General features: G+C 72.6%; 53 protein-coding genes, 1 pseudogene, 1 CRISPR repeat array and 1 riboswitch (1 of these 56 cut by a window edge). Of the genes and pseudogenes, 27 read left to right on the top strand and 27 right to left on the bottom strand.

All coding sequences use genetic code 11. From position 1 onward, the window contains the following. A protein-coding gene (locus ACYVKX_RS17920; RefSeq protein WP_460835034.1) for a GMC family oxidoreductase crosses the window boundary here: on the top strand, positions 1-899 show its 3' portion. Its footprint begins 739 nt before the window's first position; only the last 899 of its 1,638 coding nucleotides appear in the window; the start codon falls outside the window, past its left edge; it ends in the stop codon at positions 897-899. Next, complete coding sequence (locus tag ACYVKX_RS17915; protein WP_460835054.1) at positions 797-1,261, top strand: aldehyde dehydrogenase family protein; 465 nt, start codon at positions 797-799, stop codon at positions 1,259-1,261. Before ACYVKX_RS17920 ends, ACYVKX_RS17915 begins: the two co-directional genes overlap by 103 nt. A 67-nt stretch (positions 1,262-1,328) precedes the next feature. Here the strand turns inward: ACYVKX_RS17915 and ACYVKX_RS17910 are convergent, their stop codons facing one another. From ACYVKX_RS17910 to ACYVKX_RS17880, 7 genes are all read right to left on the bottom strand, one after another. Next, entirely contained in the window at positions 1,329-2,099 is a 771-nt protein-coding gene (locus tag ACYVKX_RS17910) for a dioxygenase family protein (protein WP_460835033.1), read from the bottom strand. Between the two features lie 28 nt (positions 2,100-2,127). Then, the gene (locus tag ACYVKX_RS17905; protein ID WP_460835032.1) at positions 2,128-2,820 is read right to left on the bottom strand and encodes a uracil-DNA glycosylase; all 693 of its coding nucleotides are present in this window, start codon (positions 2,818-2,820) and stop codon (positions 2,128-2,130) included. A gap of 75 nt (positions 2,821-2,895) precedes the next feature. After that, positions 2,896-4,350: a pyridoxal phosphate-dependent decarboxylase family protein gene (locus tag ACYVKX_RS17900; protein ID WP_460835031.1), complete on the bottom strand. Its 1,455-nt coding sequence runs from the start codon at positions 4,348-4,350 to the stop codon at positions 2,896-2,898. After that, on the bottom strand, positions 4,347-5,690 hold the full coding sequence (locus ACYVKX_RS17895; protein ID WP_460835030.1) for an MFS transporter: 1,344 nt from the start codon (positions 5,688-5,690) through the stop codon (positions 4,347-4,349). The genes ACYVKX_RS17900 and ACYVKX_RS17895 overlap by 4 nt, the downstream gene beginning before the upstream one ends. Before the next feature lie 97 nt (positions 5,691-5,787). Next, the gene (locus ACYVKX_RS17890; protein ID WP_460835029.1) at positions 5,788-7,089 is read right to left on the bottom strand and encodes an alpha/beta fold hydrolase; all 1,302 of its coding nucleotides are present in this window, start codon (positions 7,087-7,089) and stop codon (positions 5,788-5,790) included. Positions 7,090-7,098: 9 nt separating this feature from the next. Then, positions 7,099-8,523: an alpha,alpha-trehalose-phosphate synthase (UDP-forming) gene (locus tag ACYVKX_RS17885; RefSeq protein WP_460835028.1), complete on the bottom strand. Its 1,425-nt coding sequence runs from the start codon at positions 8,521-8,523 to the stop codon at positions 7,099-7,101. A 13-nt stretch (positions 8,524-8,536) separates the two neighbouring features. Beyond that, on the bottom strand, positions 8,537-9,538 hold the full coding sequence (locus tag ACYVKX_RS17880) for a Gfo/Idh/MocA family protein (protein ID WP_460835027.1): 1,002 nt from the start codon (positions 9,536-9,538) through the stop codon (positions 8,537-8,539). A gap of 70 nt (positions 9,539-9,608) precedes the next feature. Between ACYVKX_RS17880 and ACYVKX_RS17875 the strand changes: the two genes are divergently transcribed. The 5 genes from ACYVKX_RS17875 to ACYVKX_RS17855 all read left to right on the top strand — a co-directional run bounded on the left by ACYVKX_RS17875 (position 9,609) and on the right by ACYVKX_RS17855 (position 13,067). Further along, positions 9,609-9,905, top strand: coding sequence for a DUF3263 domain-containing protein (locus tag ACYVKX_RS17875; protein WP_460835026.1), 297 nt, complete (start codon positions 9,609-9,611; stop codon positions 9,903-9,905). An 11-nt stretch (positions 9,906-9,916) separates the two neighbouring features. Further along, a complete protein-coding gene (locus ACYVKX_RS17870; RefSeq protein WP_460835025.1) occupies positions 9,917-10,408 on the top strand; it encodes a LytR C-terminal domain-containing protein in 492 nt (163 codons plus the stop codon). A 42-nt stretch (positions 10,409-10,450) separates the two neighbouring features. Then, positions 10,451-11,302, top strand: coding sequence for a trehalose-phosphatase (otsB, locus tag ACYVKX_RS17865; RefSeq protein ID WP_460835024.1), 852 nt, complete (start codon positions 10,451-10,453; stop codon positions 11,300-11,302). A 67-nt stretch (positions 11,303-11,369) separates the two neighbouring features. Continuing rightward, positions 11,370-11,489, top strand: a riboswitch (SAM riboswitch). 7 nt (positions 11,490-11,496) lie between these two features. Next, positions 11,497-12,774 (top strand): threonine synthase, encoded by a 1,278-nt coding sequence (thrC, locus tag ACYVKX_RS17860; protein ID WP_460835023.1) that lies wholly within the window; start codon positions 11,497-11,499, stop codon positions 12,772-12,774. Between the two features lie 17 nt (positions 12,775-12,791). Then, on the top strand, positions 12,792-13,067 hold the full coding sequence (locus ACYVKX_RS17855) for a MoaD/ThiS family protein (protein ID WP_460835022.1): 276 nt from the start codon (positions 12,792-12,794) through the stop codon (positions 13,065-13,067). Here the strand turns inward: ACYVKX_RS17855 and ACYVKX_RS17850 are convergent. From ACYVKX_RS17850 to ACYVKX_RS17840, 3 genes are all read right to left on the bottom strand, one after another. Further along, positions 13,042-14,061, bottom strand: a complete 1,020-nt coding sequence (locus tag ACYVKX_RS17850) for an RNA polymerase sigma factor (RefSeq protein ID WP_460835021.1) — start codon at positions 14,059-14,061, stop codon at positions 13,042-13,044. The two genes, ACYVKX_RS17855 and ACYVKX_RS17850, sit on opposite strands and share 26 nt — an antisense overlap. Before the next feature lie 185 nt (positions 14,062-14,246). Continuing rightward, positions 14,247-14,612 carry a YciI family protein gene (locus ACYVKX_RS17845; protein WP_460835020.1) on the bottom strand — a complete coding sequence of 122 codons (366 nt, stop codon included), beginning with the start codon at positions 14,610-14,612 and terminating at the stop codon, positions 14,247-14,249. Continuing rightward, on the bottom strand, positions 14,609-14,977 hold the full coding sequence (locus tag ACYVKX_RS17840) for a YciI family protein (RefSeq protein ID WP_460835019.1): 369 nt from the start codon (positions 14,975-14,977) through the stop codon (positions 14,609-14,611). Before ACYVKX_RS17840 ends, ACYVKX_RS17845 begins: the two co-directional genes overlap by 4 nt. Before the next feature lie 312 nt (positions 14,978-15,289). Between ACYVKX_RS17840 and ACYVKX_RS17835 the strand changes: the two genes are divergently transcribed. From ACYVKX_RS17835 to groL, 3 genes are all read left to right on the top strand, one after another. Beyond that, positions 15,290-16,309 carry a LacI family DNA-binding transcriptional regulator gene (locus tag ACYVKX_RS17835; protein WP_460835018.1) on the top strand — a complete coding sequence of 340 codons (1,020 nt, stop codon included), beginning with the start codon at positions 15,290-15,292 and terminating at the stop codon, positions 16,307-16,309. A gap of 21 nt (positions 16,310-16,330) precedes the next feature. After that, on the top strand, positions 16,331-17,206 hold the full coding sequence (locus ACYVKX_RS17830) for an ATP-grasp domain-containing protein (RefSeq protein ID WP_460835017.1): 876 nt from the start codon (positions 16,331-16,333) through the stop codon (positions 17,204-17,206). Between the two features lie 241 nt (positions 17,207-17,447). Continuing rightward, positions 17,448-19,076, top strand: a complete 1,629-nt coding sequence (groL, locus tag ACYVKX_RS17825; protein WP_460835016.1) for a chaperonin GroEL — start codon at positions 17,448-17,450, stop codon at positions 19,074-19,076. Positions 19,077-19,242: 166 nt separating this feature from the next. Here the strand turns inward: groL and ACYVKX_RS17820 are convergent, their stop codons facing one another. After that, on the bottom strand, positions 19,243-20,589 hold the full coding sequence (locus tag ACYVKX_RS17820) for a DUF2786 domain-containing protein (protein WP_460835015.1): 1,347 nt from the start codon (positions 20,587-20,589) through the stop codon (positions 19,243-19,245). Positions 20,590-20,710: 121 nt separating this feature from the next. Here ACYVKX_RS17820 and ACYVKX_RS17815 point away from each other — a divergent pair, with 121 nt between their 5' ends. From ACYVKX_RS17815 to ACYVKX_RS17755, 13 genes are all read left to right on the top strand, one after another. Next, positions 20,711-21,277, top strand: coding sequence for a Uma2 family endonuclease (locus ACYVKX_RS17815; protein ID WP_460835014.1), 567 nt, complete (start codon positions 20,711-20,713; stop codon positions 21,275-21,277). A gap of 49 nt (positions 21,278-21,326) precedes the next feature. Further along, positions 21,327-21,842: an RNA polymerase sigma factor gene (locus ACYVKX_RS17810; RefSeq protein WP_460835013.1), complete on the top strand. Its 516-nt coding sequence runs from the start codon at positions 21,327-21,329 to the stop codon at positions 21,840-21,842. Then, entirely contained in the window at positions 21,839-22,456 is a 618-nt protein-coding gene (locus ACYVKX_RS17805; protein ID WP_460835012.1) for a hypothetical protein, read from the top strand. The genes ACYVKX_RS17810 and ACYVKX_RS17805 overlap by 4 nt, the downstream gene beginning before the upstream one ends. After that, a complete protein-coding gene (locus ACYVKX_RS17800; RefSeq protein WP_460835011.1) occupies positions 22,453-23,031 on the top strand; it encodes a nucleotidyltransferase family protein in 579 nt (192 codons plus the stop codon). The genes ACYVKX_RS17805 and ACYVKX_RS17800 overlap by 4 nt, the downstream gene beginning before the upstream one ends. Before the next feature lie 10 nt (positions 23,032-23,041). Further along, positions 23,042-23,938: an AAA family ATPase gene (locus ACYVKX_RS17795; protein WP_460835010.1), complete on the top strand. Its 897-nt coding sequence runs from the start codon at positions 23,042-23,044 to the stop codon at positions 23,936-23,938. Positions 23,939-23,958: 20 nt separating this feature from the next. Then, a complete protein-coding gene (locus ACYVKX_RS17790) occupies positions 23,959-25,074 on the top strand; it encodes a vWA domain-containing protein (RefSeq protein WP_460835009.1) in 1,116 nt (371 codons plus the stop codon). Further along, the gene (locus tag ACYVKX_RS17785) at positions 25,067-26,194 is read left to right on the top strand and encodes an XdhC family protein (RefSeq protein ID WP_460835008.1); all 1,128 of its coding nucleotides are present in this window, start codon (positions 25,067-25,069) and stop codon (positions 26,192-26,194) included. Before ACYVKX_RS17790 ends, ACYVKX_RS17785 begins: the two co-directional genes overlap by 8 nt. Further along, a complete protein-coding gene (locus ACYVKX_RS17780; RefSeq protein ID WP_460835007.1) occupies positions 26,191-26,526 on the top strand; it encodes a cupin domain-containing protein in 336 nt (111 codons plus the stop codon). Before ACYVKX_RS17785 ends, ACYVKX_RS17780 begins: the two co-directional genes overlap by 4 nt. Positions 26,527-26,578: 52 nt before the next feature. Continuing rightward, complete coding sequence (locus ACYVKX_RS17775) at positions 26,579-27,811, top strand: transcriptional regulator (protein ID WP_460835006.1); 1,233 nt, start codon at positions 26,579-26,581, stop codon at positions 27,809-27,811. A 191-nt stretch (positions 27,812-28,002) separates the two neighbouring features. Continuing rightward, the gene (locus ACYVKX_RS17770; RefSeq protein ID WP_460835005.1) at positions 28,003-28,476 is read left to right on the top strand and encodes a (2Fe-2S)-binding protein; all 474 of its coding nucleotides are present in this window, start codon (positions 28,003-28,005) and stop codon (positions 28,474-28,476) included. After that, on the top strand, positions 28,473-30,917 hold the full coding sequence (locus ACYVKX_RS17765) for a xanthine dehydrogenase family protein molybdopterin-binding subunit (protein WP_460835004.1): 2,445 nt from the start codon (positions 28,473-28,475) through the stop codon (positions 30,915-30,917). Before ACYVKX_RS17770 ends, ACYVKX_RS17765 begins: the two co-directional genes overlap by 4 nt. Next, positions 30,914-31,762 (top strand): FAD binding domain-containing protein, encoded by an 849-nt coding sequence (locus tag ACYVKX_RS17760; RefSeq protein ID WP_460835003.1) that lies wholly within the window; start codon positions 30,914-30,916, stop codon positions 31,760-31,762. The genes ACYVKX_RS17765 and ACYVKX_RS17760 overlap by 4 nt, the downstream gene beginning before the upstream one ends. A gap of 2 nt (positions 31,763-31,764) precedes the next feature. Next, a complete protein-coding gene (locus tag ACYVKX_RS17755; RefSeq protein ID WP_460835002.1) occupies positions 31,765-32,460 on the top strand; it encodes an SRPBCC family protein in 696 nt (231 codons plus the stop codon). Here ACYVKX_RS17755 and ACYVKX_RS17750 read toward each other — a convergent pair. The 11 genes and pseudogenes from ACYVKX_RS17750 to ACYVKX_RS17700 all read right to left on the bottom strand — a co-directional run bounded on the left by ACYVKX_RS17750 (position 32,441) and on the right by ACYVKX_RS17700 (position 45,395). Next, the gene (locus ACYVKX_RS17750; RefSeq protein ID WP_460835001.1) at positions 32,441-33,778 is read right to left on the bottom strand and encodes an MFS transporter; all 1,338 of its coding nucleotides are present in this window, start codon (positions 33,776-33,778) and stop codon (positions 32,441-32,443) included. The two genes, ACYVKX_RS17755 and ACYVKX_RS17750, sit on opposite strands and share 20 nt — an antisense overlap. 211 nt (positions 33,779-33,989) lie before the next feature. Then, entirely contained in the window at positions 33,990-34,121 is a 132-nt protein-coding gene (locus ACYVKX_RS17745) for a hypothetical protein (protein ID WP_460835056.1), read from the bottom strand. 159 nt (positions 34,122-34,280) lie between these two features. Continuing rightward, positions 34,281-35,047, bottom strand: a pseudogene (locus tag ACYVKX_RS17740) (gamma-glutamyl-gamma-aminobutyrate hydrolase family protein). Then, complete coding sequence (locus ACYVKX_RS17735) at positions 35,044-36,009, bottom strand: FkbM family methyltransferase (protein WP_460835000.1); 966 nt, start codon at positions 36,007-36,009, stop codon at positions 35,044-35,046. The pseudogene ACYVKX_RS17740 and the gene ACYVKX_RS17735 overlap by 4 nt, the downstream one beginning before the upstream one ends. Then, positions 36,006-36,800, bottom strand: a complete 795-nt coding sequence (locus ACYVKX_RS17730; protein ID WP_460834999.1) for a methyltransferase domain-containing protein — start codon at positions 36,798-36,800, stop codon at positions 36,006-36,008. The genes ACYVKX_RS17735 and ACYVKX_RS17730 overlap by 4 nt, the downstream gene beginning before the upstream one ends. Beyond that, the gene (locus ACYVKX_RS17725; protein WP_460834998.1) at positions 36,797-37,933 is read right to left on the bottom strand and encodes an MFS transporter; all 1,137 of its coding nucleotides are present in this window, start codon (positions 37,931-37,933) and stop codon (positions 36,797-36,799) included. Before ACYVKX_RS17725 ends, ACYVKX_RS17730 begins: the two co-directional genes overlap by 4 nt. A gap of 38 nt (positions 37,934-37,971) precedes the next feature. Continuing rightward, complete coding sequence (locus ACYVKX_RS17720) at positions 37,972-39,192, bottom strand: ATP-grasp domain-containing protein (RefSeq protein WP_460834997.1); 1,221 nt, start codon at positions 39,190-39,192, stop codon at positions 37,972-37,974. Continuing rightward, the gene (locus tag ACYVKX_RS17715; RefSeq protein WP_460834996.1) at positions 39,189-40,430 is read right to left on the bottom strand and encodes an ATP-grasp domain-containing protein; all 1,242 of its coding nucleotides are present in this window, start codon (positions 40,428-40,430) and stop codon (positions 39,189-39,191) included. Before ACYVKX_RS17715 ends, ACYVKX_RS17720 begins: the two co-directional genes overlap by 4 nt. Beyond that, positions 40,427-41,854 carry a diiron oxygenase gene (locus tag ACYVKX_RS17710; protein ID WP_460834995.1) on the bottom strand — a complete coding sequence of 476 codons (1,428 nt, stop codon included), beginning with the start codon at positions 41,852-41,854 and terminating at the stop codon, positions 40,427-40,429. The genes ACYVKX_RS17715 and ACYVKX_RS17710 overlap by 4 nt, the downstream gene beginning before the upstream one ends. 214 nt (positions 41,855-42,068) lie before the next feature. Beyond that, entirely contained in the window at positions 42,069-44,609 is a 2,541-nt protein-coding gene (locus ACYVKX_RS17705; RefSeq protein ID WP_460834994.1) for an ABC transporter permease, read from the bottom strand. A gap of 9 nt (positions 44,610-44,618) precedes the next feature. Continuing rightward, positions 44,619-45,395, bottom strand: coding sequence for an ABC transporter ATP-binding protein (locus ACYVKX_RS17700; RefSeq protein WP_460834993.1), 777 nt, complete (start codon positions 45,393-45,395; stop codon positions 44,619-44,621). A 118-nt stretch (positions 45,396-45,513) separates the two neighbouring features. On the opposite strand from ACYVKX_RS17700, the gene ACYVKX_RS17695 reads away from it, so the two are divergent. Further along, a complete protein-coding gene (locus ACYVKX_RS17695; protein ID WP_460834992.1) occupies positions 45,514-46,233 on the top strand; it encodes a GntR family transcriptional regulator in 720 nt (239 codons plus the stop codon). On the opposite strand, the gene ACYVKX_RS17690 is transcribed toward ACYVKX_RS17695, so the two are convergent. Beyond that, positions 46,230-46,574, bottom strand: coding sequence for a hypothetical protein (locus ACYVKX_RS17690; RefSeq protein ID WP_460834991.1), 345 nt, complete (start codon positions 46,572-46,574; stop codon positions 46,230-46,232). The genes ACYVKX_RS17695 and ACYVKX_RS17690 overlap by 4 nt on opposite strands. 71 nt (positions 46,575-46,645) lie before the next feature. Between ACYVKX_RS17690 and ACYVKX_RS17685 the strand changes: the two genes are divergently transcribed. Both ACYVKX_RS17685 and ACYVKX_RS17680 read left to right on the top strand, forming a co-directional pair. After that, complete coding sequence (locus ACYVKX_RS17685; RefSeq protein WP_460834990.1) at positions 46,646-47,353, top strand: copper homeostasis protein CutC; 708 nt, start codon at positions 46,646-46,648, stop codon at positions 47,351-47,353. Continuing rightward, positions 47,350-47,625, top strand: coding sequence for a DUF4031 domain-containing protein (locus ACYVKX_RS17680; protein WP_460834989.1), 276 nt, complete (start codon positions 47,350-47,352; stop codon positions 47,623-47,625). The genes ACYVKX_RS17685 and ACYVKX_RS17680 overlap by 4 nt, the downstream gene beginning before the upstream one ends. 46 nt (positions 47,626-47,671) lie before the next feature. Here the strand turns inward: ACYVKX_RS17680 and ACYVKX_RS17675 are convergent, their stop codons facing one another. The 4 genes from ACYVKX_RS17675 to serA are packed head-to-tail and all read right to left on the bottom strand — an operon-like array spanning position 47,672 to position 51,724. Further along, complete coding sequence (locus ACYVKX_RS17675; RefSeq protein ID WP_460834988.1) at positions 47,672-48,280, bottom strand: HD domain-containing protein; 609 nt, start codon at positions 48,278-48,280, stop codon at positions 47,672-47,674. Positions 48,281-48,319: 39 nt separating this feature from the next. After that, on the bottom strand, positions 48,320-49,612 hold the full coding sequence (locus tag ACYVKX_RS17670) for an MSCRAMM family protein (protein WP_460834987.1): 1,293 nt from the start codon (positions 49,610-49,612) through the stop codon (positions 48,320-48,322). A gap of 35 nt (positions 49,613-49,647) precedes the next feature. Beyond that, complete coding sequence (locus ACYVKX_RS17665) at positions 49,648-50,505, bottom strand: oxygenase MpaB family protein (protein WP_460834986.1); 858 nt, start codon at positions 50,503-50,505, stop codon at positions 49,648-49,650. A gap of 19 nt (positions 50,506-50,524) precedes the next feature. Then, positions 50,525-51,724: a phosphoglycerate dehydrogenase gene (serA, locus tag ACYVKX_RS17660; protein WP_460834985.1), complete on the bottom strand. Its 1,200-nt coding sequence runs from the start codon at positions 51,722-51,724 to the stop codon at positions 50,525-50,527. A gap of 169 nt (positions 51,725-51,893) precedes the next feature. Between serA and ACYVKX_RS17655 the strand changes: the two genes are divergently transcribed. After that, the gene (locus tag ACYVKX_RS17655; RefSeq protein WP_460834984.1) at positions 51,894-54,638 is read left to right on the top strand and encodes an alpha/beta hydrolase; all 2,745 of its coding nucleotides are present in this window, start codon (positions 51,894-51,896) and stop codon (positions 54,636-54,638) included. Between the two features lie 107 nt (positions 54,639-54,745). After that, a CRISPR array of direct repeats spans positions 54,746-56,544; the repeat unit is 29 nt; unit sequence GGGCTCATCCCCGCCTACGCGGGGAGCAC. Positions 56,545-56,641 lie beyond the last annotated feature (97 nt).

The following is a 56,641-nucleotide window of genomic DNA, read 5'->3' as shown; positions in this document are numbered from 1 at the left end:
TCGGCCGGGGAGGCGGCACCCGCACCGTCCGGGCCGGCAGGGAGGTCATCCTCTCGGCCGGGTTCGTCGGCTCGGCCCAGCTGCTGATGCTCTCGGGCGTCGGCCCGGCGCAGCACTTGCGCGATCACGGCATCGACGTGCTCGCGGACCTGCCGGTCGGCGACAACCTGCACGACCACCTCTTCCACGCGCTGACCTTCCACGTCACCTCGACGAGGATGCGCGGGACGCCGGCGTACTTCGCCAAGGGCGTGCTGATGGAGACGCTGCGCCCGGGGAGGACCTTCCTGGCGAACTCGGTCTTCGAGTCGGTCGCCTTCGTGCGTACGTCGCAGGCGACCGACGTGCCGGACCTGCAGCTGCACCTGCTCCCCTGGGCCTACGTCTCGCCGAACCAGGACGCGCCGATCCGCCACGACGTCGACAAGCGGACCGCGCTGACCGTGCTGGCGACGCTGATCTACCCGCGCAGCCGGGGCACGGTGCGGCTGGCGTCGGCGGACCCGACGGCGTCGCCGCTGATCGACTTCTCGTACCTCGCCGACCCGGCCGACCTCGACGTACTGGCCGAGGGATCGGAGATGACCCGCGAGATCTTCGCCTCGCCGGCCTTCCGGGGCGCGGTGAAGGAGGAGATCCACCCGGGTGCGGCCCTGCGCGGCCAGGAACTGCGCGACCAGATCCTCAACCGGGCGACGTCGGTCTACCACGGCGTCGGCACCTGCCGGATGGGCGTCGACGAGCTCGCGGTCGTCGCGCCGGACCTCAAGGTCCGCGGCGTCGAGGGGCTGCGGGTCTGCGACGCCTCGATCATGCCGTCGATCACCGGCGGCAACACCAACGCGCCCGCCATCATGATCGGCGAGCGCGGCGCCGACCTCGTGCTCGGAAAGGTGTAGCCCCTGCCGAGCTGATCCAGGCCGAGAGCGGCGAGGGTCCGGACGTCGAACCGACGCTGATCGACCAGGCCAGCTACGGGATGTTCACCGGCTCCACTGCGACCGGCCGGGTGATCGGCGAGCGCCGGCCGCACCCTGATCGGCTGCTGCCTCGAGCTCGGCGGCCGAACCCGATGATCGTGCCGGAGGACGCGAACCTCGGCGAGGTCGTCCCCGCGATCGTCGGCGTGTTCGGCAACACCGGCCAGATCTGCATACACATCGAGGGATGTACCTGCCTGAGTCGCAGTACCACGAGTCCCCGACATGGGCTCGCTCGTGTCACCCGACCACGGCGGCCGGAGTTGTCAGGGAACTCCTGACGTTGTCAGGGGTTGCAACGGCCGACAACGTCTGGAATCCCCGGCTGACCGGGGATCCATGCAGGCATCAGACGACCTCCAGCGACCGCTTCGACAGCCCCATCCAGAACCCGTCGATGACCTGCAGGCCGGGCTCGTCGGGGGTCGTGGCGGCGCCGAGGGTGACGAACAGCGGTGAGTAGTGCTCGACGGTCGGGTGCGCGTACGGCATCCCGGGGGCCTCGGTCCGGTAGCGAGCCAGGGCATCGACGTCGCCGCGGGCGAGCGCCTCGCCGGCCCAGGCGTCGAAGTCCGCGGACCAGCCGGGTGCCTCGGCGTCGATCCGCCACGAGGTGAGGAACGGCAGGCCGTGAGTCAGGAAGCCCGAGCCCACGACGAGCACGCCCTCGTCGCGCAGCGGCCGCAGCCGCTCGCCCAGGGCGAGCAGCCGCACCGGGTCGTGGGTGGGCAGCGACATCTGCAGCACCGGGATGTCCGCGTCGGGGTACATGATCCTCAGCGGCACCCACGCGCCGTGGTCGAGGCCGCGGCTGGTGTGCTGATGGACCGGCTCCGACGCCGGCATCATCGCCGCGACGCGGGCGGCGAGCGCGGTGGCGTCCGGCGTCTCGTAGGTCATCCGGTAGTACTTCGCGTCGAAGCCGCCGAAGTCGTAGACCAGCGGCGCGCCACTCGCGCTGAGGCTGACCGGCGCCGACTCCCAGTGCGCGCTGACGATGAGGATCGCCGTCGGCCGGGGCAGGTCGCCGGCCCAGGCGGCGAGCTGGCCGGACCACACGGGGTCGTCGAGCAGCGGCGGCGCTCCGTGGCCGAGATACAGGGCAGGCATCCGCGTCATGGCCGCTCCAATGGTTTCAGTTTCAACTTTATTCCATCGGGAGTCGCCAGTCGACCGGCTCCGCCCCCTGCTCCGCGAGCAGTGCGTTGGCCCGGCTGAACGGCCGCGAGCCGAAGAAGCCGCGGTACGCCGACAGCGGCGACGGGTGCGGCGACTCGACGACCGGGATCGCGCCGAGCATCGGCTTCAGGCCGCGCGCGTCGCTGCCCCACAGGATCGCCACGCACGGCCCGCCGCGCCGCGCGAGCGCCTCGATCGCGCACTGCGTGATCGGCTCCCACCCCTTGCCCCGGTGGCTGTTCGAGGCGCCCGGCCGCACCGTGAGGCTCCGGTTGAGCAGCATCACGCCGTGGTCCGCCCACGCGGTCAGGTCGCCGTGGCGCGGCGGCATGATCTCGAGGTCGTCGCGCAGCTCCTGGTAGATGTTGACCAGGCTCGGCGGCAACGGCCAGACGTCGCGGCGTACGGCGAAGCTCAAGCCGATCGGGTGGTCGGGGTTGGGGTAGGGGTCCTGGCCGACGATCAGCACGCGCACGTCGGCGAGCGGCCGCTGGAACGCCCGGAAGACCCGCTCGCCGGCGGGCTGGTAGCCGCGCCCGGCCGCGATCTCCTCGCGCAGGAACCGCCCCATCGCCGCGATCCGGTCGTCGACCGGCGCCAGCGCCTCGGCCCAGTCCGGTGCCATCAGCTGCTTGTCGACGAGTCCCGCGAGCGCGCCCATGGCGCGAGGGTAGCCGTGCCCGGCAGGTACGGCGCACGGCCGGTCTCGCCGACGTACGCCGAGAGGACCGCCGGGCTATCCTCGCCGGCCCGACGGACGGCTGGGCCGCTGCAGGCGGTCCAGGAACGCGACCAGCAGCGCCTCGCGCATCCGCGGGGAGGCCAGGTCGAGCATCGCGTTGACCTCGGCCATCCGGTCGGGGAGCGCGAGGTCGGTCCGCCCTTCGCTGGCGCCCATGAGACCGGCTGCGACGAGCAGGCCGTCGAAGTCCGCGTCGGTGAGTGCGGCCGGGTCGAGCGTCTCGATGAACGCGGCGACCTCGGGGTCGACACTCACCGGCCCCGCGGCCACGGCGGCGGCAACAGACTCCCTCAGCGCGGCGAGGAGCTCGTCGACGTGGGCGTTGGTCGCGGCGCTCACCGAGAGGTGGATGGTGGGCGGCTGACCGCCGTACGACATCTGCGGCTGGACGTACCAGCCGCGCGCGGCCATCTCGTCGCAGACGGTGAACGCGTCGCAGGTGTCGTCGGTCGCCAGCGCGATCAGCGTCGAGTCGGGGGCGGCGACCACGCGCAGCGCGGGGATGTCGGCGGTGCCTGCCACGATCGCGTCCACGGCTTCGAACACGTCTCGAGAGAGGAGCTCGTACCCCGTGTCACCCAGCGATCGCACCACGGCCCAGGCGCCGGCCAGGGGCCCGCCCGACTTCGTCGACTGCATCGTGGAGTTGAGCATGGTGTAGCCCGGCCAGCCCGCGTGCGCGAAGTACTGCGGGCGGCGGTGCTCCGGCGTGCGGTGCAGCAGCACGGAGGTGCCCTTGGGGGCGTAGCCGTACTTGTGCAGGTCCACGGAGATCGACGTGACGCCGTCGACCGCGAACGTCCAGGGCGGGACGGTGCGGCCGAGCCGGGCGGCGTACGGCAGCACCCAGCCGCCGATGCACGCGTCCACGTGGCAGCGGATCCCGTGGCCGGCGGCCGCTGCGGCGATCTCGGTGACCGGGTCGACGACGCCGTGGGCGTACGACGGCGCGGACACGACCACCAGCACGGTCCGGTCCGGGTCCTCGTCGACGGCTGCCGCCATGGCGGCCGGGTCGGCGCGGAAGTCGTCCCCGGCCGACACCACGACCGCCTCGACGCCGAAGTAGTGCGCGGCCTTGAGGAACGCCGCGTGCACGGTCGACGGCACCACCATCCGCGGACGCGCGACGTCCGGGCGGCTGTCGCGCGCCGACTGCACCGCGAGCAGGCAGGATTCGGTGCCGCCGGAGGTGACCGTGCCGACCGTGGTGTCGGGCGCGTCGAGCAGGTCCGCGGTGAAGCCGACCAGCTCGTTCTCCATCTGCAGCAGGCTGGGGAACGCCGTCGGGTCGAGCCCGTTCGAGCCGGCGTACGCCGCCACGGCCTCGCGGCCGATCCGGTCCACGTCGGGCAGGCCCGAGTCGTAGACGTAGGCCAGGGTGCGTCCGCCGCGCACGGGCAGGTCGATCTCCTGCATCTCGCGCAGCCGGTCGAGGGCGTCGCTCACTCCGTCAGGCTCCCATCCGGGGCGTCGTCGACGTCGGCCGCGGTCAGCGCGTACCTCCGCAGCCACCACAGACTGAGCACGACGAGGACCGCCGGCAGCACCGAGAAGCCGAGCGTGATCGCCGTCAGCGCCGAGTCCGGCTGGGCGGCGTCGCCGTCGGTCGAGGAGACGTAGCCGCCGAGTGCGAGCACGATCGCATAGACGCCAGGGCCGAGCGCCAGGCCGAGGGTCTCGCCCGCGGTCCAGACGCCGGTGTAGACGCCGGCCCGATTGGAGCCGGTGCGCCGAGCGTCGACGGCCGCCGCGTCGGGCAGCATCGCGAGCGGGAACACCTGGCAGCCGGCGTACCCGACGCCGACCAGCACCACGGCGGCGTACACGACCGCGACCGGCGCGGCCTGTGCGGTCGCGGTGAGCAGCGCTCCCGCGGCCAGGATCACCGAGGCGGCGAGGTAGCCGCGCTTCTTGCCGACGCGGGTGCCGATCGCCGACCAGAGTGGGGTCAGCAGCAGGGCCGGGCCGACGAAGCAGACGAACAGGATGGTCGCGGCGCCGTCCCTGCCGAGCACGTCGGAGGCGAGGTAGTCGACGCCGGCGAGCATGCAGCCGGTGGCGAGCGCCTGGATGACGAAGCAGGTGAGCAGCCAGCGGAAGTCGCGCGCGGTCGCGACGATGCGGAGCTGGTCGCGCAGGCTGCCCGCACCCGGCTGGGCGGCGCGGACCGGGGCGCTGCGGGTGCCGACGTACGCGCCGACGACGCCGACCAGGATGATCGCCGCCATGACCAGGCCCATGATCCGGTAGCCGTCGCGGCCGCCGACCGCGTCGCGGATCGCCGGGGCGGTGGCGCCGGCGAGCATGATCGTGAACGCGAGGATCGCGACCCGCCAGGTCATCAGGCGGGTGCGCTCGTCGTAGGAGTCGGTCATCTCGGCGGGCATGGCGACGTACGGCACCTGGAAGAACGCGTACGCCGTGGCGCAGCCCAGGAACAGCGCCAGCACCCACAGCGCCTCGAGGCCGACCGCCATGTCCGGCGCGGCGAAGAGCAGCGCGAAGCAGACGGCGAGCGCGATGCCGGCGCGGATCAGCCACGGCCGCCGCGGCCCGCGCAGGTCCTCGGTGCGGTCGCTGATCCGCCCGGCGATCGGGTTGAGGACCACGTCCCACGCCTTGGGCAGGAACACGATGAAGCCGGCCAGGATCGCGGCGATCCCGAGACTGTCGGTGAGGTAGGGCAGCAGCATCAGCCCCGGCACGGTCCCGAACGCCCCGGTGGCGACGGAGCCCGAGCCGTACCCCACCCGGATGCTGCGCGGCAGGCGCTCGGCGGCTGGCATGGCGTGAGGCTAGCGGGATGGATCCCCGGTCGGCCGGGGATCCCTGACGTTGTCAGCCGTTGCAACCCCTGACAACGTCAGGAAGAGGCCGACAACGTCAGCGGGAGAGGGCGCGCGAGGTGCCGGAGCCGTACCGGCGGGAGGGGTTCGAGCCGATCGTCTCGGTGGACGCGGCCGGCCTCTTCGCCGGGGCCGGCTTCTTCGGGGGCACGGCCTTCCTCGCCGAGGACTTCTTGGCATCGGGAGATGCCCTCTTCGCAGCAGCCTTCCGGGCCGGGGTCTTCCTCGCAGCCGCCGGCTTTCTCCGCGACGACGCCACCCTCGCCACGTCCGCACCCGACCACTGCTCGATCCACTCGTCGAGCACCCGCCAGGTGGTGTCGCGGGCGGCGCGGCCGGTGAGCATGCCGAGGTGGCCGCCCGGCACGATCTCGAACCGTACGTCGCGCGCGCCGGTCAGCAGCGGGACGACCGCCTTGACCGCGGCGACCGGGGCGATGCCGTCGGTGGCGCCGGCGAAGACGAGCACCGGGGCGGTGACCGAGGAGAGCGACACCGGGTCCGAGCCGACCTGGACCGTGCCCGACGCGAGCGCGTTGCCCTTGGCGAAGCGGTGGTAGAGCTGCCCGAAGCTGCGGCCGGGGTAGGCGGTCATCTTGGCCGTGAACCGGTCGACCGCCTCGATCTGCGCGAGGAAGTCGGTGTCGTCGAGGTGGGTGGCGATCGCGAGCGGCTTGGTGACCAGCTTCTGGAACGACGAGAGCTGGAACGCCCAGCGCACCAGCGGGGTCGGCGCACCGCCGGCGGCGCGGTAGGCGCGGGTGACCAGGCCGTGGCCGCGGGTCAGGTCGAGCAGCGGCCGCAGCGGCGCGACCAGCGGCACCTTCGTCACGTCGACCGGAGAGCCGAGGACGGAGAGCGACGCGATCGGCAGGTCCCGCTCATGGGCGGCGGCGAGCATCGCGAAGATGCCGCCGAGGCTCCAGCCGACGACGTGCACCGGCCGGTCGCCTGCGTGCGCCGACACCGCCCGCACCGCCGCGGGCACGACCTCCTCGACCCAGTGCTCGAGGCCGAGGTTGCGGTCCTTGAAGGAGACGTTGCCGTACTCGACGAGGTACGTCGGCCGCCCGCCCTCGACGAGGTGCTGCACCACCGAGCAGCCGCGGCGCAGGTCGAAGCAGAGCGAGGGCGCGGCGAGCGGGGTCACCAACAGGACGGGGTCGCCCTGCGAGCGCACGTCCGCCGCCGGGCGGTAGTGGTAGACCGCGCGGAGGCTGTCCTCGTCGATCAGCGTGCGCGGCATCGCGCGCAGGTCGGCGACCCCGCCGTAGAGGACGGCGTGGGCGACGTTGCCCGCCGCGGCGACCAGCTGGTCCGGCTTGGGCACCAGGTCCATGCCGGAACCCTACGACCGTCTCGCCGGATGCATCGTCTTGCCGTGGGCGGGCAGCACCGACGACAGCTCGACCAGGAAGCCCTGCGCCCAGGCGCCGACGTCGTGCTGGGTGACGGTCTTGCGCATTGCCCGCATCCGCCGCGCGGTCTCCTTCGGCTCGGCCCGGTAGGCCTCGAGCAGCGCGGACTTCATGCCGTTGATGTCGTAGGGGTTGATCAGCCAGGCTTGCCGCAGCTCGTTGGCGGCGCCGGCGAACTCCGAGAGCACGAGCGCGCCGTCGTCGTCGAAGCGGCAGGCGACGTACTCCTTGGCGACCAGGTTCATCCCGTCGCGCAGCGGCGTGACGACCATGATGTCGGCGGCGCGGAAGAACGCCGCCATCTCCTCGCGGGGGTACGACGCGTGCAGGTAGTGCACCGCCGGCCACCCGATCCGGCCGAGGTCGCCGTTGATCCGGCCGACCAGGCGCTCGATGTCGTCGCGGAGGATGCGGTACTGCTCGACCTGCTCGCGCGACGGCGTCGCGATCTGCACGAAGACGGCGTCCTCGACGTCGAAGTGCCCGTCGACGATGAGCTCGCCGAACGCGCGCAGCCGCGCGTAGATGCCCTTGGTGTAGTCGAGCCGGTCGACCCCGAGGAAGATCCGGTGGGGGTTGCCGAGCGCCTCGCGGATCTCCTTGGCGCGCTGGGTCACCTCGGGCGAGCGGGCGAGCTCCTCGTAGCTGGCGGCGTCGATGGAGATCGGGAACGCCGCGGCGCGGACGGTCCGGCCCTCGGGCAGGTAGACCAGGTCGCGGTGCGTCTTGTGCCCGACGCGCTGGCGGACGAGGCGGATGAAGTTCTGTGCGGCGCCGCTGAGCTGGAAGCCGACCAGGTCGGCGCCCAGCAGCCCCTCGAGCAGCTGCCGGCGCCACGGCAGCTGCGAGAACAGCTCCTGCGGCGGGAACGGGATGTGCAGGTAGAAGCCGATCCGCAGGTCGGGCCGCAGCTCGCGCACCATCGCCGGCACCAGCTGGAGCTGGTAGTCGTGCACCCACACGGTCGCGTTCTCGGCGGCGACCTCCGCGGCCCGCTCGGCGAAGCGGCGGTTGACGGCGACGTAGGAGTCCCACCACTCGCGGTGGAACTCCGGCTTCGCCACGACGTCGTGGTAGAGCGGCCAGAGGGTCGCGTTCGAGAAGCCCTCGTAGAACTCCTCGATCTCCTGGGCCGTCATCGTCATCGGCACCAGGTTCATGTCGTCGGACTCGAAGGGCTCCAAGCCCTGCTCCGTGCCGCCCGGCCAGCCGATCCAGGTGCCGTCGTTGGACCGCATCACCGGCTCGAGCGCGGAGACGAGGCCGCCGGGAGAGCGCCGCCAGCCTCCGTCGACGCGGTCCACCGGTAGCCGGTTCGCCACGATGACGAGGTCTGCCGAGCCAGCTGCACCCACGGGGCCACCCTAGCTAGGCGGAGAAGCTGACGCCCACCTGCGCGCGGACGCCGTCCATCTGGCGCAGCAGCGAGAGCGTCTGGGCGTGCGGCACCAGCGGGCTCTCCCGCAGCCCGGCGGCCAGGCAGCGACCGACCTCCGCGATCTCGTTGCCGTAGCCCTGGCCGATCACCGGCTCGGCCGGCGCGATCTCGACCGGGTCACCGGGCGCGTACGTCCAGTCGCCGGGCGCCTGGACGTACGGCGTGAAGGCGATCCGGGTCGGGTGGTGGAAGTCGTCGAGCTCGATCCGGCCGAGGTCGGTGGCGATCTCGGCCCGGCGCGAGGACCACGACGTCATCGACGCGGTCATGGTCGCGAGCGCGCCACCGGCGTACCGGCCCACCATGGCGACGTCGAGGTCGATGCCGCGCGCCAGGTCGCCGCTCGCGTGCAGCTCCTCGGGCTCGCCGAGCACCAGCTGGGCGAAGGTGAGGGGGTAGATGCCCATGTCGAGCAGGGCGGAGGCGCCGAGCCCGGGGTCGAGCATCCGGTCCTCCGGCGGGGCGTCGACGCGGAAACCGAGCTCGGCGTGCAGGTGCCGCGGCCGGCCGAGCTCGCCGGAGCGGAGCCGGTCGCGCAGTGCGAGGATGCCCGGGTGGCAGGCGGTCCACATCGCCTCCATCAGGAAGCGGTCGTGCTCCCCGGCCAGCCGCACCATCTCCTCCGCGTCGGCGGTGTCGAGGGTGAGCGGCTTCTCGCACAGCACGTGCTTGCCGGCCGCGAGGCACAGCCGGGCGTTCTCGAGGTGGAGCGCGTGCGGGGTCGCGATGTAGACGACGTCGACGGCCGGGTCGGCGACCAGCTCCTCGTAGGAGGAGTACGGCGTCCCTCCGAACTCGCCGGCGAACGCCTGCGCGCTCACGAGCCGCCGCGAGCCGACCGCCACGAGCTCGGCGTCCGGCGCCAGGGCCAGGTCGCGGGCGAAGGTGTGCGCGATCTTGCCGGTCGCGAGGATGCCCCAGCGGGTCGTCATGGCCCCGAGGGTAGCGACGCGCCCCGGAGGCGAATGACATCGTTGTGGTTCGTCACCTACCATGAACGGCATGGACGCCGTGAACGCACTCGGTGGCGAGGCTGTCGACGCCACCCCGGTGCTGAGCGACCGCGACCGCGAGATCCTCGACTTCGAGCGGCAGTGGTGGAAGTACGCCGGCGCCAAGGAGACCGCGGTCCGGGAGAAGTTCGACATGTCCTCGACGCGGTACTACCAGGTCCTCAACGCCCTCATCGACCGCCCGGAGGCCCTCGAGGCCGACCCGCTGCTGGTCCGCCGGCTGCGCCGGCTGCGGTCCGCCCGCCAGCGGCAGCGCTCGGCGCGCCGCCTCGGCTTCGAGGTCTGAGGGGGTCCGTGATGCGCGTGCGCAACCAGCGCGGCGTCGTGATGCCGTCCCCGGTCGTCATGCTGACGGTGATCGCCGTGGCCATGGCCGGGATCGCCTACGTCGCCACCCGCGGCGGCGAGCCCGCCGAGCGCGAGGTGACCACGGTGTCCGGCGACGGACCCAGCGAGTCGCCGTCCCCGACGTACACCCCGACGAGGAAGCCCAAGCCCGAGCCGCCGGCGGTGCAGCGCGGCAAGGTGTACGTCGAGGTCTACAACAACTCCGGCATCACCGGCCTGGCCGGGACCGTCGGCGAGAAGGCCACCGGCATGGGCTGGCAGGTCGTCGGCACCGACAACTGGTACGGCACCATTCCCGCCACCACGGTCTACTACCCGCCGAAGCTGAAGGCGGCCGGCAGGCAGCTGGCCCTCGACCTCGGCGTCAAGCGCACGGCGCCGGCCGTCGACCCGATGCGCCAGGATCGCCTCACCGTGATCCTCACCGGCCCGCTGGGCTGATCCCGCTGTCGTGACCCGCGCCCCGGGTGACAGGCTGGACCCATGGAGTTCGCCTCGCCCGAGGGAGAGCAGAGGTACGCCGCACTCGTGCGTGCCGCCGACCGGGCCGTGGTCGGCCTGGACTTCGACGGCACGCTCGCGCCGATCGTGGACGATCCCGAGCGGGCGCACATCCATCCCGAGGCGGCCGGCGTGCTGGTCGACCTCGCGGAGGTGGTCGCCGCCGTCGCGGTGATCACCGGCCGGCCGGCCCGCCAGGCGCTCGACCTGGGCGGGCTGGAGGAGGTCGGCAACACGATCGGCGACCACGGCAAGGAGCTCTACCTCTTCGGGCAGTACGGCAACGAGCGCTGGAGCTCCACCCGCCGGCGGATCGTCTCGCCGCGGCCGCCGCAGGGCCTGTCGCGCTTCCTGCGCGACCTGCCGCGCACGCTCCGCAACGCCGACGCCGCCGACGCCTGGGTCGAGGACAAGGGCCTCGCCCACGCCGTGCACACCCGCCGGATGGCCGACCCGGACGCGGCGTACCGGCGGCTGCTGCCGGCGCTGCGCGACCTCGCCGACCGCAACGGCCTCGTGCTCGAGCCCGGCCGGCAGGTGATCGAGGTGCGCGCGCCCGGCATGGACAAGGGCAACGTGGTGGAGACCCTGGTCGAGGAGATCGGCGCCGGCGCGTTCGTCTTCGCGGGCGACGACCTCGGCGACGTCGAGGCGTTCGAGGCGGTCGAGAAGCTCGCCAAGGACGGCCTGCCCACGCTGCTGGTCTGCTCGGCCTCCGACGAGGCCCCGGAGGAGGAGAGCGCGCTGACCCGGCTCGCGGACGTCGTCGTGCCCGGCCCCGAGGGCGTGCTGGAGCTCCTGCGGCGGCTGGCGGCCGACGCGCGGTCGGTCTGAGCCAAGGAGCCGTCCAGCATGCGGACCCGATGTGCGCATGCTGAGACGGCCCGCGTAGGGTGGCCACTGCTCATCCAGAGGGACTGAGGGAACGGCCCGATGAAGTCCCGGCAACCGCCGCACGCGTCCGCGTGCGGGCCCGGTGCCAAATCCGTCCGGCGCGAAGGTCGCGCCGGAGAGATGAGGAGGACTCCGTGAGCGCACCTGTCATCGAACGCGGCATCGAGAAGCCGGCCCTGCGCGAGGGCGCCTTCGGCAACGCCACGGCCCTGTCCTGCAGAGAGTGCGGCCACCTGGTCGAGCTCGGCCCGCACTACGCGTGTCCGGAGTGCTTCGGGCCGTTGGAGGTCGCCTACGACTTCGGCACGGTCACCCGCGAGCAGATCGAGGCCGGCCCGCGGAACATCTGGCGCTACCAGGCGCTGCTGCCCGTCCCGGCCGACATCGAGTCGAGCCCCAACACCGAGCCGGGCTTCACCCGGCTGCTCCGCGCCGACAATCTCGCCGCCGAGCTCGGCATCGCCGACCTGTGGGTGAAGGACGACTCGACCAACCCCACCAACTCCTTCAAGGACCGCGTCGTCGCCTGCGCCCTGAGCGCGGCCCGCGAGCTCGGCGCGCAGGTGTTCGCCTGCCCGAGCACCGGCAACCTCGCGAACGCCGTCGCCGCGGCCGGCGCCCGTGCCGGCATCAAGACCGTCGTCTTCATCCCGAGCAACCTCGAGCAGCCCAAGCAGGTCAACAGCGCGGTCTTCACCGACTCGCTGGTCGCCGTCGACGGCAACTACGACGACGTCAATAGGCTCGCCTCCGAGATCGCCGGCGAGGAGGACGGCTGGGCGTTCGTGAACGTCAACGTCCGCCCGTTCTACGCCGAGGGCTCCAAGACCCTGGGCTACGAGATCGCCGAGCAGCTCGGCTGGCGGCTGCCGGACCAAATCGTGATCCCGGTCGCGAGCGGCTCCCAGCTCACCAAGGTGCACAAGGCATTCCAGGAGCTGATCCGGCTCGGCCTGGTCGAGGACAAGCCCTACCGCGTCTTCGGCGCCCAGGCCGCGGGCTGCTCGCCGGTCTCGGTCGCCTACAAGGCCGGCGTCGACGCGATCCGCCCGGTCAAGCCGGACACCATCGCCAAGAGCCTCGCCATCGGCAACCCCGCCGACGGCATCTACGTGCTCGACATCTGCCGGGAGACCGGCGGCGCCGTCGAGGACGTCACCGACGACGAGGTCCGCGCCGGCATCGTGCTGCTGGCCCGCACCGAGGGCATCTTCACCGAGACCGCCGGCGGTACGACGGTCGCGGTGCTCAAGAAGCTCGTCGAGACCGGCCGGCTCGACCCGTCCCTCGAGACGGTCGTCCTCAACACCGGCCACGGCCTGAAGACCCTCGACGCGGTCTCCGGCTCGGTCGCGCCGGCCGCGACCATCGCGCCGACGTACGCCGCCTTCGCCGCCACCGGCCTCGCCTGAGAACCGAGAGGAAGCCCATGTCCGTCTCCGTCCGGATCCCCACCATCCTGCGCACCTACACCGGCGGCGAGTCCGAGGTGTCGGCCAGCGGCGCCACGCTCGCCGAGGTCCTCGACGACCTCGACGGCAACTACAGCGGCATCAAGGGCCGGATCCTCGACGAGTCCGGCGAGCTGCGCCGGTTCGTCAACGTCTACGTCGGCAACGACGACGTGCGCTTCCTCGACAACCTGGCCACGCCCACCCCCGACGGCACCCAGATCTCGGTCATCCCGGCGGTCGCCGGAGGCTGAGCCTCCGCTCGATCAGGTGCGCCCGCTCGGCCAGGTTGGCGCAGCGGCCGATCGCCTCGTCGTACGCCGTGGCCGCCTCGTCGTCCCGACCGGCCCGGGCGAGCAGCTCGGCGCGCGTGGCGGGCAGCCGGTGGCCCGACAGCACCAGGCCGTCGAGGACCGCGAGGCCGGCCTCGGGCCCGGACGCCTCGGCCACCGCGACGGCGCGATTGAGCCGCACCACCGGCGACCCCGTGAGCTCCTCGAGCTCCTCGTAGCGCAGGGCGATCCGCTCCCATGCGGTCGCCTCGGCGGACGGCGCGATCGCGTGCTCGGCGGCGACCAGCGCCTGGAGGAGGTACGGCGAGGGCGGCGCGTCCAGCCACGGCCGCAGCAGCTCCAGACCCTCGCCGATCTCGGCGCCGTGCCATCGGGTGCGGTCCTGGTCCGGCAGCAGCACCGGCCGGCCGCCGGCGACCCGGGCGTCGCGGCGGGAGTGCTGGAGCAGCATCAGCGCGAGCAGGGCGTCCAGCTCGACGTCGGCCTGCGGGACGACCGAGCGGAGCACCCGCGCCAGCCGGATCGCCTCCCCGGCCACCTCGGTCCGGACGACGTCCGGACCGGAGCCCGGCGCGTAGCCGGCCGTGAACGCCAGGTAGGCGACGTCCGCCACGAGCGCCACTCGCGACGCCAGATCGGAGGGCACCTCGAACGATGCGCCGGCCAGCCGCTTGCGCGCGCGGGTCAGCCGGGCCGCCATCGTGGGGGTCGGGACGAGGAACAGCCGGGCGACGTCCTCGGTCGGGACGCCGAGCACCAGCCGCAGCGTCAGCGCCGCGGCGGACTCCGGCGCCAGCGACGGGTGCGCGCACAGCAGCACGAGTCGCAGCCGCTCGTCGACCACGGGCTCGCCGGCGTCCGCCATGAAGGACTGCGCCTCCTCCTGCAGCGCCGCCTCGACCGCCAGCAGCGGCAGCTTCCGCGCCGCGACCGCCTCGGCCCGGAGCCGGTCCACGATCCGCCGTCGCGCCGCGGTCAGCAGCCACGCCGGCGGGTTGTCGGGGACGACGTCCCACGTGCGAGCGGCCGCCTCGAAGGCGTCGGCGAGCCCGTCCTCGGCCAGGTCGAGGCGTCGGTACTGCGCGACGAGCAGGGCCAGCAGCCGGCCCCACTCCTCGCGCAGCAGCCGCTCGAGCGCGGTCAGATCGGCGCCTCGGGGACTGGCCGGACCTCGACCGCGTACTCGCGCGGCAGCAGCGCCGCCAGCTCGACCGCGACGTCGATCGAGTCGACGTCGATCACGTAGAGGCCGCCGATCTGCTCGACGGTCTCCGCGAACGGCCCGTCGGTCACCGGTCGCCCATCGCCCGGATGCCCATTGCCGGGATGCACGGTGCGGGCGTCGGCCGGCCGGGCCAGCGCCTCGCCGCCGACGACCGAGCCTCGCTCGGCGACCGCGGCGCCGAACGCCTCGAAGTCGGCGACCACGCGCTCGCGCAGGGCCTCGTCGGCGGCGTCCCACTTCTCGAAGTGGGCCTCCTCGGCCATCAGCAGCACGAACCTCACGCCGGCGGCCCGTCCGCGCCGGGGACCGCGGCGCGCACCTCGATCGCACCCTCGGCGCCGGCGAGGATCCCGCAGACCTCCAGCAGGTCGTCGAGGTCGTCGGTCTCGACGACGTAGAAGCCGGTCAGCTGCTCGACGGTCTCGGCGTAGGGCCCGTCGGTGACGGCGATGCCGGAGTCCGTGCGCCGCACCACCTTGGCCGCGCGCGAGTGGGTCAGCTCGGCGCCGCCGGTGATCGTGTGGCCGCGCTCGCCGAGCATCCGGGCGAACTCGCCGTGCTTGGCATACATCGCGGCCCGGTGCTCCTCGCTCGCGCCCTCCCAGGCGGACTCGTCACCGGGCAGCAGGACGGCGTAGGTGGTCATGATCGGTTCCTCTCGACATGGTGGAGCGTGGTTGAGTCTGACACCGCGATGACGGACGAGCTCTCGCGAAATCGACAGGCCGGGCGCGTCCCCCGCCGGCAGCCTTGACACCGGGTCCGGCGGGGGCCAGAGTGATCTCGATGGGAACGCTCCCACTAGCCACGATCGACCGAGGGTGGACCGCGCGATGGCCCCGGCCGGACGGGTGGGGCGCCCGGCGCGAACGGCGGTTCCCGTCGCGTGGCGGGCCCGGGGACTCCTCGACCTCCCGGGCCCGCCGCTCGTCGGCATCCGAGGGGCAATACTGACGCCATGAGCCCCACGCCCAGCCGGCCGACCCTGGAGCAGGTCGCCGCCCGTGCCGGCGTCGGCCGGGGCACCGCCTCCCGCGTCATCAACGGCGGCGCCAAGGTCTCCGCCCGCTCCCGGCAGGCCGTCGAGGAGGCGATCGCCGAGCTCGGCTACGTCCCCAACCCGGCCGCCCGCGCGCTGGTCAAGCGCCGCACCGATGCCGTCGCGCTGGTCATCGCCGAGTCGGAGGAGCGGGTCTTCGGCGAGCCGTTCTTCGCGGGCGTCGTGCGCGGTATCGGGTCCGCGCTCGCCGCCGTCGACCGCCAGCTGGTGCTGATCCTCGCCCAGGCCTCCCAGCGCCGCGGCGGCCTCGACCAGTACCTCACCCGCCAGCACGTCGACGGCGTGCTCCTCCTGTCGCTGCACGACGACGACGAGCTGCCCGATCGGATCCGCGCGCACGGCCTCCCCGTCGTCGTCGGCGGTCGCGCCAGCGAGGACGTCGCGAGCGGGTTCGTCGACGTCGACAACGTCCAGGGCGCCGCCCTGGCCGTCACCCACCTCGTCGAGCGCGGCCGGCAGCGCATCGCGACCGTCGCCGGCCCGTCCGACATGGTCGCCGGCAGCTCCCGCCTGCAGGGCTACGCCGCCGCGCTGGCCGCCGCCGGCCGGCCCGTCGACGAGAGGCTCGTCGCGCAGGGAGACTTCGGCCAGGAGAGCGGTGCCGCCGCGATGCGTGCCCTCCTGGAGCGCGACCCCGCGGTCGACGCGGTGTTCTGCGCCAACGACCTGATGGCGGTCGGCGCCCTGCAGGCGCTGCGCGAGGCCGGCCGCCGGGTGCCCGAGGACGTCGCCGTCGTCGGCTTCGACGACGCCCCGATCGCCCGGTCGGCGCACCCGCCGCTCACCACGGTGCACCAGTCCCCGGAGGAGATGGGTCGCGAGATGGTGGCGCTCCTGCTCGCCACGATGGCCGACCCGGACGCTGACCACCCCGGGCGGATGCTGTCCACTCGTCTGGTCGTCCGCGACAGCACCTGAACGGCCGACTAGCATTTCGGCATGGAGCAGCGCGGCGAGTCGCAGGTCCCGCTCGTCCTGCTCGCGACGAGTCGCGAGTGGATCGAGGGCGAGCCGGGGCACGGCGCGCTCGATGCCGCCCTCGCCGCCCACGGGCTGGCCAGCCGCTGGGTCCTGTGGGACGACCTCGCCGTCGACTGGGGCACCGCCGAGGTCGTCGCCGTGCGGTCCACGTGGGACTACGACGGCCGGCTGGGCGAGTTCCTCGGCTGGGCGTCCGGCGTCGGGCCGACGCTGCTCAACGGCGCGGCCGTGTTCCGGTGGAACACCGACAAGCACTACCTCGTCGAGCTCCAGGACGCCGGCCTGCCCGTCGTACCGACCGTCTCCGCCGACACGATCTTCGAGGTACGGGCGGCCGCCGACGAGTTCGGCCTGGCCGTCGTGAAGCCCCGTGTCGGGACCGGCGGGCGCGGGCTCGAGGTCGTCTCCGACGGCCGGGTCTGGCTGCCGCAGAGCGGCCACCCGGGGCCCTGGATCGTGCAGCCGCTGGTCGAGTCGATCCACACCGAGGGCGAGATCTCGGTGTTCGTGATCGCCGGCCGCCCGGTCAGCCAGGTGCAGAAGCTCCCCAGTGTCAACGACATCCGCGTCCACGAGCAGTACGGCGGCACGTCGCGGTCGGTCGAGCTCGGCGAGCAGGCCGCGGCGCTGGCCGCGGAGGCGGTCGCCACCGTCGTCGACCTGCTCGGCGAGGAGATCGTCTACGGCCGGGTCGACATGATGCGCCACGAGGGCCGGCTGGTCGTGGGCGAGGTCGAGCTCACCGAGCCGGGCCTCTACCTGGACGTGCTGCCGCTCAACGCGCTGCCGTTCGCCGAGGCGATCGCCGCCCGGGCGTACCCCAAGACCTGGTAGCCGACCCGGTCTCGACCCGCGGTCGCGCCCTCGCGCTCGGAGTCGGGTGTCTTGCACTCGCAGGGGTCGAGTGCTAAACATGAGGCTGGCACTCTCCTAGGGAGAGTGACAATCCGGATCGGTGCCAGTTGAGGCCCGCCGCGCCGGCGAGAAAGGGTTCGCCGGGTCAGCGGGGCCGTCCGTCGCGGGCAACCCACCGAGCCGGCTCCCCGAACTCTAAGCGTGAGGAATCGCAGGAGTTATGCCCAAGCTGATTGCTTTCAACGAGGAGGCCCGGCGCGGTCTCGAGCGTGGCATGAACACGCTCGCCGACGCCGTCAAGGTCACCCTCGGCCCCAAGGGCCGCAACGTCGTGCTCGAGAAGAAGTGGGGCGCTCCCACCATCACCAACGACGGTGTGAGCATCGCCAAGGAGATCGAGCTCGAGGACCCGTACGAGAAGATCGGTGCCGAGCTGGTCAAGGAGGTCGCCAAGAAGACCGACGACGTCGCCGGCGACGGGACGACGACCGCCACGGTCCTCGCCCAGGCGATGGTCCGCGAGGGCCTGCGCAACGTCGCGGCCGGCGCGAACCCGATGGGCCTCAAGCGCGGCATCGAGTCGGCCGTCGAGGCCGTGTCGGAGCAGCTCTCCGCCATGGCGATCGACATCGAGACCAAGGAGCAGATCGCGGCCACGGCCTCGATCTCCGCCGCTGACGCCACCGTCGGCGAGATCATCGCCGAGGCGATGGACAAGGTCGGCAAGGAAGGTGTCATCACCGTCGAGGAGTCGAACACCTTCGGGCTCGACCTCGAGCTCACCGAGGGCATGCGCTTCGACAAGGGCTACATCTCGGCGTACTTCGTCACCGACCCCGAGCGGATGGAGACGGTCCTCGAGGACCCCTACGTCCTCATCGCGAACCAGAAGGTCTCGAACGTCAAGGACCTGCTGCCGCTGCTCGAGAAGGTCATGCAGTCCGGCAAGCCGCTGCTGATCCTGGCCGAGGACGTCGACGGCGAGGCGCTGTCCACGCTGGTCGTCAACAAGATCCGGGGCACCTTCAAGTCCGTCGCCGTCAAGGCCCCGGGCTTCGGTGACCGCCGCAAGGCCATGCTGCAGGACATCGCGATCCTGACCGGCGGCCAGGTGATCTCCGAGGAGGTCGGCCTCAAGCTCGAGTCGACCGGCATCGAGCTGCTCGGCCAGGCCCGCAAGGTCGTCATCACCAAGGACGAGACCACCATCGTCGAGGGTGCGGGCGACGCGGACCAGATCGCCGGCCGCGTCAACCAGATCCGTGCCGAGATCGAGAAGTCGGACTCCGACTACGACCGCGAGAAGCTCCAGGAGCGCCTCGCCAAGCTGGCCGGCGGCGTGGCCGTCATCAAGGTCGGCGCGGCCACCGAGGTCGAGCTCAAGGAGCGCAAGCACCGCATCGAGGACGCCGTCCGCAACGCGAAGGCGGCCGTCGAGGAGGGCATCGTCGCCGGCGGCGGCGTCGCCCTGGTGCAGGCGTCGGCGACGGCGTTCGACAAGCTGGACCTGTCGGGCGACGAGGCGACCGGTGCGCAGATCGTGCGCCTGGCCACCGAGGCCCCGCTCAAGCAGATCGCGATCAACGCCGGCCTCGAGGGCGGCGTCGTGGCGGAGAAGGTGCGCGGTCTGGCGGCGGGCCAGGGCCTCGACGCGGCCACCGGCGAGTACGTCGACATGATCGCCGCCGGCATCATCGACCCCGCCAAGGTGACCCGCAGCGCGCTGCAGAACGCCGCCTCGATCGCGGCGCTCTTCCTCACCACCGAGGCCGTCGTGGCCGACAAGCCGGAGAAGGCCGCCCCCATGGGCGGCGACCCGACCGGCGGCATGGGCGGCATGGACTTCTAGCCAGTCGCCCCGCAGCAACATCCGAACGGCTCCAGTCCTCCGGGACCGGGGCCGTTCGGCATATCTCGTTGAGTTGGGCCGGAGTCGCCGTTGAGTTGGGCCGCATTCCCGGCTCGGTGGGACGAAGGCCCAGTTCGCGTGCGAATGAGGCCCAACTCAACGAGGATCAGGACATGCGCCCGCTCGCCCATCCGCTCGGGCTGTAGCCACCGCGTACGGCGTCCGAGTACAGGTCGCCGAACCGCTCGGCCATGAAGTCCTCGATCGCGGCCTCCTGGGAGCGGAGCACCGGCAGGAACGCCGTGGGGTCCTCCTGCGCGGCGGAGAACACATGGGCGTTGATCTCGTCGAGCCGCTCGCCGATGCGCTGGCTGTAGGCGAGCAGGAACGCGGACCGGAAGCCCTGGCTGCGCGGTCGCGAGCCGGGTGGCGCGACCCGTCCCGCCTCGGCGAGGGCGTGCTGGGCCTGGACGAGCAGCGAGGTGAACAGGATCTCGACCGCGGTCAGGTCGTCGGCGAACCCCACCACCGTGCTCATCGCCACCCGCGGACTGAACGCCGTCCGGCAGCGGCTGGCGGCGGCGACGGTCTGGAGCAGCAGCGACTTCGCGTCGGCGTACGGCGCATCGATCGGGATCCGGATCATCGACGGCCCCGCGTCCCGCTCGGCCGTGCCGGTGAGGACGGCGGCGTCGATGGCGTGCCGCGTGATCAGTTCCTGGGCCTTCGCGGTCAGCGCCGTGGCCTCGGCCTCGAACTCGGTCGACTCGGCCTTGGCCAGCAGGGCGCGCACCCGGTCGAGCATCGGGTCGGAGGTGGCACGACGCTCGCCCTCGGGCGCGCCTTCGTGTCCGGGCTGCGGGAGGAGGACCTCGAGCGGTGGGAGGTCGAAGATCACCCGCATCGCCTCCGCGATCACCCGGTAGGCCGACTCGGCGGCGGTCGGTCGGGCGTCGAGCTCCCAGCGGTCGAGCCACCCGGCCGCGGGACCGGCGTCGCCGGCGGTGACGGCCTCGGCCTGCGCGTGCCACCGCGGATCCACCGTCGTGGTCCCGGCGAGGACGCGGTCGAGATCGCGGACGAGATCGCGGACGACCGCGAGCTCGACCAGCGCGGCCACCTGCCCCCGGGCGGCCACCCGTCCCTGGCGGTGGAGCTCGCGCGGCTGCCAGCCGTGCTCCCACAGCAGCGCCACTTGATCGTGCAGCAGCCGCTCCGCCGCCGCGAGCGCGACCCTCCGCGGCAGGCCGTGGAGCCGAGGCCAGCCTCCCTCGGGATCGCCCATCCGCCGGCCGATGCCGATCTCGGCGACCCGGCACCAGGCCACCTCGGCGAGCTCCGCCTCGCTGAAGACCGGGTCGCGGGGGCTCGGGTGCTCGAAATCGCGCCAGGAGTCCGGTCCGCGTCGCGCCCCGCCGGCGTTCTGAGCCTGCTGCCGGGCCTGCTGCTGGGCCCGTTGCCTGGCTCGTTGCTTCGCCTTCGCCGCCCGGCGCGCCTGATTGTTCCTCCCCATGGCGGCACACGATAGGAGCACGCACCCCTGGCCATGCCGCCAGCACGCCCGCCTGTGGATGGGCGGTCGCGTCCGGCCCGCGATCCGGCCACTCTTGAGGGCATGGACCCGAGGAGGCACGATGACAGCCATGACCACCGGCACCGCCGCGACCTGGCTTCCGTGGAGCCGTCCGTTGACGGCAGCGGACCTGGAGACGATGCCCGATGACGGGCACCGCTACGAGCTCATCGACGGGGCGCTGATCGTGACGCCCTCGCCGGCGGTGCCGCACCAACGGGTGGTCGGCAACCTGCATGTGCTGCTGCGTGCGGCATGCACCGACGACTTCGAGGTGATGCTCGCGCCGCTGGACATCACCGTCTCCGAGATCACCGTGCTCCAGCCCGACCTGCTGGTCGCGCCGCGGTCGACGCTCACGGGTCGGAAGATGGTCGGCCTGCCGGTGCTCGCGGTCGAGGTGCTCTCGCCGAGCACCCGGCTCATCGACCTCAACCTCAAGAAGGCCGCCTTCGAGCGGGCGGAGGTCGCGTCGTACTGGGTGGTCGACCCCGAGCTCTCGTCGGTCACCGCCTGGCGCGTCGAGGGCGAGGGGTACGTCGAGGACGCGGTCGCCCGGGGCGAGCAGCTGTTCCACGGCGAGCTGCCGTTCCCGATGGAGTTCCGGCCGGCGCAGCTGGTGCGGTGAGCCGGCCCGGTTCGGGGGCTTGTGACGGGGCTTGTGACACCGTGGGGTCGTGGACGAGAGCCGACGGGACCGCTTCGAGGAGGTCGCGCCGGGGCTGATCGAGCCGGTGCGGCGCTTCCTGGCCCGCCGTACCGATCCCGAGACCGCGGAGGACGTGCTCGCCGAGACGCTCCTGGTCTGCTGGCGCCGGGCGGCGGAGCTGCCCGACGCGCCGCTGCCGTGGGTGTACGCCGTCGCCCGCAACTCCCTGCGCAACGCCGAGCGCTCGGCCCGTCGCCAGGAGCGGGTCGCCGCGCGGATCATGGCCGAGCCGGCCGACCCCGGTCCGCCCGACGACCCCGCGCTGCACGAGGCGCTGGCCACGCTGCGGCCCGAGGAGGCCGAGTTGCTCCGCCTGTGGGCGTGGGAGCAGCTCACGCCCGCCGAGATCGCCGTGGTCCTCGAGATCACGCCGAACGCCGCGAGCACCCGGCTGCACCGGGCGAAGCAGAAGCTGGCGCAGCGGCTGCGAAAGAGTGGGGCCGGTGCCGGACATGAGGAGTCGAGAGAGGGGAGAAGGTCATGACCGACGAGCTGCGCGACCGGATGCGCGCTGCCGACCCGGCCGGCTCCCTCCCGCCGGCCGACCCGTCCCGGGTGGCCCGACTCCTGGAGGACGTCATGAGCACCGAGCTCACCACCGAGAACCGCGAGACCGGCACGCGCGACCGCAGCCCGCTCACCTGGCTGGTGGCCGCCGCCGCGGTGCTGATCATCGCCGGCGTCGGGCTGTTCGCCCTCCTCAACGTCGGCGACGACCCCGCCGCTCCGCCGCCCGCGGCCGACGACACGACGGTCACCGAGCTCACGGCGCCCGGCGCCGACGCGTACGCCGCGAGGTGCATGGTGCCGAGCGCCGAGGTCCTCTCCGGGCAGGGCGTCGCCTTCGACGGCACCGTCACCACGATCGCCGACGGCGTCGTCACCCTCGACGTCGGCAAGTGGTACGCCGGCGGCCCGACCGACCTGGTCCGGGTGCGGGCGCCGTCGGAGGACATGCAGAAGCTCCTCGCGGCCGTCAGCTTCCGGGAGGGCAAGCGCTACCTGGTGTCCGCGAGCGACGGCCGGGTCACGGTGTGCGGCTTCAGCGCGCCGTACTCCGACGACCTCGTGGCGCTGTACCAGCAGGCGTTCGGGTGACCGACGGCCTGCTGCTCGCCGCCGGCGCCGGCCGGCGGATGGGTCGGCCGAAGGCGCTCGTGCGTGCCGAGGACGGCGAGCCCTGGCTGGTGCGCGCCGTCTGCGCGCTGGCCGACGGCGGGTGCGCCCGGGTGAGCGTCGTGCTCGGCGCGAGCGCCGAGGAGGCGCTGCCGCTGCTCGCGGGCACCGGCGCGACCGCGGTCGTCGTGGCCGACTGGGCCGACGGCATGTCCGCGTCGCTGCGGGCCGGGCTGGCCGCGCTCGACGGCACCGACGCCGACGCCGCGCTCGTCACGCTGGTCGACCTGCCGGACGTCTCGGCGGCGGTGGTCGCACGGGTGCTGCGCGGCGGAGCCGGCGCGGGCACGCTCCGCCGGGCGGCGTACGGCGGGGAGCCCGGTCACCCGGTGCTGATCGGCCGCGACCACTGGGCCGGCGTCGCGGGCGAGACCGCGGGCGACCGGGGTGCGCGCGGCTACCTCGCCACGCACGACGTCGAGCTCGTCGAGTGCGGCGACCTCGCCAGCGGGCGGGACGTCGACCGGCCAACCTCCGGCCAACACCCGTCCGCGTAGCCTTGCGGGCATGGCCCCCGAGTCGCTCGCCGCGTCCCCGTCAGCCGTGGCGTCCCGCCTCGGCGAGACCGGCTACCTCGCCGACGACGCCCTCGCGACGGTGACCTTCCTCGCGCTGCAGATGCGGCGCCCGCTGCTGCTCGAGGGCGAGCCCGGCACCGGCAAGACCGCGCTGGCGGAGGCGATCGCGGAGAGCCTCGACCTGCCGCTGATCCGGCTGCAGTGCTACGAGGGCATCGACGCCACGCAGGCGCTCTACGACTGGGACTTCCCGCGGCAGATCCTCCACCTCCGCGCCCTCGAGGCGGTCGGTGGCACCACGGGTGAGCAGGGCGTGGAGGAGGCCGAGAAGAGCCTGTACGACGCCCGCTTCCTGCTCGCCCGGCCGGTGCTCCAGGCGCTCCAGGAGAGCCCGGCGGTGCTGCTCGTCGACGAGGTCGACCGGGCCGACGACGAGTTCGAGGCGTTCCTGCTCGAGGTGCTGTCGACCTACCAGGTCTCCATCCCCGAGCTGGGCACCGTGCGCGCGAGCACCCCGCCGATCGTGGTGCTGACCTCCAACCGCACCCGCGAGCTGCACGACGCGCTCAAGCGGCGCTGCCTCTACCACTGGATCGACCACCCTGGCCTGGAGCGCGAGGTGGAGATCCTGCGCAGCCGGGCACCTGCCATTACGGCGCAATTGCGCCGTCAGGTCGTCGAGCTCGTGCAGCAATTGCGCCGTCGCGACGACCTGCAGAAGCCGCCCGGCGTCGCCGAGACGCTCGACTGGGCGCGGGCTCTGCATCACCTGGGCACCGCCGAGGTCGACCTGGCCGCGGCGTCGGCGACGCTCGGCGCGCTGGTGAAGTACCGCGAGGACGCCGACCGGGTCCGGCACGCCCTGGACCAGATGCTGCGGCCGTGAGCCCGGCCATGAGCCCGACTGTGAGCCCGACTGTGAGAGACCCGGACGAGATCCTGCTCGGCCTCACCCGCGCCCTCCGTGCGGCCGGGGTGCCGGTCACCCACGACCGCGCCCAGGGGTTCCTCGCCGCGACGGCCGTGCTCGGCATGGACGACCGGCGGGCGACCTACCTCGCCGGCCGCGCGACGCTCTGCGCCGGGCCGGACGACCTCGAGCGCTACGACCAGGTCTTCCACGCGTTCTTCGGATCCCGCGACGGGCTGCCCCGGCCCCGACCCGCGCAGACGCCGCTGGCGCCGAGCCTCTCCGGGCTGCCCGAGGACGAGGGCCGTGGCGAGGCGGGCGACGACGCCGTCGAGGAGACCGTCCGCGCGCGGGCCAGCGCCACCGAGGTGCTGCGGCACCGCGACGTGGCCGCGCTGTCGAACGCCGAGAAGCACCGGCTCGCCGGCATGTTCGCCACCCTGCGGCCGCGGCCGCCCGTGCGGCGTACCGCCCGCCACCAGCGGTGGCGCCGCGGCCGGGTCGACGCGTCGCGCACGCTCCGCGACTCGCTGCGCCGGATGGGCGAGCCGGCCGAGATCGCGTGGCGGCGCCGCGGGCTGCGGCCGCGCCGGGTGGTGCTGCTCGTCGACGTGTCCGGCTCGATGAGCGGGTACGCCGATGCGCTGCTGCGGCTCGCGCACCGGTTCACCCAGGTGAGCCCGTCGGTGGAGACGTTCACGGTCGGCACCCGGGTCACCCACGTCACCCGCGCGATGCGGCTGCGCGACCCCGAGCGGGCGCTGGTCGCCGCGGGCGAGACGGTGCCGGACTGGTCGGGCGGCACCCGCCTGGGCGAGACGCTGCGCTTCTTCCTCGACCGCTGGGGCCAGCGCGGGATGGCGCGCGGCGCCGTCGTCGTGGTGTTCAGCGACGGCTGGGAGCGTGGCGACCCGGCGCTGCTCGGCGAGCAGATGGAGCGCCTCCGCCGGCTGGCCCACCGCGTCGTGTGGGTCAACCCGCACCGCGGCAAGACCGGGTACGAGCCGGTCCAGCAGGGCGTCGTCGCCGCCCTCCCGCACTGCGACGACTTCGTCGCCGGGCACTCGCTCGCGACGTTCGCCGAGCTGACGGAGGTGATCTCGCGTGCGTGAGGTGCTGCCCGAGCTGCTGGAGTGGTGGCGCTCCGGCAAGACGGTGGGGGTCGGGACCGTGGTCGCGACGTTCCGGTCCGCCCCGCGCCCGCCGGGTGCCTCGATGCTGGTCGGGCCGGACGGGACGGCGGTCGGGTCGGTGTCCGGGGGCTGTGTCGAGGGCGCGGTCTACTCGCTCGCCGAGGACGTCGTGGCGTCGGGCACGCCGGTGCTGGAGCGGTACGGCGTCTCCGACGACGACGCGTTCGCGGTCGGGCTGACCTGCGGCGGCATCCTCGACGTGTACGTCGAGCGGGTGGACCGGCAGACGTTCCCCGAGCTCGGGGAGATCGCCGAGGACGTCGAGGCGGGCCGGCCGGTGGCGCTGGCGACGGTGATCGAGCACCCGGACCCGGCCTGGCTGGGCCGGCGGCTGGTGGTGCGCCCGGATCTCGCGGCCATCGGGTCGCTGGGGTCGGCGCGTGCCGACGACGCCGTGCACGACGACGCGCTCGGGCTGCTCGCCGCCGGCACCAACGCGACGCTGACCTACGGTCCCGACGGTGAGCGCCGCGGCGAGGGGATGCGGGTGTTCGTGTGGGCGTTCGCGCCGAAGCCGCGGATGCTGGTCTTCGGCGCGATCGACTTCGCGGCCGCGGTGGCGAAGGTCGGCAGCTTCCTGGGCTACCACGTGACGGTGTGCGACGCCCGGCCGGTGTTCGCGACGGCGACCCGCTTCCCCGAGGCCGACGAGGTCGTCGTCGACTGGCCGCACCGCTACCTGACTGCCGAGGCGGAGGCCGGGCGGATCGACGGTCGCACGGTGATCACGGTGCTCACGCACGACCCGAAGTTCGACGTACCCCTGCTCGAGGTGGCGCTGCGCCTGCCCGAGGTCGCCTACGTCGGGGCGATGGGCTCGCGGCGCACCCACGAGGACCGGCTCGCGCGGCTGCGCGAGGCCGGTGTGGACGAGAAGGAGATCGCGCGGCTCTCCAGCCCGATCGGGCTCGACCTCGGCGCCCGGACGCCGGAGGAGACCGCGGTCAGCATCGCCGCCGAGATCGTCGCCGGCCGCTGGGGCGGCACCGGCGAGCGGCTAGGCTCGCTCGACGGACGCATCCACAAGGAGCTCGCATGATGGACGGACTCTCCCTCGACCGGCTGGCCGACGAGCACCTCGCCGCGGCGCACGAGCACTCCGCGGGGCGCAGCGCGGTCACCGTGCACGGCGGCCGGGAGCACCACCTGCGGCAGACCCTGATCGCGCTCGCCGGCGGGCGCTCGCTCGGCGAGCACGAGAGCCCCGGCGAGGCGACGCTGCAGGTGCTGCGCGGGCGGGTGCGGCTGCACGCCGGCGAGGAGACCTGGGAGGGCGGCGCCGGCGACTACGCGCTGATCCCGCCGCGGCGCCACGACCTCGAGGCGGTCGAGGACTCCGCCGTCCTGCTGACGGTCGCCAACCCGCTCTGAGCCGCGTCGAGCATGTGACCCGCGTCACGGGGGCGGTGCTACCTTCGTCCGCATGGCTCGCAGCGAGCTGCAGACCCGACGGCTGGACGCGTTCCGCGCGTGGAACGCTTTCGTCGAGCACGGCGACGACGCCGAGCAGCTCGTGCGTCCGGAGATCCTGAGCAGCTGGACCCGATCCGAGGCCGCGATCTCCACCGACGTCCGCGAGGCGCCGCTGGCCGACGAGTCCGACACGGCGGCGTACTGGCAGGACTCCCCGCTGCAGACCGCGGTCGAGCGGGTCGAGGCCGAGCTGCGGCGTACCGCCGAGGACGGCGACCTCGTCGTCGCGGTCACCGACCCAGAGACCCGCATCCTCTGGACGTACGGCGGTCGCGTGATGCGCCGCCGGGCCGAGACCGTGAACTTCGTGGCCGGGGGGCGGTGGGACGACGAGTCGGTGGGCACCAACGCGCTCGACCTCGCGAACCGGCTGGCGGCGCCCGCGATGGTCTTCAGCGCCGAGCACTACGCGCCGATCGTGCACAACTGGGTCTGCTGGGCCGCGCCCGTGCACGACCCGGTCACCGGCGCCCAGCTCGGCGTCATCGACCTGTCCACCACGTGGGACCGCACGCACCCGATCGGACTCGCGACCGCGCGGGTGATGGCGCGGCTGATCGAGTCCGCGATGCCGGCCTCGCACCACCCGACCGCGGCGATGTTCGAGGAACGCCGCGAGCCGGGCCTGGTGCTGCGGCTGCTCGGCACCGCCGAGACCTGGCTCGACGGCCAGCGGCTGCTGCTCAACCGCCGCCAGACCGAGGTGCTCGCGCTGCTCGCCATGCACCCCGAGGGCCTCTCGCTCGAGCACCTGCACGCGCTCGTCTACGGCGACCAGGCGGTCACGCTCTCCACGCTCAAGGCCGAGGTCTCCCACCTCCGCTCGGCGCTCGGCGGCCAGCTCTCCTCGCGCCCCTACGCCCTGCCGATGCCGGTCGCCACCGACGTGGACCTCGTCCTGTCGCTGCTGCGCTCGGGCCGGGTCGGCGCGGCCGTCGAGGCGTACGGCGGCGACCTGCTGCCCGGCACCAACTCCCCGGCGCTCAACGAGCTCGCCGAGTACGTCGCCGTCGCGGTCCGCGAGGCGCTGCTCGCCGACCCCCAGCCCGATGCCGTGGTGCGCTACGGCGAGCTGGCGCCGTACGACACCGAGGTCGTCGAGGCCTGCCTGGCCCGGCTGGCCGGCCGGCCCCACCCCGCCGTACCCCTGTTGAAGGGGCGGCTGGCCGCGGCCGACCGCTGATCGATGCCGAGTCGGCGCGTCTTGCCCACGCAGGAGTGTCGAGTCGGCGCGTCTTGCCCGCAGCCCGGGCAACTTGCGCCGAGTCGACGTGTCCTGGCGGGCAACTTGCGCCGACTCGCGGGTTCTCGGCGGACAAGTTGTGCCGAGTCGGCCAACCATCGGCCAACCCCGGCGTGCCTAGCGTGCCCGGCATGACCCGGATCAGCCTCACGGTCGACGGAGCCCAGGTCTCCGACGACGTCGAACCGCGCATGCTGCTCGTGCAGTACCTGCGCGAGAAGCTCGGCAAGACCGGCACCGTCGTCGGTTGCGACACCAGCAACTGCGGCGCGTGCACGGTCCACCTCGACGGCACCAGCGTGAAGTCGTGCAACGTCCTCGCGGTCCAGGCCGACGGGGGCGAGGTCACCACCATCGAGGGCCTCGCCCGGGACGGGCGGCTGCACCCCGTGCAGGAGGCGTTCCGCGAGTGCCACGGCCTGCAGTGCGGGTTCTGCACCCCCGGCATGATCATGCAGAGCGTCGACCTGCTGAACACCAACCCGGATCCCTCCGAGGAGGAGATCCGGCTCGGCCTCGAGGGCAACCTGTGCCGCTGCACGGGCTACCACAACATCGTGCGCGCGGTGCAGCACGCGGCGTCGTCGGCGGGAGGCGCGTCGTGACCGCCACCGAGCTCGAGCGCGAGATCGGCCGCGACCGACGGCGCAAGGAGGACCAGCGCCTCATCACCGGCCGCACCCGCTGGACCGACAACCTGACCCTGCCCGGGATGCTGCACCTGGCGATGGTGCGCAGCCCCTTCGCCCACGCGAACATCGCCAGCATCGACACCACCGCGGCGGAGGCCGCGCCCAACGTCGTCACCGTGCTCACCGGCGCGGACTTCGGCGAGGAGCTCGGTGTCTGCATCAACGCCTGGCCGATCACGCCCGACCAGGTCACGCCGGGGCACTCGCCGATGCCGGCCGACCGGGTCGCGTTCGCCGGCGAGATCGTCGCGGTCGTGGTGGCCCGCTCCGCCGCGGAGGCCCGCGACGCGGCCGAGCTCGTCGACGTCGAGTACGACGAGCTGCCCGCCGCCCTCGACCTGAAGAGGGCCGCGGCCGCCAGCAGTGAGCAGGGCGTGCTCGCCCACCCCGACCTCGGCACCAACAAGTCGGCACTCTGGGTCTTCGACTCGGGCGAGGCCGGCACCGGCGGCAGCGTCGAGGACGCGATCGCCAAGGCGCGCGGCGACGGCATCGTGATCGAGCGGGAGTACCGCCAGCAGCGGCTCATCCCGGCCTTCATGGAGCCGCGGTCGGTCGTGGTCGACCCGACCGGCGAGCAGTACGTCATGTACTCCGCCACCCAGATCCCGCACATCCTGCGGTTCGCGCTCGCCGCGACCACCGGCGTACCGGAGTCGAAGATCCGCGTCATCGCCCCCGACGTCGGCGGCGGCTTCGGCGGCAAGCTCCAGGTGACGCCGGAGGAGTGGATCGCCTGGGCGGTCGGCCGCCGGCTCGGCAAGCCGGTGAAGTACACCGAGACCCGCTCGGAGTCGCTGCTCTCCGGCCACCACGGCCGCGACCAGTGGCAGAAGCTGACGCTGTCGGCGGAGCAGGACGGCACCGTCACCGGCCTCAAGGTCGAGCTGCTCGCCGACCTCGGCGCCTACGTCGCGATCGTCGGCGGCGGCGTGCCGGTGCTCGGCGCGTTCATGTTCAACGCGATCTACAAGTTCCCGGCCTACCACTTCGCGGTCCAGACCGTGCTCACCAACAAGACGTGGACCGACGCCTACCGCGGCGCCGGCCGGCCCGAGGCGACGTACGCCATCGAGCGCCTGATGGACGAGCTCGCCGCCGAGGTCGGGGTGGATCCGATCGAGATCCGCGAGCGGAACTGGATCCGGCACGAGGAGTTCCCGTTCACCACGGTCGCCGGGCTGGAGTACGACTCCGGCAACTACGAGGCCGCGACCGCGCGGGCCAAGGAGATGCTCGGGTACGACGAACTGCGGGCCGAGCAGCGACGGCGCCGCGAGTCGGGCGACCGAGTGCAGCTCGGCATCGGCGTCTCGACGTTCACCGAGATGTGCGGCCTGGCGCCCTCGCGGGTGCTCGGCCAGCTCGACTACGGCGCGGGCGGCTGGGAGCACGCGAGCGTGCGGATGCTGGCCACCGGCAAGGTCGAGGTGGTGACCGGCGCCTCCGCGCACGGGCAGGGCCACGAGACCGCGTTCAGCCAGATCGTCGCCGACCGGCTCGGCGTCGCGTTCGAGGACGTCGAGATCCTGCACGGCGACACCCAGGTGGCCCCGAAGGGCCTGGACACCTACGGCTCCCGGTCGCTGGTCGTCGGCGGCGAGGCGCTGGTGCGCGCCGCCGACAAGGTGGTCGAGAAGGCCAGGCCGATCGCGGCGCACCTGCTGGAGGCGTCCGTCGACGACCTGGAGTTCGCAAACGGCCGGTTCTCGGTGCGCGGCACCGATCAGGGCATGGCGATCGCGGAGGTCGCGCTGGCGACGTTCGCGGCGCACAACCTGCCCGACGGGGTCGAGCCCTCGCTCGACTCGGACGCGACGTACGACCCGGTGAACTTCAACTTCCCGCACGGCACCCACCTGTGCGCGATGGAGGTCGACACCGAGACCGGCGCGCTGCGGATGCGCAAGTACGTCTGCTGCGACGACATCGGCACCATCATCAACCCGCTGATCGTGAGCGGTCAGGTGCACGGCGGCCTGGTGCAGGGCATCGCGCAGGCGCTGTGGGAGGAGGCGGTGTACGACGACAGCGGGACGCTCGTGTCCGGGTCGTTCGTCGACTACCTGCTGCCGACGGCCGCCGACACGATCAGCTTCGACATCGACCACACCACGTCGCCGAGCCTCACCAACACCCTCGGCACCAAGGGGGTCGGCGAGGCCGGCACCATCGCGTCCACCCCGGCGGTCGTGAACGCGGTCGTCGACGCGGTGCGGCACCTCGGCGTGCACGACATCCAGATGCCGTGCACGCCCGAGCGGGTGTGGCGGGCGATCAACGAGCCCGGCTCGGGGGGCTCGACGACCGGGGATGCCATGCCCCACTTCGATGCCGAAGGAGGCCAGGCATGATCCCCGCAGCGTTCGACTACCTGGCGCCGACCTCGGTCGAGGACGCGCTCGCCGCGCTCTCCGAGCACGGCGACGACGCCAAGATCATGGCCGGCGGGCAGAGCCTGCTGCCGGTCCTCCGGATGCGGCTCAACGCGCCCGAGATGATCATCGACCTCGGGAGGATCGAGTCGCTGCGCGGCGTACGCGACGAGGGCGACGCGATCGTGATCGGCGCGATGACCCCGCACTCGGTGGTCGGGTCCGACCTGCTGGTCGCCGAGCACGCGGCGCTGGTCGCGAAGGCGGTCGAGCACCTCGCCGATGCGCAGGTGCGCCATCGCGGCACGTTCGGCGGCGCGCTCGCGCACGCCGACCCTGCGGGCGACCTCGGCGGCCCGGCGCTGGCGCTGGGCGCGTCGTTCGCGATCGCCGGGCCGGGAGGGACGCGCACGGTCGCGGCGGACGACTTCTTCGTCGACCTCTTCGAGACCGCGATCGGCGAGGACGAGATCCTCACCGAGGTGCGCATCCCGAAGCGCACCGGCTGGGGAGCGCACTACGAGAAGTTCGTGCGCGTCGCCCACCAGTGGCCGATCGTCGCCGTGGCCGCGACCGTCCGGGTCGAGGGGGGCGTCATCGCCGAGGCGCGGGTCGGGCTGACCAACATGGGCGCCACGCCCGTCCGGGCGCGGGCGGTCGAGGACGCGCTGGCCGGCGCCTCCCTCGACGGCGTGGCCGCCGCGGCCGAGCGCGCCGACGAGGGCACCAGCCCTCCGTCGGACCTCAACGGCGACGCCGACTACCGCCGCCACCTCGCCCGGGTCCTCACCCGCCGGGCCGTGCTCGCGGCCGCGGGAGGCTGAGCGTGGACCTGACCCATCGGTTCACCGTCCCGACGTCGATCGAGGAGACCTGGGCGCACTTCAACGACATCGCGTCGGTCGCGGAGTGCTTCCCGGGCGCGACGGTTGCGTCGGTCGACGGGGACAGCTTCTCGGGGTCGGTGAAGGTCAAGCTCGGCCCGATCGCGCTGGTCTACAACGGCTCGGGCACGTTCCGGGAGAAGGACGAGGCCGCGCACCGCTTCGTGGTCGACGCGAAGGGCAAGGACAAGCGCGGCAACGGCACCGCGGGGGCGACGGTCACGCTGACCATGGCGCCGGCGGGCTCCTCGACGGACGTCGAGGTCGTCACCGATCTGGCGATCACCGGCAAGCCGGCCCAGTTCGGCCGGGGCGTCATGCAGGACGTGTCCGACAAGCTCCTCGGCCAGTTCGTGGACTGCCTCGAGCGGCGACTGTCGGCCGAGGCACCTGATGAAGGGGCACCTGACGAAACTGTCGTCGAACCGCCGGAAGTGGCGCAGGAACGTCGGGTGCGTGCGGAGACACCCGCACCCGAGCACCTGGCGGTGAACTCGGCACCGGCGGCGCAGGACGACTCCCTGGACCTGGGTACGGCGGTGCTGCCGGTCCTCGCGAGGACGTACTGGAAGCCGGCGGCCGGCGCGCTCGGCGTACTCCTCCTGCTGTGGTGGGTGGTCAGTCGGTCGCGGCGCTGATCGTCTTCGCGGACGTCGACGACAGCTCGGCCGGGTCGTCGGTCCGGCGCGCGCGCACGCCGTTGACCTCCGGCGACAGCTGCGGCTCGAGCCGGGCCACCGCGATCACCGCGCAGAGCAGGCAGCCGGCGACGAGCGAGGCGATATAGAGCGCGCCGAGGCCGCGGTCGACCAGCAGGCCCGCGATCGGCGGGGCGATGATCGCGGCGAGTTGGAAGGTGCCCGAGCTCAGCGCGTTGTAGCGTCCGCGCAGGTGGTCGGGCGCGAGCTCGTTGACCAGCGCCGGGATGGTCGGCTGGAGCAGCGTCTCGCCGAACGCGAACACCGAGGCGCAGGCAGCCACCAGCAGGGTCGCGCCGACGGTGCCGGACACGAAGCCGGTCATGCCGAGGAAGAGCCACGAGAGCGCCCAGACGACGCCCATCACCGCGATCACGCGGGTACGCCGCCGGCCCTCGATGCGCTGGAGCACGAAGAGCTGGAGCACCACGATCACGAACGTGTTCGCCGCGAACGCCAGGCCCAGGCCGCGGGTCGACACCTCGCCGACGGCGCGGGCGAAGGCGGGCATGCCCGCGTTGAGCTGGGAGTAGCCGACGTAGGAGGACACGAAGCTCAGCAGCATCAGCGTCGCGACCGCGGGCCGGCGCGCGACCTCGAGGTAGGAGACCTTCTCCGGCGGCCCGTCCTCGTGGTGCTCGGGGCGGCCGGCGACGCGGCGCAGCGGGACGGCGAGCAGGAGCAGCGCCGGGAGGTAGCTCGCCGCGTCGGCCAGGTAGATCGCCTGGAAGGTCGCCAGCCGCTCGACGTCGACGAACATCCCGCCGGCGATGCCGCCGATCCCGATGCCGAGATTGAGCAGCGTGAAGTTCACGCCGAAGTAGCGCTGCCGCAGCTCGGTCGGCACGACGGTCGCGATCAGCGCCTGGAAGCCCGGCCAGGTGACGCCGAACGCCGCCCCGGACAGCACCAGCGCGATCGCCGCCGTCCAGACGGTCGTGGAGAACGCGAGCAGCACGTTGGCGACCACCTGCAGCACCAGCGCGCCGATCAGGATCCGGCGCGCTCCCAGGCGGTCGATCGCCGAGCCGCCCGGCCCCACGACGAGGAAGCCGATCAGCGGCGAGAGCCCGAGCAGCAGGCCCACCTGGCCGAGCGGGATGCCGCGGACCTCGTTGAGGTAGACGACGTGGAACGGCAGCACCAGGCCGGTGCCGACGAACTCGAACACCACCACCGACAGGAGCAGCTTGCCCTCGCGGGGGAGGTCGTGCCAGAAGGAGGCGAGGGTCGGCCGGGCGGTCTCGGGAGTCGTCATCGGGAGCAGTGTCGCAAGGCCCGCCGACAGCCGGCACGCGGTTTTCCGACGTGGCCTCCGCCCCCGGGCCGTCGCCCCATCACCACCGCTCAGAACACGTTCAGCGGCCGGAACTGCACCGAGATCCGCGGGCCGGCACGGGCGACCTTGGGGACGGCGTGCTCCCAGGTGCGCTGGCCGTGCTTTGTGTACGACTGAACACTGCCCACGGTCACTGACCACTTTCGTGATCGTCGCCGTCATGGCTCGACGAAGGACCTGCCCGGCCCCGCTGTCGGTTCGTGGGCCGCATGTGCGCGACCAGCACCTGCGCGTCCTCGTCGTACTCGACCCGCTCGATCACGGTCTTCTCGACCGCGAGCAGACCCCGCCATAGTTGACACCTCCCACGCCGCTCTCCTGTGCACCTGGTTCCTGTTCCTAGACAGCGCAGAAACCTAGGCCGGAGCCGGCGCGCGGCGTGTTGAGGCTCGCGCAACAACCCGCAGGTACGTCAGGAGAGCTACAGATCGGGCGTGTTACACCGTCCGCCGCCACCTGAGTTGGCGTCGCGTCTCGCGACCGCAGCGACCACCAAGGCGGCGAGAAGCCGGGTGCCTCCTCCGTCGAGCTCAGGGTGCCACTGCACGCCGGCCACGAAGGGCCCGTCGCGAGGGCCCTCGATCGCTTCGACGAGACCGTCGGCGGCGAAGGCCGTCGCGCGGAGCGTCGGGGCCACCTCGTCGACGGCTTGATGATGGTGGCAGCTGACCACCGCCCTGTCCCCTATCGCCCCGGCCAGTCGCGAGCCGCGGACGGTCCTCACCTCGACATCGCAGAACTCCCCGGGGACGTCGTGGTGACGTGGTGCGGGCCCTGTCGCCTCCAGGTGCTGCTGGAGCGTGCCCCCGGCGACGACATTGAGCAGCTGGTCCCCCGGCAGATGGTGACGACGGGCAGCCCGCTGGCCAGTGCCTCCTGGAGGAGCGCCGCCTCGAAGGCATCGCGCTGCAGGTCAGGCGGATCCGCGGCGGGGTGCGGGTTCGCGTCGTAGCGTCGCGCGTCGACATCCGGGCCCCCGGTGACGACCAGCGCATCGAGACGGCTGACGAGCTGCCCCGCCGCATCGGCGGAGATGCCGAGGCTCAGCAGCACGGGTAGACCCCCGGCCGCTAGGACGCAGTCGACATAGCGCGCGTCGGCGACGTCGGCGACGAGGTCCCACGGACCGAACGACGCCCGCCGGCGGCCGACGCTCAGGCCGACCAGCGGCGGCTGCGCCGGCGTCACGGCAGCGGGCGCCGGGTCGCGTAGAGGAACTTCATGTAATAGAGGTCCTCGGGACTCCACGTCGAGGTGTCCGCGATGGCCCGACGGCGCTCCGGGGTCAGCGGGATGAGGCGCCCTCGCGTGCGCCGGAAGCCGCGCAGTTCGTAGATCTCCATGCCCGAGGCCGCCACCAGGTCGACGACTTCCTCCAGCGTGCAGTCGACCAGGTAGTCCGGCGTGTGCAGCTCGAGGAAGAGGTGGTCGGCGCGCCGGAGTGTCTCGGGCATGCCGCGCAACGCCGGCCCCTCGCCACCGTGCACGTCCATCTTGAGGATCGACGGCCAGAAGTCGTGCTCGGCCGTCCAGGCGTCGAGGGTCGTCGCCGGTACCTCGTGTGAGGCGTCGGCTGCCCCCGGCGGGCGACGACGGTCGGCGAGGGTCTCCTTCACGATCGTCCACGCCGAGTAGGTCGGTGCGTCGCCCTCGCTCGAGAGCAGGATGTGGTCGGCATCGTCGTTCCCGGATGACACACGCTGGTGGGCACTGCGCAGCGTGGCCCGGAGGTAGTCGCGCCGCCACAGCTCGAACCCGGCATCCGGCTCGACCGTGCGGCCGTGGAAGTTGAGCGTCCCGATTGTGTCGCTGAGCGCGACTGGGGCGATCTCGAAATCGGTCCCGGTGAGCTCCCGATTGCGCTTCATGACCTCGATGTACGTAGGCTCGGGCTCGAACGCGACGACGCGGGTCTCGGGCCGGTGTCGCGCGACCCAGCACGAGAAGAATCCGTAGAGGGCCCCGATGTCGGCGAAGGTGGCGGCTCCGCTCCGCAGCGCCTCGTCGATCAGGGCGGCTACGAGCGGCTCGTAGGGCTGGCCGGGTACGGCGTCGCGTGCGACGCTGGCCCGCGGGTCGTCGAACGGGAACGCGGTTCCCCGCACCCGGTAGTGCGTGATGGCGCGGTGAGGCGCGGTTGAGATGGTCATACGATTGCCATGATCCCTTCGAAGCAGAGGTACTTCTGCAGCGTGACGACGCTCGAGAATCCGGCGTCGAGCAGGTCGGACTTCGTCCGCTCGCTACTCACCGGGGACATCACCGAGCGCAAGCTCCGTGCCTTGTTGTAGATCTCGTTGGCGTTGAAGCCGTTAAGCGTCTTGTACTCCTGGTAGAGCTGGCCGACGATGTCCTGCACCCGCGCATCGGGAGCGAGCACCTTCTCGAAGAGGAAGAGCGCACCTCCCTCGTCCAGGCCGTCTGCGATCCGTCGCAGGATCGCCTGACGCCGGCCGGGCGCCGCGAACTGCAGGGTGTAGTACATGATCACCGCCCCTGCACCGCTGTAGTCGATGCCCTCGGCGTCGCCGATCGAGATCTGTACGTTGTCGAGGTGGGCGCACCGTTCGCGCGCCGCGCGGACCATGTCCGCCTCGATGTCGTAGCCGATCAGGCTGATGTCGCGGCTGCTGGGCTTCACCGCGAGGCGCTCGAGAAGCGTTCCGGTCGAGCAGCCCACGTCGATGATGCGCGACCCCGGGCGGGAGAAGAACTCGATCGCCTGGTCGATGAGGAGGTGGCCCTCCTGGTACAGCGGGACCGAGCGGTTGACGTGCGAGTCGAAGTGCTCGTGGGTGGCTCCGCCGAAGCTCCAACGCGTGTCGGTGGCGACGATGCCGTCGCCGACGACGATGTCGCTCGTCTCGGGCACGACGGCCTCGGGCACGAGGGTCTCTCCGGGGTCGTTCACGACGGTCTCACTGGGATGCAGGGATGTCACGGGGCGATTCCTTTCACTGTGATCGTGCGGCGGTGGATCAGGGAGGACAGGGTGATCGCCGAGGCGACGCCAAGAGCGGACAGGAGGGCCATGAGCGCCGTGAAGGAGCCGGGCGAGGTGAGGACTACGCTCACCCCGACGAGGGATCCGAGCGTCTCTCCCACGCCCATCGCGACGGCGGAGAGCGTGAAGGCGACCGCTAGGCCGTCCTGCGCGAGCCGATCGGCGAGATAGCGCTCGACGAACGGCAGGACCACGCATTCGGCAAGGCTGATAGCCACGACGCTGACTACTACCCCGACGATGCCCGAGCTCACGGCGAGGGTGGCGAAGCCCACCACGAAGAGCACCAGCCCGACGGGGCCGGCCTGGCGGTCGAGCGACGGGACGCTGTCGATGAGCCGGGTCACCGGTATCTGCGCTGCCATGACCACCACGGCGTTCACGACGAACACGAGGCCGACGAAGCGCACGCCCAAGGCGGAGTTGACCACCAGGGGGAGCACGCTGGCGAGTTGCGCGTAGAACGCGAAGGCGACTACAACGGATGCCAGAGCGATCGCGACATCGAGGTCGGCAACGCGCCGTAGCGCGCTGAACTGGAACTTCTCGGTACGCGTGACGTTGCCGCTCGGCATCCGAGACGCCAGCACCGCACTTGTGAGCGCGATCACCGCCGCGCCAAAGAATGTCCGGGAGGAGCCGACCTCACTGAGCGCGAGGCCGGCCAGAACGGGGCCGACCGCGGCTCCGAGGTTGAGGGCGATCGCGAGCCTCGACAGCGCGCTCAGCCGCTCGCCGGCGTCAGTCTGATCACCAACCAGCTGAACCTTGATGGCGAGGACGATGGCGCCATACCCGACACCGAGGGCGATCACGCCGGCCCATGCCATCACCTCCACCGTCGGGCCGACGGCAAGCCCCGCCAGCCCGGCCGCGCTGAGCAGGAATCCGGCGACAACGGCACCGCGGACGCTGGCCTGGGCGAACGGCGCTACGAAGAGCCGGCCGAACCGCATCGACAGCACCCCGCAAGACACCAGAGCCGCCGCACCCGCAGGGGGCAGCTCCAGCCCGTCCGCCGCGAAGATGCCGAGGACCGCGACCACGCCGCGCATCAGCACGTTGGTCACTAGGTAGAGCCCCAGAGCGTCGCGGGACCTCGTCCGGCTCACGGGTCCACCTCGACGCGTACGTCGGACCGGACGTGTCGTACCGCGGCATCGAGATCCAGATCGCTCTCGGCCCCGACGACAATCAGGCCAGCCCGGCCGAATGAGTCGCTGGGGCCGGCGATCGAGTCACCCACTCCCACCGACCAGTCCTCGGCGAGGACCTGCGCACTGGCGACAGCGGCCGGTCGGCGGAGGGACGCCACGCGCCCCGCGTGCGGTGCGACGATCGCCACGACGGCCGCGGCGCGGGGCTCCAGCAAGGGCGCGAGCTCGGCACCTGGATCGCCGAGGACGTCGTCGATCACCGGCCCGAAGAGACTCAGTCCTGGTCGTCGGTGCATGAGGAGACGGTGGATCCAGTCACCACCCAGGCGCGCGTGCACCTCGCCGCACACGACGTCGCCGTCCGCGGTGATCCAGACCTCCACGTGGAACAGGCTGTGCGTCAGCCCGACAGCCCGGACGGCGCGGCACACGACGTCGCGCACAGCGGCGTCGTGTGGCGCGGGGAGCCTGGAAGGCTGCCGGTGACCGAGCTCGACGAAAACGGGCGGCGCCGTCGTCGTCTTGCGGGTGACATCGAGAATGTGCGGCTCCCCGCGCAGCAGGATCCCCTCGACGCTGAACTCCTCACCGCGGACGAAATCCTCGACCAGGATCGCACTGCTGAACTGGAACGCGGCCGCGACGGCAGCCGCGATGGCACTCGGCGACTCCACGAGGCGAACGCCCTGCGATCCGAACGCGTCGCGAGGCTTCACGATGACGGGAAGCCTCGCAGTACCCAGGAATGCCAGAGCGGGCTCGATGCTCTCGAAGACACGCACGCTCGGCTGCGAGATCCCTGCCGCACGAAGCGCAGCGCGCGTGCGGTCCTTGGCCCGGCACAGCGCGATCTGATCGGGACCGTTCCACGCGGTGCCCGCATCGGCGGCGAGCTGCGCGGCCGTCTGAAGACTGAACTCACGGAACCCGATGACCGCATCCGGCGCGGGCCGACCGGCGAGCGCCGCCCGGACACCGGCCAGATCGGCGTAGTCCGCCGCAACGACCTCGTGCCGACTGTCGTCGGCAATCGACGCACCGACAAGGTTCTCGGGGCGATCCACGACGACGAGCCGGTGCCCGCGCTCGTGCGCCTGGTCGGCGAGCAGTCGTGACCAGTCGGCGACGTGCCCCGACGCCCCACCTGCGCCCAGGGCGACGATCGTGCTCACCGCACGTCCACCTCGATGGTCGCGTCGGCCTCGAGCAGGATGGCGTCAACCTCTGCGCGCGACCCCGCGGCCGCGAGGACCGAGCAGATCACCGAGCCGGTGAAGTCGACGGGCGGCTGGCCCACGGACTGCCCGATCCGTCCGTCCATGAAGACGTTGGCGACGCCGGGGATGCCCAGGACCGAATCGAGCCCCCTGACGGCGCGGAGCGTGCCGACCCCGTCGGCGAGGTGCTGGCGGGAACCGGCGTGGATCGTGGCCGGTGGCGCCGGCTGGATCGACCGGAGACCGCAGACCGCTGCGAGCGTCTCCGCGAGTATGTCCACCCCACGACTGAGGGCAATGATGTGCGTGGTGATGTAGCCGCCGGCCGTGCGGGCGTTGAGTTCGATGACACGCACCTGGTCCCCGTCCACCTTAAGCTCCAGGTGGATCGCACCGGTGCCGAGCCCCATCGCATCGGCGACGGCCTGGGCGGCATCGAGGCACGCTGCTTCGCGTCCGGGCGACAGCGCGGTCGGCTGAACCTGCTGCAGCTCCAAATTGAATGCCGGGTCGACGATCTTGTCGGTCACAGTCGCGAAGACGAGCTTCCCGTCGACGACAATTCCGTCGACACTGTGTTCGCCGCCGGTCAAGAACTCCTCGACGACCAGCTGGCCACGGCGCCGGCGGAAAATCGGGTCATTCTTGGGGTCCGTGTAGTCGAGGAGCAAAGCCGCTGCGGAGCGCAGCTCGGCTTCATCGCGCACCGCGAAGATCCCCTTGCTCGCAGACGCACCGGCCGGCTTCACCACGGCCGGAAAGCCCACCGCTTCCATCGCCCCAGGCACGTCGTCGATCGACCGGATCGCCGCGAATCGGGGAGCCAGGTGCGGGGCGACGGCCGCAAGCGCCCGCCGTGCCGCAGCCTTGTCGCGTGCCAAGCCGGCAGCATGGACCGGATGGCCGCGGAGCCCGAGCTCCTCGGCGACCTGTGCGACCCCTTCGACGTCCCGGTCGCCCCAGCACACGACACCCACCACTTCGTGACGCGCGGCAAGGTCCCGGGCCGCCGCCCGCAGAGCATCGAAGTCGTAGGTGTCGACCTCGACGATGTCGTGGATGAGGGATGCCGGCACCGGCGGAGGGACGTCGGCCAGGACGACCACGTCGAGCCCGAGGCGCGCGGCCGCCCAGAACGGCGGCTCGGCCTCGGAGCGCGTAGGCCGAGTGTTGACGAAGATGACAGCGCTCATGGCAGGGGGAACTCCTGTGTTCGGGCGGGCAGGAGCCCCGCGCAAATGAATGCGTCGCTGACGCCGGGCAGGTCGAATACGTCCAACTGTGCGAGATAGCGCAGGAGAGGCGTTGCGGCCGCTCTCGTCTCGGCGGCGATCGTCTCCGGGTTGTAGGCGCGCTCAAGCACTTCGTGCACCTCGTGTCGTGAGATGTTGTGCGACAACAGCTCCTCACGGACGTCGTCGACCTCAGGAGCAAGGAACGTCGAGATCATCGCCGGGATCTGCTCCGCTACCACGGTCCGCTCCTCGCGGGTCAGAGCGCCCCACAGGTGCCGCAGGTAGCCCGCAAAGAAGGCGTGGTGCCTGCCCTCGTCCCGAGCGTGGTCGTCTAGCGCCGCTGCGACGCCGCTGTCGATTCCCGGCGTTCGCGAGACGTCACGGAGATTTCCGGAGATGAGAGTCTCCGAAACGATCACGAACATCAGGCGGAACAGAGCCGCCAGCTGCGAGCGGGCGGCTTCGGACTCAATCCGGTGGATTCCGGTCGCCAGCATGGTCTGGGGAAGAGCGACTGTCCGGTCGACGATCCCTGTACGTCGTTCAATCTGAAGCTTCAGGTCGAACGCTACCTGGGCATGATGGCCCTCGTCGGTGTACATCCGCAGGACGTCCAGGCGGGCGGCGTCACTGAGCGGCGCCCCGATGGAGCCCGAGAAGATACCCATGAGTACCGGATTGACGACGAGCGTCTCCAGGTGGCAGGTGAAGCTGAGGTAGCGGTAGAGGTGCTGCACCGCGATGCTGCGGCGGATGGCCGGGGCCCAGCCCCCTGCTGGCCCACCGGCAGCCAGGACGGGCACCATCGCCGGCGGGAAGATGGTGTCGCTCTCGATCAGGCGGCGCGGAGCGGTGCGCACCGATGCCCGCTCGTCCCAGGCATCGAAGACCGACGTCGCTGCAAGGGGCTCGGTGCCCTGTCCATCAAGAGCCGCGGCCCGGCTATCGATGAGGCTCGCCAGTGGGCAGTTCGCCTGGATTCCACATCCGACGCTCAAGCCCGCGACGCCGCACACGAGTTCCCCCTTGGATGCCTCCCGCCCCGATGCCGTGAGACAGCGGCAGACAATAGCCCGGTGTAACCGGTCGTAGCAAAGTGACGCCTCCTCCGCGAGTAGCCGCCCGAATGCCTCGCGCGGTGCGAGGTAGTCAAGCCCGGCACGGGGCCGCTCGTTGAGTTCCTCAGCGACCGCATCCAGGTACGCCCGGTTCCCTCTGATGGCCTCGCCCTTCGGCAGGTACTCCCGTGTGAGGCCGTTGGAGTTCTCGTTCAGCCCAGCTCCCACGGTCCGCGCGGGTGAGCGACGAAGCACCGCCAACGTGAGCGCCGCGTGCGTGGCCATCTCGTTGGCCTGATCCCAGGTCAGCGACTTGTGCATCATCGCGCGGGAGCTCGTTGAAGTTCTCGATTAGCGCGTCCTCGTCCAAGATCGCTGTCGTCCAGCACCCAGTTTCCGGTGTGCCGATCGAGATGGCACCCTCCCGCTCGAGGTCGGCCGAGACGACGGTGTGGGCGGCCGCGTTGATCGTGGTCTCGCCGGTCGGGCGGTAGAAGTCCATGCCGCCACTCTACGCCGGCATCGAACACGTGTTCGACTACTCGGTCGCGATCGCCTCCAGCACGTCGAGCCGCGAGGCGCGGACGGCGGGGAGGACCGCGGCGAGGACGCCGACCACGACGGCGATGCCGAGGAAGACGACCAGCTGGCCCAGGGGGAGCCCCAGGCTGGTCAGGTCGTCCTCCAGGGACTGGCGCAGCAGCACGCCGATCACCAGCCCGAGCGCCATGCCCAGGACCGCGCCGAGGACGGCGATCGCCACCGACTCCAGGGTGATCATCCGCCGCAGCCGCGGCCGGCTCATGCCGATCGCCCGGAGCAGGCCGATCTCGCGGGTGCGCTCGATGACGGAGAGGCCGAGTGTGTTCACGATGCCGATGACCGCGATCACGATCGCCAGCGCCAGCAGGCCGTAGATGAGGTACAGCAGCTGGTTGACCTGGTCGCGGATCGACTCGGCGAACTCCTGCTTGTCGTAGACGGCGACGATCGGGGTCGACGCCGCCGCCTCGTCCAGCGCCGCGCCGACCGCCGCGGGATCGGCGCCCGGCTCGATGTCGATGCTGAGCGAGGTGTCCTGGCGGGGCACCCCGGCCTCGGCGAGGAGGTCGATCGGGACGCTCACCTCCCCGGTGGTCTCGGTCGGCTCGACGATGCCGACCACCTGGAGGTCGAGGCTCTGGCCGGCGAGGAACGTCGCCGTCAGCGTCGAGCCGACCTCGAGGCCGCGGTCCGCGGCGAAGTCGGTGCTCACCAGGGCCTCCCGGCCGCGCAGCTCCTGGCGACCGTCGACGACGTCGAGGTTGTAGACGTCGGCGAACGCCGCGTCGTTGCCGGTCACGAAGACCGTCGCGTCGTCCACCTGGGCCGCGGTCCACTGCTGCCGGCTCACCACGGCCACGCCGTCGACCGCGGCGAGGTCGTCGCCGACGGCGGTCGAGAACGGGAGGAAGTTGGTGCTCTGCACCAGGAAGTCCGAGGTGAACTCCTCGTCCACGAGGTCGTCCACCGACGCGTTCAGCGACGCGGCGAGCACCCCGATCGTGGACACCAGTGCGAGCCCGATCATCAGCGCCGAGGCCGTCGCGCCGGTACGCCGCGGATCGCGCAGCGCGTTCTCGCCGGCGAGGCGGCCGGTGGTGCCGAAGAGCCGGCCGAACAGGCTCCGGCACAGGACCAGGACCGGCTGGCCGAGCACCGAGCTGATCGCCGCCGCCGTGAGGATCCAGATCACCGCGGCCACGCCGATCCACACCGCGTCCGGCCCCGGGCCGCCGACGACGCCGACGACCGCGAGCGCCGCGCCGACCGCCAGCAGCACCCCGCCGACGAGCGTGCGGCGCCGGAGCGAGCCGCGCGCCGGTGCCGCGTCGGCGCGCATCGCGGCGACCGGCGCGATCCTGCCGGCGCGCCGCGCCGGCAGGTAGGCGGCGACCAGCGTCACGCCGATCCCGACGGCGTAGCTGACGAGGATCGCGCGCAGGTCGAGGGTCAGGGCGTCGCCCGCGATGTCGAGGCCGACCGCACGGAAGAGCGCGGCGAGTCCGCGGGCGAGGAGCCAGCCCAGCGCGATGCCGGCGGTCGCGGCCACGGCCGCCATCACGACCGCCTCGAGCAGCACCGAGGAGGTGACCTGCCGGCGCCCGGCGCCCAGGGCCCGCAGCAGCGCCAGCTCCCGGCTGCGCTGGGCCACCAGGATCGTGAAGGTGTTGACGATGATGAAGCCGCCGACGATCACGGCGATGATCGCGAAGACCAGCAGGAAGGTGGAGATCACGTCGAGGAACTGGCCGATGGCGTCCTGGGACTCCTCCGCCACCTGGTCGCCGGTGACCGCCTCGAAGCCCGCCGGCGCGACCGTGTCGGCGGCCGCGACCAGCTCGTCCTGGGTGACGCCGCCGGCCGCGGTGAGCGAGACCTGGTGGAAGGCGTCGGCGCCGTCGAGGAAGATGTCCTGCGCGCCCTGCGTGCTGAACACCAGCAGCGTGGCGCCCGCCGTACCGCCGCCGTTGAACTCGGCGGTGCCGACCAGGGTGGCCGTGCGCTCGGCCTTGCCGAACGGCGCGAGCAGCTTGACCTCGTCGCCCAGCTCGTAGTCGCCGTTCTCGGCGGCCGCGTCGTCGAGGACGATCTCGTCGGCCGCGGTGGGCCAGCGCCCGCTGCTCAGCAGCATCGGCGGCTCGCCGGCCATGTTGGGGGCCTCGGTGTAGTTGAACGCGAGGGTCGGTGCGCCGGTGCCGCCGACCAGGGTGCCGTCGGAGGCGAGCAGGCTCATCCCGATGCCGATCACGTCGCCGTCGGCCCGGGCCACCTCCGGGAGCGCCGCGAGCTCGTCCACCAGCTCGGGGGAGAGGGTCCGGGTCGTCTGGGCCGGGCCGGCCTCGAAGGACCCCGACTGCTCGGCGCGCACCACGCCGTCGGGGGTGGAGCTGTAGATGATGCTGTCGAAGGTGGAGGACAGGCCGTTGCTGAAGACGAGGACGCCGGAGAGGAACGCCACGCCCAGCACGATCGCCAGGCCGCTCATCACCAGCCGCACCTTGCGGGCGAGCAGGTTGCGCAGGGTCAGCTTGAGCACGGGGTCCCCTCAGGCCCGGGTCGTGCGGGCCGCCGCCAGGTCCTGCAGGCGGGTCATGTGCTCGAGGATCTGGTCGCGCTGCGGGTCCTGGATCTCGTCGACCACCAGGCCGTCGGCCAGGAACACCACCCGGTCGCAGTACGACGCGGCGATCGCGTCGTGGGTCACCATCACCACCGTCTGGGCGAAGTCGTCCACGCTGCGCCGCAGGAAGGACAGCACCTCGGCCCCCGAGGTGCTGTCCAGGTTGCCGGTCGGCTCGTCCGCGAAGACGATCGCGGGCTTGCTGGCCAGCGCCCGGGCGCAGGCCACCCGCTGCTGCTGTCCGCCGGACAGCTCGGCGGGCCGATGGCCGAGCCGGTCGCGCAGCCCGACGGCGTCGACCACGGTGTCGAGCCACTGCTGGTCCGGCTTCCTCCCGGCCAGGTCGAGCGGGAGCAGGATGTTCTCGATCGCGGTCAGTGTCGGGATCAGGTTGAACGCCTGGAACACGAACCCGACCCGCTCCCGGCGCAGCGCCGTCAGCTCCCTGTCCTTGAGCCGGCCCAGGTCGGTCCCGCCGACCTCGACCGCGCCCGAGGACGGGGTGTCGAGGGCCGCCAGGCAGTGCATCAGCGTGGACTTGCCCGAGCCGGAGGGGCCCATGATGGCGGTGAACCGGCCGGCGTCGAGGTCGAGCGTCACTCCCGCCAGGGCGTGCACGGCGGAGTCGCCCGCGCCGTAGGTCTTGCGCAGATCCGTGGCGCGCGCGGCCGGAGCGGCGGGGGAGGTCGAGACGCTGGTCATGGCACCAGCCTGCCGGAGCCCGCCGGCGCCCGCCATCGGGGATGCCCCCGAGCGATCCGGGGCACCAAATCCGCCGAACCGAGGACGGAACCGGCCTAGCCCACCTACATTTCCACCTGTGGACGAGTTGCTGGTGACCGAGGGGCGTGCGCTCAAGCACGTCCAGGTGCGTGAGTACGTGCGCACGCTCGTCACGGGGGCGGCACCCGGCTCACCCGCACCGAGCGAGCGTGAGCTGGTGCATCGGTTCGGGGTCGCCCGGATGACGGTGAGACAGGCGATGGACGCGCTCGTGGTGGAGGGCCTCCTGGAGCGGATTCCCGGGCGGGGCACGTTCGTGGCCCGCCCGCGGCGGGCCGCGAGCAGGCTGACGAGCTACACCGAGGAGATGTCGCGCCGCGGCCTGCTGGCCGAGTCGCAGACCCTCCTCGCCCGTCGGGAGCAGGCGGGCCCGGGCGTCGCCCGGGCGCTGAACCTCACCGAGGGCGACGCCGTCATCCACTGGCGCCGGCTGCGCCGGGCGGACGGGGTGCCGATGTGCGTCGAGGACGCCTACCTCAACGAGGTGCTGCTGCCCGGCTTCCTGCAGAGCGGGATGCCGACGAGCCTGTACGACGCGCTCGAGTCGCGCGGCCTGCGTCCGAGCTGGGCGGAGGACTCGGTGAACGCCGACATCGCCTCCGACGAGGAGGGCCAGCTGCTCGAGATCGAGCCCGGCGCCTCGGTGCTCCGGCACTCACGCCGCGGCTTCGCGGGCGAGAAGGTCGTCGAGGTCTCGCGCACGGTCTACCGGGCCGACCGCTACACCCTGTGGACCCAGGTGGGCTCGGAGGGTTAGAGCCCTCCGAGCGGAGCCACCACGTCGCCGGACTCCTCGCAGACCCACACCGGGTCGGGGCCGCCGAGGTCGGGCTGGATGTAGAGCGCGTGCACGGGTGCGCGCTCGCCGCAGTCGAGGCACATCGGCCAGCGGCCGACGGTCTCGAAGAGCGCGTCCTGCACGTCCTGGGCGACCAGGCCGGCGACGTACTGCTCGCCCTCGGGCCACTGCTCGGCCCACCACTTGCGCTGGGACACGGCCTCCTCGAGCGCGGACACCGCGTCGGCCGTCGCCTGCCGGCGGGCCTGGAGGTCGGACAGCACCCGGGCGCGCGCCGAGAACAGGAGGGTGTCGTCCATGCTCCCCATCATGCCCCCGCGCACCAGCGCGGCTCCCCGTCCACGGGCGCGGCCGCGCCTACCATGCCCCCATGGGTACGGCGCTCCTCGAGGTCGCCGTCCTCGACCCGCGCGACGTCACCGGCGCGGAGGAGGGCGGTGCCGACCGGCTGCTCCTCGCGACCCCCGAGGGGCTCTCGCCGGAGCCCGCGCTCGTCTCGGGCGTCTGCCGCGACAGCGAGCTCCCGGTGTTCGTGCAGCTGCGCCTCAACGACACGTGGAGCACCACCGGGGGCGAGCTGTCCCGGCTGGTCGGGCTCGCGGAGGACTACCTCGGCTCGGGCGCCGCCGGCGTCTCCTTCGGCTTCCTCGACGCCGATCTCGAGGTCGACGCCGAGGTCTGCGGCTACCTCGCCGGCCAGCTCCCGAACGTGCCCTGGACCTTCGGCCGGGCGATCGACGACACCCTCGACCTGCGCCGCTCCTGGCGCCGGCTCGCGGGCCTGCCCGACCTGGTCGCGGTGTGCTCGGCGGGCTCGCCGCGCGGCCTCGAGGCGGGGTACGACGAGCTGCTGGCCCTCGCCGCCGACCCCGCGGTCGCCCGCGTCCTCATGCCCGGCGGCGGGCTGCTCGCCGAGCAGGTCCCGTGGCTCGTGCGCGCCGGCGTACGCCAGTTCCACCTCGACCGGCAGGCCCGCCCCGGTGGGTCCTGGAAGGCCTACGTCGACGCCGCCCACGTCCGGTCCTGGCGGCTCCTCCTCGACGACGCCGTCGAACGGGTCTCGCGCTCCGCTGGATGATGACGATCCTCATCGACCCGCCCAACGCGCCGGGCCACGGGCGGCTGTGGTCGCACCTGGCCAGCGACGCCTCCTACGACGAGCTGCACGCCTTCGCCGCCACCGTCGGCATCCCGCCCCGCGGCTTCGACCGCGACCACTACGACGTCCCGACCGAGTGGTACGACGAGGTGGTCGCCGCCGGCGCCCTCCCGGTCACCTCCCGTGAGCTGGTCGCCCGGCTGCGTGCGGCGGGGCTGCGGCGTCGGCGACGCAAGAGCGATAGTCCCTGACGTTTGGGCCCCTCGCCGATTCGATGTGGGACCCAAACGTCAGGGACTACCCCGCCAGCGACACCAGCTCACCCTCCACGTTGGCCCGCGCGGCCGCCTCCCAGGCGGAGCGGGCATGGGCGGTGTGGAAGAGGTGCGGCTTGGCGAGCAGGTCGCGGAGGATCGTGGCCCGCCCGGCCGCGAAGTCGCTGTCGGACAGGTGCGCCCACTCGCGGCGCACCGAGGCGACGTACTCCGCGTAGCGGGCGGGCGCCGCCGCCAGGATCGCGAGGTCGGCGTCGGAGAGCGCGCAGCCGTTCGGGTCGTCGTCGGCCGGCCGGTGGTGCTCGGTGAGCAGCACCAGCCGCACCACCTCGTCGACGACGGCGGGCTCGACCAGCGCCGGCAGCGCCTCCGCGGCCCAGGCGGCCGAGCGCCTCTCGGCATCCGGCTGGGCGTCGTACACGCTGTCGTGGAACCACGCCGCGAGCACCACCGCCATCAGGTCGAACTCCTCGCCCTGCGCCGACAGCTCGTGCAGGCGCTCGAGCACCTCGGTCAGGTGGCGGCCGTCGTGGTAGCCGCGGTCGGGATGGGCGTACGACGCCACGAGCTGGGCGCCGAGGTCCCGGTCCCCGGGCAGCGGCCAGTCGGCGAGCAGGTCCACGTCGGACATGGAAGCAGTCCCGGCCCGGGTGGCGCTACGGTGGACCAGTTAGCCGGGCCGCGGGTCGGAGCCCTCCGGAGGGACGTAGCACGGATTGGTGCTCTCGACGACGGCGCGGCCGACAGGGATCGGACCGACCGCCGACTCCTGCCCTTGGGTGACCGAGACGCTGCCCAGGTCGCTGCGGACGAACTGACACAGGCGCTCGCCGCGCATGTACCCGCCGCTGCTGTTGGCCGGATCGACCACGATCGTCATACCCGACTGCGTGGCCAGCTGTCCCTGCAGCCGGAACTCGCCGGTCGAGCTCGAGACCGTGCTGGCGACCTGCCTGCCGGCCTCGTCGAAGAGCAGGATCTGGGCGCCGGGCTGGGTGCCCTGCGGCAGGAGCGGGTAGCTGGGCGCCGCGCCGTCGACGAGGGAGCCGGTGATCCAGCCGCCGCGCTTGGTCAGCCGGAAGTCGCCGAACGCCATCCGGCCCGGCCGCACCGAGCCGCCGCGGACCGGCCCGCTCTGGGTGAACCAGATGCCCGCTCCGTCGTACTTGACGGTGTAGGACCCGGGGTAGAGGCCGCGCAGGACCGCCTTCCCGCCCCGGGTCCGGGCGGTCCACCACTGCCCCGTCCTCTTGCTGGTCACGGTCACCGTGGAGGCGGGAGCGGACGATCCGGCGGTGGTGTCGAGGAACACGGTGAGGTTCCCGGACTGCTTGGTCAGCCGCACCGGCCGGTTCTTGACCGCCCCGGGCCGGACCAGTCCGGCCCACGTGCACTTGTCGACGTACCTCTTGGACCTGTCGTAGGTGAACAGGCAGTACTGGCCCTTCGGGAGGCCGCCGATGGCGAACCGTCCGCGCTTGTCGGCCACGGTCGCGAAGGACTGCTCGCCCTTGTTGGCGGCCACGATGCGCGCGCCGCGCAGCGGCTTGCCGGCGGCCCGCGCGACACCGGTGATCGCCGCGCCCGGCCGCATCGTCACGTTCTTGGGGACGCTGCGGCCCGCCACGGTGACCTTGACGTCGGTCGGGGCGTACTTGCCGGTGTCCCATGCGGGCCGCTGGTCGACGAACTGCAGGTGGTACGTGCCGGGCGCCAGCCGGATGGAGTAGCCACCGCCGTTGGCCCGCTGCGACCCGAGGTAGCTCCAGTCGCGGTCGAACCACAGCATCTTCATGCCGGGACACTTCGAGAGCTTCGGGCAGTTGATGGCGCCGTACACGCGCTGCTTGGCGTCGGCCGCCCGGGCGGCCGGACCCGGGGTCGCCAGCAGCGCCGCGAGCAGGGCCGCGAGCAGCGCCGCGACGGCGAGCCGCACGGTGCGCAGGCGGGCGGGGGAGGCCATGGCGCCATCGTAGGCGGGGCGGTCCGGACCGCCGCTCAAGCGATTCTCTCGGTTTCCTCAAGACGCCGCGGAGCCATCGCCCACCGGATCGTCCCGGTCGCCAGGCCGCCGAGGGCCGGCACGACGGTCCGCTCGGAGACGGGCAGCCAGGGCAGCCGCAGCGGCCACCGGGTCCAGCGCGGCATCAGCCCGACCGCGGCCGCGACGAGCACCGCGTACGGCCCCTTCGCGAGGAGGGGCAGCGGCGGCCGGAGCAGCACGTAGCGGACCGCCTCGCGGGCCTCCGGCGTGCCGCGGAGCTCGGGGCGGTACGACGCCAGCACCTCGGCCAGCCCCGCCTCGGTGGCCGGCGGGTCGACCACGCCGAGCCGGTGCGCGACCTCGCCCGCCTGGGCGACGTAGGTGTCCCGGTCGGGGCCGACGAGCGGTTCGGCGCCGTACGCGTCGTGGGCGCGCAGGAAGCTGTCGACCTCGGCCGCGTGCACCCACGCGAGCAGGTGCGGGTCGCTGGCGGCGTACGGCGTGCCGTCCGGCATCGTCCCCGTGACGCGCTCGTGGATCGCCCGCACGACGGCGACGGCCTGCTCGGCGTCGTCGACGTGCCCGAACGTCGTGACCGCGATGAAGCGGCTGGTGCGGGCGAGCCGGCCCCACATGTCGCCGCGGTAGCCGCTGTGCTCGGCCACGCCGCGCATCGCCGCGGGGTGGAGGGTCTGGAGGAGCAGTGCCCGGATGCCGCCGACGAACATGGACGCGTCCCCGTGCACCCGCGCGATCGGGCTGCCGGCCTCGAACCAGCGCGGCCCCGGCCGGCGGTGGATCCGCTCCGCGTGGGTCGCGCCGTCCGGCCCGGCGACGCGCAGGAGGAGCTCGTGCCCGAGCCGGTCCCGCACGCCGCCGATCACGACGGGGTCACGCGTCCCAGGTGCGCAGCCAGATCGCCGGCTGCGACTCGGCGAGCTTCGCCAGCGCGTCCGACGGCAGCGGGTCGAGGGTGTCGGTGACGACGTACCCCTGCTCGGCCCGGGTGGAGAGGTACTGCCCGGTGACGTTGGCGCCGGCGTCGGCGAGGACGCCGTTCACGCTGGCCAGCACGCCGGGGATGTTGACGTGGAGGAAGCCGATCCGGTGCCCGGCCTCCAGCTGCGGGGCCTGTACGGCGGGCAGGTTGACGCTGAGCTCGGTGCGGCCCTCGAGGGAGAACCCCGCCAGCTTGCCGGCCACGAAGTAGCCGATCTCCTCCTGGGCCTCCTGGGTGGAGCCGCCGACGTGCGGGGTCAGGATCACGTTGTCGAGACCGCGCAGCGGCGACTCGAACGGGTCGCCCTGGGCCTTCGGCTCGACCGGGAACACGTCGAGCGCGGCGCCGGCGATGTGGCCGGAGAGGATGTGCTCGCGCAGCGACTCGGTGTCGACGACCATGCCGCGCGCGGCGTTGATGAACAGGCTGCGCGGCTTCATCCTGGCGAACTGCTCGGCACCGAAGAAGCCGGCGTTCCCGGGCCGGCCGTCGACGTGCAGACTCACCACGTCGGCCTCGGCGAGCAGGTCGTCGAGGCTCCGCATCCGCTGGGCGTTGCCGTGCGCGAGCCGGTCGGCGGTGTCGAAGAAGATCACCCGCAGGCCCATCGCCTCGGCGAGGTTGGAGAGCTGCGTGCCGATGTTGCCGTAGCCGACGATGCCGAGCGTGCGGCCGCGGATCTCGTGGCTGCCCTTGGCGGACTTGTCCCAGACTCCGGCATGCATCCGCTCGGTCTTCTCGGCCAGCCGCCGGGCCAGCACGATGATCTCGCCGATCACGAGCTCGACGACGCTGCGGGTGTTGGAGTACGGCGCGTTGAAGACGCCGATGCCGCGCTCGGCCGCCGCCACCAGGTCGACCTGGTTGGTGCCGATGCAGAAGCAGCCGATCGCCAGCAGGTCCGGGGCCGCGTCGAGCACGCGCTCGGTGAGGTGGGTGTTGGAGCGGATGCCCAGCAGGTGCACGCCCGCCAGGTCGGCGACCAGCTCCTCCTCGGACAGCGAGCCGGTCCGGAGCTCGACCTCGAAGCCGCGGGCCTCCAGGATCTCGACGGCGACCGGGTGGATGTTCTCGAGCAGCAGCACCTTCACGGTCCACCAGCCTAGGCCGGGCGGCGGCCGGCGCCGAAACGACGCCGACCGGTGGACCCCGCAACCTTCTCGCGCCGCCGGGCGTCGTACGGACGCGCCGCTGGGGCGAACCCGGGGCCAACACCGACTTACGAGGACGCGGAGACGCGGAGAGGGCATGATGCACGCCATGGGAGCACGCAGGCGCACGGGCGCCGTACTGGCCGCGTTCGCGGTGGCCACGACCACCGTCCTGACGGCCGGCCTCGCCGGGAGCACGACGAACGCCGCCGTACCGGCCACGGTGCCGGCCAGCGCTGTACCGGCCAGCGCCGTACCGGCCAAGGGGGACGTCGGCTCGTGGCAGGTCGTCACGCTGGGCGGCGGACGCTACGAGGTGTCCTGGCGCTCGCCCGGCCGCTTCCCGCTCACGTCCGACCGGCCGACCATCGTCGGCCCCTCCGCCCTGCGGATCGGCGCGCCCACGATCGCCGCGGACGGCCGCACCGTCCAGGCGCTGGTGACGTCGGAGCAGCCCCCGGACCCGGCCGATCTCGACGTCGTCCTGTCCGGCGACCGGCTCGACGAGGCCGGCGACGACCGGGCGCGGGTCGCGACCGCGCCGGGCCGGGCTCTCGACCTGCCCGGCACCGTCACGCTCGACGAGGACCCGGGCAAGCCGGGGCCGTACGACGTGGTGGAGAGCGACTACGAGCTCGAGCCGGTCAAGCTCCCCGGCATGCCGGAGCCGATCGAGATGGTCGGCCACGTCGACGAGCCCACCGCCGACGCCCCGACCGGCCCGCGTCCGCTGGTGCTGTTCATGCACGGCCGGCACAGCGTCTGCTACAACCCGAAGGACCCAGAGGCGCTCGACGGACAGTGGCCGTGCAAGCCGCCGATGAAGGAGATCCCGAGCCAGCTCGGCTACGACTACCTGCAGCAGGTGCTGGCGTCGCAGGGCTACACGACGGTCTCGATCCGGGTCAACGGCATCAACGCCCAGGACTACCGCCTCCCCGACGGCGGCGCCGACGCCCGCGCGGCCATGGTCGAGAAGCACCTCCAGTACTGGACCGGGCTGGCGGCCGACCGCCAGGTCGACATGCAGAACGTCGTGCTCGTCGGGCACAGCCGCGGCGGCGAGGGCGTCAACCGCGCGGCCATCCAGATCCCGCTGTCCGCGCCGTACCGGATCGCGGGCCAGGTCCTGATCGCGCCGACCGACTTCGGCAGCCAGACCGCGCCGTACGTCCCGACGGTCACCATGCTGCCGTTCTGCGACGGCGACGTGAGCGACCTCCAGGGACAGCGGTTCACCGACGTCTCCCGCGACCTCACCACCGGCGACACGTCGCTGAAGAGCTCGGTGCTGGTGATGGGCGCGAACCACAACTTCTTCAACACCGAGTGGACCCCGGGCCAGGCCGCCGCCCCCGCGTGGGACGACTGGGGCGGGGCGAAGGGGGCCGAGTGCGGGAAGAAGAACCCCGGCCGGCTCAGCGCCACCGAGCAGCAGGACGTCGGCACGGCGTACGTCGCCGGCGCGGTGCAGCTCTTCGCCAGCGACAACCAGGGCGTGCTGCCGCTCTTCGACGGGTCGCGCGCCCGGGTCGACTCGATCGGCGACGCGCAGGTGCTCAGCCACGCGATCGGCGGCGGCCGCGATGTCCGCGCCCCGGGCCGTGGTGTCGGCCGGGCGCTGCCCGACGGCGCGACCACGCGGATGTGCCAGGGCACCTACGACCCGAGCCGGGTGGCGTCGTGCGCCTACGGGATGGAGTACTCCGGGGTGCGGCCGCACTGGCCGGAGTCCTACGAGCGTCTCCGGGCCCGCGAGTTCCTCCAGATGTCGTGGACCGCGGCCGGGCAGTCCGGCGGCGTCCTCCTCGAGGACCCGCTCGACCTGAGCGGCCGCCGGCTGGAGCTGCGCACGATCGTGGACCCGACCGGTGGCGACGTCGCCCTGCGGGTCCGGATCACCGACGCCGACGGCGCCAGCGCGCTGCTGACGCCGACGGGCGGCGGCGGGCTGCCCGCCCTCGGCAGGCGGATGGACACCCAGAAGTACTGGGCCGAGACGCTCGTCGCCGACCCGTCCGGCGCCGAGGGCGTCGACCTGTCCCGCATCGTCCGCGTCGACCTGGTCGGCGCCAGCGACAGCGGGCGGGTCTGGGTGGCCGACCTCGCGTCCGCGCCGACCGAGCTGGCCGCCGTACCGGAGCGGCGGCTGCCCACCGTGAGCATCGGCCGCGTGCGGCTGCAGGAGGGCGACGGGAACCAGCCGGTCACCGCCGAGCTCCCGTTCACGGTGTCCGGCGAGCTCACCGCGCCGGCCCGCTTCTCCGTCACCACCACCGGCCAGGGGGTCGGCGACGTGCAGCGCTTCAACGTCGACCTCGCGCCCGGCCAGACCTCGGGGTCGATCCCGGTGACCTACCAGCCGGACCGCCGCGACGACTTCGCGAGGCTGGTCACGCAGGCGTCCGCATGGGCGACGACGAACGTGATGACCGACGCCTATCTCGGCGACCTCACCGTCCTCGACGACGACCCGACCCCGCCGATCCGGGTGCGGGTGTCCGACCGCAGGATCGACGAGGGCGACACCGCGCAGTGGGTGGTGAGGCTCGGTGCGCCGGTCGACTACGACATGTTCGTCTCCGCCCGGGTCGTGCGCAGCCCGGGCCGGGCCCTGGCCGCCGACGACGTGCCGGTGAAGTGGTTCCGCCGCAACGTCGGGACCGCTCCCGAGCCGGGACGTCCGATCTGGCGCTACCGCCCGGTGCTGTTCGACCAGCTCAGGACCGGCGACACGAGGGTGGTGTTGTCGGTGCCGACCGTGCGCGACCGGCGCCAGGAGGGCCGCGAGTCGATCACGCTGCAGATCAAGGTCAACCGCACCAAGATCGAGCGGACCGTCTACGTCAGGTGACGCCGGCGTACGTGCAGCCCCTCGGGGCCGCTTCCGGGCGGACCTGAGGGGCTCCGGTATCGACGATGCCAGCACCGCTGCGCGCTGCCGAGCAGGTGGCGGATCCGGGGCTCATCCCCGCCTACGTGGGGAGCACCGCACCGCCCGCGTGCGTGCCGGCAGACGAGGGGGCTCATCCCCGCCTACGCGGGGAGCACGCGGTCGTCACGGACCCGCCCTACGGCTTGGAGGGCTCATCCCCGCCTACGCGGGGAGCACTCCTGGAGGACGTAGGCGACTCGGTAGCCGAGGGGCTCATCCCCGCCTACGCGGGGAGCACCCAGGGGGTGCAGGGTGAGCCCGGGGTGGACCGGGCTCATCCCCGCCTACGCGGGGAGCACGGGCATCTTCGCCGACGAGGCCGGCGAGCCCTGGGGCTCATCCCCGCCTACGCGGGGAGCACTTCACCAGCAACGCCGACTTCTCCGACGCCACGGGCTCATCCCCGCCTACGCGGGGAGCACCGGATCTCGTACGTCGCGGTGAATCTGGCCCGGGGCTCATCCCCGCCTACGCGGGGAGCACCCGGTCGGGTTCCGCAGGCGGATCTTGACTGTGGGCTCATCCCCGCCTACGCGGGGAGCACGACGGCAGGCAGACCGTCGACGTTTGCGCACCGGGCTCATCCCCGCCTACGCGGGGAGCACGGAGCGGAAGAAGGATTCCAGGTGCCGCTGGAGGGCTCATCCCCGCCTACGCGGGGAGCACCAGTACTTGATGATGAGGCCGGGCAGGGTCCAGGGCTCATCCCCGCCTACGCGGGGAGCACGTGCCGGAGGTGTCGGGCGGGGTCCAGGGCCGGGGCTCATCCCCGCCTACGCGGGGAGCACGCCCGGCTCTCCCCGGCCGAGCAGGCCGCGGAGGGCTCATCCCCGCCTACGCGGGGAGCACTTCTCCCGCTGGACCAAGAGCCGCATCGCCGCGGGCTCATCCCCGCCTACGCGGGGAGCACCGCCAGCGGTCCATGCCTCGACGACGCCACCGGGGCTCATCCCCGCCTACGCGGGGAGCACAGCACCGCCGGGTGCCAGATGCGGTTCGCGTAGGGCTCATCCCCGCCTACGCGGGGAGCACAAGCCGGCCGGTAACGCGACAAGCGAGGACGTGGGCTCATCCCCGCCTACGCGGGGAGCACCTCCCGGCCCCGCCTCGTGCGGGGCCTTCGTCGGGCTCATCCCCGCCTACGCGGGGAGCACTACCGTGTCGAGAAGTACGGCCGGCAGCTCCCGGGCTCATCCCCGCCTACGCGGGGAGCACCTCCGGAACCACATCAGTCGCGGCCTTCCTGGGGGCTCATCCCCGCCTACGCGGGGAGCACTACTTGTCGTTGCCGGGGGTGTCGATCGTGACGGGCTCATCCCCGCCTACGCGGGGAGCACGGATGCAAGCCCGGTGGCGTCGTACTGGACCCGGGCTCATCCCCGCCTACGCGGGGAGCACCCAGGAGCACGATCGGTGGCGCATCTAGCCCGGGGCTCATCCCCGCCTACGCGGGGAGCACCCCGGTCAAGCAGCCATTGAAGGTGCTGCACCGGGCTCATCCCCGCCTACGCGGGGAGCACCGCAGCCTCCGGGGAATTACTCGGCGACCACGGGGCTCATCCCCGCCTACGCGGGGAGCACCGGTGAAGGCGGAGGCGGGGCGACCGAGGGCAGGGCTCATCCCCGCCTACGCGGGGAGCACGCGGCGCTCGCAATCGACGGAATCCACAGGTAGGGCTCATCCCCGCCTACGCGGGGAGCACGAGACGCGCCGCGTCGCTGGGCGCGAGGCTGAGGGCTCATCCCCGCCTACGCGGGGAGCACGCTGAGGCTCGCACGGCAGCGTGGCTGCGGCGGGGCTCATCCCCGCCTACGCGGGGAGCACCTTCCCCACTGGAACCCGGAGTGCCCTGGCTGTCCGTGGCCATGAAAAAGTCCCCACTGGTGGCCAGGTCGAGGTCCCCGCTGGTGGCCAGTTAGAG

Source organism: Nocardioides hungaricus (assembly GCF_054782915.1).
This window is presented reverse-complemented; position numbering and strand designations above follow the sequence as displayed.

Excerpts from the sequence above, each read along its gene's own strand:
- ACYVKX_RS17910 (WP_460835033.1), bottom strand. The coding sequence starts at position 2,099 with ATGACGCGGATGCCTGCCCTGTATCTCGGCCACGGAGCGCCGCCGCTG.
- ACYVKX_RS17905 (WP_460835032.1), bottom strand. The coding sequence starts at position 2,820 with ATGGGCGCGCTCGCGGGACTCGTCGACAAGCAGCTGATGGCACCGGAC.
- ACYVKX_RS17895 (WP_460835030.1), bottom strand. The coding sequence starts at position 5,690 with ATGCCAGCCGCCGAGCGCCTGCCGCGCAGCATCCGGGTGGGGTACGGC.
- ACYVKX_RS17890 (WP_460835029.1), bottom strand. The coding sequence starts at position 7,089 with ATGGACCTGGTGCCCAAGCCGGACCAGCTGGTCGCCGCGGCGGGCAAC.
- ACYVKX_RS17880 (WP_460835027.1), bottom strand. The coding sequence starts at position 9,538 with ATGACGACCCGCTGGGGCATCCTCGCGACCGGCAAGATCGCGCACACC.
- ACYVKX_RS17875 (WP_460835026.1), top strand. The coding sequence starts at position 9,609 with ATGGACGCCGTGAACGCACTCGGTGGCGAGGCTGTCGACGCCACCCCG.
- ACYVKX_RS17870 (WP_460835025.1), top strand. The coding sequence starts at position 9,917 with ATGCGCGTGCGCAACCAGCGCGGCGTCGTGATGCCGTCCCCGGTCGTC.
- otsB (WP_460835024.1), top strand. The coding sequence starts at position 10,451 with ATGGAGTTCGCCTCGCCCGAGGGAGAGCAGAGGTACGCCGCACTCGTG.
- ACYVKX_RS17855 (WP_460835022.1), top strand. The coding sequence starts at position 12,792 with ATGTCCGTCTCCGTCCGGATCCCCACCATCCTGCGCACCTACACCGGC.
- ACYVKX_RS17840 (WP_460835019.1), bottom strand. The coding sequence starts at position 14,977 with ATGACCACCTACGCCGTCCTGCTGCCCGGTGACGAGTCCGCCTGGGAG.
- ACYVKX_RS17835 (WP_460835018.1), top strand. The coding sequence starts at position 15,290 with ATGAGCCCCACGCCCAGCCGGCCGACCCTGGAGCAGGTCGCCGCCCGT.
- ACYVKX_RS17830 (WP_460835017.1), top strand. The coding sequence starts at position 16,331 with ATGGAGCAGCGCGGCGAGTCGCAGGTCCCGCTCGTCCTGCTCGCGACG.
- groL (WP_460835016.1), top strand. The coding sequence starts at position 17,448 with ATGCCCAAGCTGATTGCTTTCAACGAGGAGGCCCGGCGCGGTCTCGAG.
- ACYVKX_RS17820 (WP_460835015.1), bottom strand. The coding sequence starts at position 20,589 with ATGGGGAGGAACAATCAGGCGCGCCGGGCGGCGAAGGCGAAGCAACGA.
- ACYVKX_RS17815 (WP_460835014.1), top strand. The coding sequence starts at position 20,711 with ATGACAGCCATGACCACCGGCACCGCCGCGACCTGGCTTCCGTGGAGC.
- ACYVKX_RS17805 (WP_460835012.1), top strand. The coding sequence starts at position 21,839 with ATGACCGACGAGCTGCGCGACCGGATGCGCGCTGCCGACCCGGCCGGC.
- ACYVKX_RS17795 (WP_460835010.1), top strand. The coding sequence starts at position 23,042 with ATGGCCCCCGAGTCGCTCGCCGCGTCCCCGTCAGCCGTGGCGTCCCGC.
- ACYVKX_RS17780 (WP_460835007.1), top strand. The coding sequence starts at position 26,191 with ATGATGGACGGACTCTCCCTCGACCGGCTGGCCGACGAGCACCTCGCC.
- ACYVKX_RS17775 (WP_460835006.1), top strand. The coding sequence starts at position 26,579 with ATGGCTCGCAGCGAGCTGCAGACCCGACGGCTGGACGCGTTCCGCGCG.
- ACYVKX_RS17770 (WP_460835005.1), top strand. The coding sequence starts at position 28,003 with ATGACCCGGATCAGCCTCACGGTCGACGGAGCCCAGGTCTCCGACGAC.
- ACYVKX_RS17760 (WP_460835003.1), top strand. The coding sequence starts at position 30,914 with ATGATCCCCGCAGCGTTCGACTACCTGGCGCCGACCTCGGTCGAGGAC.
- ACYVKX_RS17750 (WP_460835001.1), bottom strand. The coding sequence starts at position 33,778 with ATGACGACTCCCGAGACCGCCCGGCCGACCCTCGCCTCCTTCTGGCAC.
- ACYVKX_RS17735 (WP_460835000.1), bottom strand. The coding sequence starts at position 36,009 with ATGACCATCTCAACCGCGCCTCACCGCGCCATCACGCACTACCGGGTG.
- ACYVKX_RS17715 (WP_460834996.1), bottom strand. The coding sequence starts at position 40,430 with ATGAGCGCTGTCATCTTCGTCAACACTCGGCCTACGCGCTCCGAGGCC.
- ACYVKX_RS17710 (WP_460834995.1), bottom strand. The coding sequence starts at position 41,854 with ATGATGCACAAGTCGCTGACCTGGGATCAGGCCAACGAGATGGCCACG.
- ACYVKX_RS17700 (WP_460834993.1), bottom strand. The coding sequence starts at position 45,395 with ATGACCAGCGTCTCGACCTCCCCCGCCGCTCCGGCCGCGCGCGCCACG.
- ACYVKX_RS17690 (WP_460834991.1), bottom strand. The coding sequence starts at position 46,574 with ATGGACGACACCCTCCTGTTCTCGGCGCGCGCCCGGGTGCTGTCCGAC.
- ACYVKX_RS17685 (WP_460834990.1), top strand. The coding sequence starts at position 46,646 with ATGGGTACGGCGCTCCTCGAGGTCGCCGTCCTCGACCCGCGCGACGTC.
- ACYVKX_RS17680 (WP_460834989.1), top strand. The coding sequence starts at position 47,350 with ATGATGACGATCCTCATCGACCCGCCCAACGCGCCGGGCCACGGGCGG.
- ACYVKX_RS17675 (WP_460834988.1), bottom strand. The coding sequence starts at position 48,280 with ATGTCCGACGTGGACCTGCTCGCCGACTGGCCGCTGCCCGGGGACCGG.
- ACYVKX_RS17670 (WP_460834987.1), bottom strand. The coding sequence starts at position 49,612 with ATGGCCTCCCCCGCCCGCCTGCGCACCGTGCGGCTCGCCGTCGCGGCG.
- ACYVKX_RS17655 (WP_460834984.1), top strand. The coding sequence starts at position 51,894 with ATGGGAGCACGCAGGCGCACGGGCGCCGTACTGGCCGCGTTCGCGGTG.